Source organism: Synechococcus sp. CCY 0621, assembly GCF_019038465.1.
Lineage (GTDB): Bacteria > Cyanobacteriota > Cyanobacteriia > PCC-6307 > Cyanobiaceae > Cyanobium.
Genome location: NZ_JAFKRH010000006.1, coordinates 1 through 56,204, shown reverse-complemented (window position 1 = coordinate 56,204; position 56,204 = coordinate 1). Strand labels below are relative to the sequence as shown.

The window sequence follows — 56,204 nt, the reverse complement described above, 5'->3', positions numbered from 1 at the left end:
TCCGCGCCACTGGGTGATCGGGGATGTGCATGGCTGCGCGGACGCTTTGCAATGGCTGGTGGCCCAGCTGCCCCCTGGCGACCGGCTGGTGTTCTGCGGCGACGTGATCAACCGCGGCTCCGGCATCGAAGCCGCCATGGAGCTGGTCTGGGACCTGGTGCGCCGCGGTCGAGCCGTGTGGCTCAAGGGCAACCATGAACGGGATCTGGTGGCCCGGCTCGACCACGGCCTGGCCCCCACCAGCCACCTCGACCTGAACGGCAACGACACCTTCCGCCAGCTGGGAGCGGCCCGCTGCCGCCTCTGGCGCGACCGGCTCGACCAGCTGCCCCTCGCCTACTGGGGTCAGGGCTGGGTGGCCACCCATGCCGGCTTCGACCCGCGCACCTGGCAGCCCGACCTCAACGTCCGACTGGCCTTCTGGCAGGCCTACGACAACCGCTTCGGCGAGGTGATCGTCGGCCACACCCCCGGGCCCGGCCTACGCAGACTTGGATCGATCGTCCTGCTCGACACCGGTGCCTGCTACGGCGGTGACCTCACGGCCTACTGCCCCGAAACCCAGGAGACTCGACAGGTCAGCGGTCGACCTGTGACTGGCAGACACTTGCCCGCCCTCGTCCATGGCTCAGCCCTGAGCTGCGTCCTCTGAGCCCGGCCCCTTGCTGACGGTCTTTCGCAGCAACCGGGCGGAGCTGCTGGCGCGCGTGCTGGCCACCCAGCTGCGCTTGCAGCCGCCCGATCCTTTCGAGCAGGTGCAGGTGGTGGTCAACACCTGGCCCACCAGCCGCTGGCTCGGGGAGCAGCTGGCCGAGCACCTGGGCGGTATCGCCGCCAACCTGCGCTTCCCTTTCCCGGGCAGCCATCTGCGCCAGCTGGTGGACCAGTTGCTGGCCCCAGCGGACACAGGGGCCTGTGGGAGCGCGGCTGATCCCTGGCGCGCCGACCAGCTGGTCTGGCCCCTGCTCGACCTGCTGCCGGCGGTGGCCGCTGCGCCGGAGGGGGGACCGCTGCGTCACTGGCTGGCGGAACGGGGCGGCGGTGACCAGCTGGAGCTGGGCCACTGGCAGCTGGGGCGCGCCATCGCCGATGCCTTCGATGACTACGCCCTCTACCGGCCGGAGCTGCTGGGCGCCTGGGAGGCGGGGCAGGTGATCGACGCCAGCGGCCGGTCCCTGCCAGCAACCCAGTGCTGGCAGCCCCTGCTCTACCGCTCCCTGCGCCAGGCGCTGGGCCAGGAACCGTTCGGCCGCCGGGTGCAGGAGCTGGTCGGCCGCCTGCGCCGTGGCGAGCTCTCCGAAGAGGCGCGCGGCACCCCCCTGCGCCTCTTCGGCCTCAGCAGCATGGCGCCGATCCAGGTGCAGCTGCTTCAGGCCCTGAGCCTGCATCGCTCGGTGGACCTCTACCTGCTCACCCCCTGCCGCGATCTCTGGCAACGCTGCGGTGAGCGTCGCCGCCAGCTCAGTGATGCCCTGGCCCTGCGCCAGCCGCTTGAGGCCGCCTGGCTGCTGGAGGCCCCGGGCCTGGAAGCCCGCTTCGGCCGCCTGGGGGGGGAATTCCAGCAGCTGCTGGAGGGCACCGGCGAGGCCCAGCTGGGGGAGGAGCAGGAGAAGGATCTCTTCTTTGCTGCGGCCGGCGGCACCGGGCCGGCCCCCTTGCTGGCCCAGCTGCAGGACCAGCTGGCTGACGCCAGCCGGATTCCTGCCCTGCAGGTGGATCCGCAGGATCGCTCCCTGGAGTTTCATGCCTGCCCTGGCCGGCTGCGGCAGGTGCAGATCGTGCGCGACCGCCTGCTGCAGCTGCTGGCGGCCGACCCCAGCCTCGAACCGCGCGACATCCTGGTGATGACGCCGGACATCAACGGATTCGCCCCCCTGGTGGCTTCGGTGTTCGGCGATCGCCACGCCACGGGGGTGGACCTCCCCTGGCGACTAACCGACCGCAGCCAGGAGGAAGGTGCCGGTCTCGGCAGCACGTTGCTGCTGCTGCTGGAGCTGGCCGGCACCCGCCTGACCGCCTCCGGGCTGGAGACCCTGCTGGGTTGCCCGCCCCTGCTGGACCGTTTCGGCCTTGAGGCCAGGGACGCGGCCCGCCTGGTGGAGGCCTTGCAGGAGGCGGGCTTCCGTTGGGGCCTCGACGGCGAAGAGAAGGACGGGCCCTGCCACAGCCTGGCCTGGGCGATCGACCGTCTGCTGCTCGGCCTGGTGCTGCCCGTGGGCGTGGGCCTGGCGCCGGGGGACACCGCCCCCTGGGACGGGGGCGTGCCCCTGGAACTGAGCGGACGCTGGCTGCATCTGCTTGGCCGTCTGCGCCACTGGCTGGGGGAGCTGCGTCGCGGCGGTGCTGTGACCACCTGGGTGGAACGGCTGCGCCGGCTGATCGACGACCTCTTCGGCGATGGGGGCGAGGCCGCGGGCGAACGGCCGGAGTTGATGGGGGCGATCGACACCTGGCAGACCACCGCCGGCAGCTGTCCGCTGGCCCTGGAAGCCCCGGTGGTGGCGGCCGTGCTGCGGGAGCTGCTCGGGGCCGAAAGCGGCCGCTTCGGCCATCGCAGTGGCGCCCTGACGATCAGCGCCCTGGAACCGATGCGGGCCATCCCGTACCGGGTGATCGTGCTCATGGGGCTGGAGGCGGGCCTGTTTCCACGGCCGGGCGACCGTCCCGCCTTCCACCTGATGGAGGGCCAGCGCCAGCTCGGCGATCCCCACCCCGCCGACCAGGACCGCTATGTCCTGATGGAGGCCCTGCTCTCCGCCCGAGACCACCTGCTGCTCAGCTGGAACTGCCGCGACGACCGGACCGGCGCCTCCCTGCCCCCCTCCGGCCCGGTGGGTCAGTGGCTGCAATGGCTGGCCGGCCAGGTGGGCCCTGAGGCCATGGCGCGTCTGCAGGTGGAGCACGCCGCCAGCCCCCTCGACCGGCGCAACTTCCTGCCTGCCGACGGACGGGAGGCCCCCAGTTGCGACCGGCGCCTGCTGGAGGCGGTGCGCCACCTCAGCGGTGATCCGCCGCCGCCGCCGCCCCTGCTGGGGGGGCCAAGCCCCCTGGTGGCCCCCATCGACCCTGACACCGACGCCTTCAGCGACCTGCTGGACTGGCTGGCGGCCCCCCAGACCCACTGGCTCCGATCCCTGGGCCTGCGGCCCGGCGAATGGGACCGGCGCCTTGACGACCTGGAGGCCCTGTCCCTGGGAGAACGGGAGCGTTCCGCCCTGCTGCGGGGGAGGTTGCAGCGCTGCGACGGCGATCCCGGTGACGCAGAACCGGGCACGGCGGAAGACTGGCTCGACTGGCACCGCGGGGAAGGTCTGCTGCCCCCGAGGGCGGCGGGTGACCTGGAAGCGGGCCTGCTGCAACGACGCTGGTCGAGCCTGGCGGCGGCCCTGGAGCGCCTCGGCCCCCCCAGGCAGGTCAGCCACCAGTGGGGCCCCTGGCAGGCCCCGGTCGCCTGGCGCGGCGAGACGGTGGTGCTGGTGCACACGGCCCGGGCCCGCGTCGGCCACCGGCTAGAGCTGTGGCTGCAGCTGCTGCTCGCGGCCGCCGCGGCCGGAGGCGCCACGACAGCCGAGGCTGCGGCCCGCGGCGTGTTGATCGCTCGCGAGGACGACGTCTTCGCCCCGGCCCTGGAACTCAGGGCACCGGCACCCCAGGCCGCCCGTGATGAGCTTGAACGGCTGGCCGGCCTGCAGCGCGACTGGCGCCGCCAGGGTTGGCCGGTGCCCCCGGAAACGGGCTGGAGCTACGTGCTGGGCGAGCGCCAGCGACCCGGCCAGGGGCGGATCAAGGCCGCTGGCACCTGGGAGGGTTCCAGCTTCCACAGCGGTGAGCGGGAACGGGCCGAGATGGAGGCCTGCTTCGGTGCCCGTCTCCCGGCGGACGCCCTGCTGACACCGGAGCTGCTGGAACTGGCCGACGCCCTGTACTCCCCCCTGCTGGCGGCGGAGGGGGGACCATGACCACCATCGAGGCCCCATCCCCCGAAAGCTTCGATGCCAACGCCGTCCCCCTCGATGACGGCGTGCTGCTGCTGGAGGCCAGCGCCGGCACCGGCAAGACCTTCGCCCTGGCCCACCTGGTGCTGCGGCTCCTGGCCGAGCGGCGGCTGGGGCTGCGACAGCTGCTGGTGGTGACCTACACCAACGCGGCGGCAGCGGAACTGCGCGACCGCATCGGCCGTCGGATCCAGGAGGCGCTCACCGGCCTTCGCCCTCCCCCCGGCTGGCGGGCTCCCGATCCCGTGCTGGAGCAATGGCTGGAGCGCCAGCCGGCGGAGGCCGGCGCCCGCGGCACGGTGCAGGGCCTGCTGCTGCTGGCCCTCGAAGAACTCGACGCCGCCGACATCACCACCATCCATGGCTTCTGCCAGCGCACGCTGCGGCGCCAGGCCATGGAGGCCGCCAGCCCGCCTGAGCTGACGGTGGAGACCGATGCCGGTGAACTGGTGCGCCAGGTCGCCCACGATTACTGGCAGCAGCAGGTGCTGGCCCTTCCCCTGCATCTGGTGGAAGGGTTGGCGACGGGCGCCGGCCTGGACGACCTGGAGCGGCTGTTGCACCTGCTGGACGGGGATCCCGGCCTGGTCCTTGAGCCCCTGCCCGAAGGTCTGAGCCTGGATCGGCCGCTGGTGGAGCAGCAGGAGACGCTGTGGGACCAGCCCTGGAGACAGTTCAAGCAGGCCTGGGCGGACCATGGCCAGACCCTGGACCAGGCCTTCCGGAACGCTGCCGGCGACTGGCGCGCCGCCGGCGCCAGCAGCACCACGCCCTATGCCGCCAAGCCCAGAACCGATCACTGCGGGCTGGTCGAGGCCTGGCTCGCCGGCCAGGACGACAGCGGCAGTTACGCCGCCGTCCGTGCCGAGAAGGAGCTGGGGGGGTACTTCCACCCCGAAACGTTCAGCCGGGTGGCCCGGTCGCTGGAAGGCCCTGAGCCAGACATCCGACTGCCCTGCCCGGACCTGCTGGAGGCGGTGGCCGCCCTGCGGGAGGGTCCGGCCGAAGCGGTGCTGCTGCACGGCTGCCACTGGGGGCGGGCCGAGCTGGCCCGGCGACGGGCGCGCAGCGGCAACATCGGCTTCGCCCAGCTGCTCGAGGGGCTCGACCCTGGCCCAGAGGCCACGGCTCCCACCCCCCTGCTGCGGGCGGTGGGGGAGCGGTACCGGGCGGCCCTGATCGACGAGTTCCAGGACACCGACCCCGTCCAGTGGCGGATCCTGCGGCTCGCCTTTGCGGATGACGCCCACCTGCTGGTGATGGTGGGCGATCCGAAGCAGGCCATCTACCGCTTCCGGGGCGGCGACCTGGACACCTACAGGCGGGCCCGCCGCAGCGCCGCGCGGGTGCTCGCCCTGCAGGAGAACCGGCGCTCCAGCCCGGCGCTGATCGACAGCCTCAACGCGCTGATGGCCCCTGCGGGCCTGCCCCGCTCGCTTCTGCCGGTGCCGGCGGTGGAGGCCCGATCCCAGCGCCGCGGCCCCGACGGCATGGCCCCGGTGCGCCTGCTCTGGCTTGGCAGTGAGCGGACGGCCGAGGCCCCCCTGCCCAGCAAGAGTGCGCTGGAGGGCCGGCTGCCCGACCTGGTGGCCGGGGCCGTCGCGGAGCTGCTGGCGGAGGCCCCCGCCCTGGTGGCGGGCGACGGCCAGCCCCCCCGCCCCCTGCGTGCCGGCGACGTCGCCCTGCTGGTCCACAACCACCACCAGGCGGAGCAGCAGCGCGGAGCCCTGGAGCGCCAGGGCATCGCCAGCCGGCTGGTGAGCAAGGCCGATGTGTTCGCCAGCCCGGCGGCCACCGCCCTGCAGCGGCTGCTGGATGCCCTCGCCGATCCGGCCGATCCCAACCGCCTGCGGCTGCTGGCCGCCTCCCCCCTGCTCGCCTGGTCGGCCGAGCGGATCGCCGCCGCCGAGCCGGGCGAATGGAGCGAGCTGGCCGGACGGCTTCAGGCCCTGGCCAGGGATCTACCCGATCAGGGACCGCTCGGGGTGCTCTCCCAGCTGGTGAACGGCGAAGGCCTGGCCCGACTGAGTGCCGGCGGCCGCTTGCTGGCGGATCTGCAGCAGGTGGCCGAACTGCTGCAGGAACGGCTGCACGTGGAGCACCTCGCCCTGGTGGCCGCCGCCGACTGGCTGCGGCGGCTGCGGCTGGACCAGAGCCGGGCCTCCGGAACCATCCCGGAGTCCCACCAGGCCCACAGCGACAAGGTGGACGAGGCTGTGACGGTGATCACGGTGCACCGCAGCAAGGGACTGGAGTTTCCCGTGGTGGTCTGCCCCTATCTCTGGGAGGCGGCCGGCACCGCTCCATCGGGCCGGCACCGGGTGGGAATCCGCTGGCAGCCGCCCGGCAGCGCCGAGTCCCACCTCGACCTTCACCTGCGTCCCTCCTGGGGCCAGGGATGGCAAGCACTCCGCCAGCAGCGGCAGGCCGAACGGGCCGAGCGGGAGCGGCTGGCCTACGTGGCCGTCACCCGCGCCCAGCATCTGCTGGTGCTGGCCTGGGCGCCGGCCAAGGGTCAGCAGGCCAACCCCCTGTTCCCCTGGCTGTTTGCCGGCGAGCCCCTGCCCGATCCCGATGACGACGACTCCGTCGCAGCCCTGGGCGACGGGGACTGGCAGGCGCGACTGCGGCAGGAGATCGCCCAGCGTTCGCTGCAGCTGGATCTGCGCCACCCCCCCACGCAGCCGCCAACCCGTCGCCGCCTGCCCCAGCCCCCGGAGGCCATCGCCGCCCTGGGCTGCGGGCCTGTCCCCTTGCGTCACCTGGACACGGCCTGGGGCCGCAGCAGCTACACCGCCTGGACCCGCGCTGCCCACAGCGCCCCGGTGTCGGTGGCCGCCCTCGACGAAGGCCGGGACACCAATGATCCCAGCCCCGCCGAGGAGGCCCCGGAGGCTGGGGACGGCCTGTGGCCCGAGCAGGGCCCCTTGGCCGGTTTCGCCCGCGGTGCGGCCGCTGGCGACTGCCTGCACCGGATGCTGGAGCAGCTGGACTATCGCCGTCCCACCGACGCGGCGGCCAACCGGGAGCTGGTGGAGCGGGAGCTGCGCCGGGCCGGCCTGGAGGCGGACCCCCTGGAGCCGCTGCTGCAGGGACTGGAGCTGGTGCGCCTCACCCCCTTCGGCGCCGAGCTGGGGTGCCTGCGGGTGGCCGACCTGGGGCCGGAACGCCGGCTGAACGAGATGAACTTCGATCTCACCCTCGGCTTCGCCAGGGCCGCGGGCCTGGCGGCGGCCTTCGCCGACCACCCCGGCGGCGCTTTCGGCGCCGCCTATGCCGCAAGCGTCGCGGCCCTTCCGGTGGCCAGCCGCGGCTTTCTCACCGGTTCGATCGACCTGATCTTCACCGCCACCGGGACCGACGGACAGGAGCGCTGGTGGGTGGCCGACTGGAAGAGCAACTGGCTGGGCCGGCGGGACAGCGAGGGCCGGCCCCTGGCCTGCGGCCCCCGCCACTACGGCCAGGAGACGATGGCCGCCCTGATGGCCCACAGCCACTACCCCCTCCAGGCCCACCTCTATCTGGTGGCCCTGCACCGCTATCTGGGCTGGCGCCTGCCGGGCTATGCGCCGGAGCGCCATCTGGGGGGCTACGCCTACGTCTTCCTGCGCGGTGCCCCCGGGGAAACAGGGGCACGGGCCCTGCCCGGAGCGGTGCCGGGCCTGTTCGTGGAACGGCCGCCACTGGCGCGGGTGCTCGCCCTCGACGGCGCCCTGGGCGGCCACGCCGCAGCCGGCAGCGGAGCGGGGTCGCCATGAGGGACCCCAGCCACACCCCCCAGCCCTGGGTGGCGGCCCTCGGCCCCAGCCTGGCCGAAGCCCTGCCGCGTCTCTACGGCACCCCCTGTGATCCCCTGATCGGCGAGCTGATCCACGCCCTCACCGCCGCCCTGGCGCGGGGAGAACTGGAGCTGGATCTGAACGGACCGGCACCGGCCGGCGTCAGCGAAGCGTCCTGGCCGGAGGGCCACTGCAGAGCCGTGGCCGACAGTCCGCTCTGCAGGGATCCGGACGGCCCCGTGGCCCTGGAGGCGGGACGGCTGCAGTGGCGCCGCTGGCAACGGCAGCGTCAGGAGGTGATCGAGGCCATGATCGCCCGTGCCGGCAACCTGGAACCACCGGCTTCTGGGGCGGTGGCCGAGGCCCAGGACCTTCCCGCCCTGGCGGGCCTCGATGGTCGCCAGCGGCAGGCGGTGGTCGCGGTGCTGAACCACGGACTGGTGCTGCTGGAAGGGGGGCCCGGCACCGGCAAGACCAGCACGGTGGCCGCCATGATCGCGGCCGTCCGGGCCATGGAGCCGAGCGGCCGCCTGCACCTGGCGGCACCCACTGGCAAGGCGGCGGGGCGCCTGAGGGCCGCCACCGGGGGCACCATCCCCTGCACGACCCTGCACCGGCTGCTGGAGAGCCGAGGCAACCGGTTCGGCCGTCACCGCGGCCGCCCCCTCGAGCTCGACCTGCTGGTGGTGGATGAGGTGTCGATGCTGGACCTGGGCCTGATGGCCGCCCTGTTGGAGGCCCTGCCCGGCAGCTGCCGGCTGGTGCTGGTGGGCGACCCGGGCCAGCTACCGCCGATCGCGCCGGGGGCCGTGCTCCAGGAGCTGCAACGGCCCAAGCACCGGGGCCAGCTCGGGGACGCCGCCATCACCCTGACCACCACCTACCGCAACGCCGGGGCGATTGCCGCGGTGGCCAGCGCCCTGCGGCAGGGCCTGGCCACCGGCGCCGTCACCACCGACCCGATCGCCACCATCCTGCCGCTGCTGCAGGCCCTGGAGCCCACCGACAACCTGCAGTGGCGTCATTGCTCCCCCCGGAACCTGCCGCCGGAGTTGCTGGAGCGGCTGCGCCGCCACCAGGCCTCCCTGGCAGGGCTGGCGGCAAACTGCCGGCCAGGAACCGCTCAAGGCTGCCACGAACTGCTCGCCGCGCGTGACCGACTACTGGTGATGGCCCCCCAGCGCCAGGGACCCTGGGGGCTGGAGGCGATCCATCGGACCCTGCTGGGGGGACGACTGGACGGCGACCTGCAGGATCTGCCAGCGGGCACCCCCGTGCTCTGCCGGCGCAACCTGCCGGAACTGGACCTGGCCAACGGGGATGTGGGGCTGCTCGTGGGCGGGCCGGGCCCATCGGCGCGGCTGCTGTTCGGCGACGCTGAGGGGGAGCTGCTCTGGATCCATCCAAGCCAGCTGGCTGGGGCGGCCGAGCCCGCCCTGGCCCTGACGGTGCACAAGGCCCAGGGCAGCGAAGCCGACGAGGTGATCGTGCTGCTGCCCAGCGGCGGATCCCAGGATGGCCGCCTGCTCTATACCGCCCTGACCCGTGCCAGGCAGGGCGCCCTGCTGCTCACCGCTGCGGCCTCAAGTGTCTACGAAAAGTGAACCGTCCGGGGCTGGCATCGACCACGGATCCATAGTTCATCCATCGGCGCGGCACCCCGTGTCGAACTCTCCGGACCCCCTGCTCCAATAGTCTCCACCGCTGGGATTTCTCCCCTTCAGGGAGCCCCTCCATTCCTCCACACCCCATCGAGGAATGCCCTCCTGCATCGTCACGAAGGATCGGCCCGGCCCTGCCGGACACGGCCCCTCAGGTGCCCCGAGGTCGACAGGGACAACCCCCATGGATTCCCTGGCCCCAGGTGGTTCCGGTCAGTCTTTTCTCCTCGCCGAGTCCCCACCCAGCGCGAGCCATTGACAGCGTCCAGCACTGAACGCGTCCATCGTCCCTGGGGATGGTTCGAGACCCTGGCGACGGGCCCCGGCTATCTCGTCAAACGGCTCCTGATCACGGCGAATCAGCGGATCAGTCTCCAGCGCCACCTGCACCGCAGCGAGCACTGGGTGGTGGTCGCCGGCTCGGGAATGATGGAGTGCAATGGCGATGGCACCGCCGCCGTCCCCGGCGCCACCCTGTTCGTGCCCTGCGGTGGCGTCCATCGGGCAACGGCGGCGGCAGCGTCCGACCTGGAAATCATCGAGGTGCAGCTGGGCACGCAGCTGCAGGAGGACGACATCGAACGATTCAGCGATGATTACGGCCGGGTGGTAAAGTCTCATTTCAACCTTTGAGCAAGGGCAAGGCAGCCCGGGTGCAAGGCACCCATTCCCACGGTCCGCTGCCGGCCTGCGTTGAAGGATTCACCAGGCTCCAGCATTCCGTGACCCAGATCATTGACGGCAGCACCCTCATCGGTGCCGCTGATTCCCAGGCGGCCATCGAGCAGCCTTACGAGGACAACATCCTCTCGTCCGTCGTGGCTCCACAGGAGGACGACCTCACCATTGTCATCCCCGATTCCGTAGCTTCCGCCGACCCGGAAACGGACCTCGCGAGCGCCCTTCCCGAGGCGGAAACCACCGTCCCCGTCAGCGCCTTCGCCGCCTTCGGCCTGCGCCGTGAACTCCTCGACGGCCTGGCGGCTATCGGCTTCGAGGAACCCTCCCCGATCCAGAAAGCCGCCATTCCCGAGCTGATGCTCGGCCGCGACCTGGTGGGCCAGGCCCAGACCGGCACCGGCAAGACGGCAGCCTTCGGCCTGCCCCTGCTGGAGCGCCTCGATGCCGGCCAACGCACCCCCCAGGTGCTGGTGCTGACCCCCACCCGCGAACTGGCGATGCAGGTGGCGGAGGCCTTCAACAGCTATGCAGCCTGCATGAAGGGCGTCAAGGTGCTGCCGATCTACGGCGGCGCCGATTTCCGCGACCAGATCCAGCATCTGCGCCGGGGCGTGCAGATTGTCGTGGGTACCCCCGGCCGGGTGATGGATCACATGCGCCAGGGCACCCTCGACCTGTCCGGTCTGCGCAGCCTGGTGCTGGACGAGGCCGATGAGATGCTCCGCATGGGCTTCATCGACGATGTCAAGTGGGTGCTCGAGCAGCTCCCTGCCGAACGTCAGGTGGTGCTGTTCTCCGCCACCATGCCCTCAGAGATCCGCCGCATCTCCCAGAACTATCTCAAGGACCCTGCCGAGGTCACGATTCGCCAGAAGGCCGCCGACGGCCGCCGCATCCGTCAGCGTCACCTCGTGGTGAACGGGCCCCAGAAGCTGGAGGCCCTCGAGCGGGTGCTCGAGGCCGAGGGCAGCGAAGGGGTGATCATCTTCGCCCGCACCAAGGCCATCACCCTCACGGTGGCCGAGTCCCTCGAGCAGCACGGCTACGACGTGGCGGTGCTCAACGGCGACGTGCCCCAGACCCAGCGGGAGCGCACGATCGAGCGTCTGCGCGATGGCCGCGTCAACGTGCTGGTGGCCACCGACGTGGCGGCCAGGGGTCTCGACGTCGACCGCATCGGCCTGGTCATCAACTACGACATCCCCTTTGACGGCGAGGCCTACGTGCACCGCATCGGCCGCACCGGTCGGGCAGGGCGCAGCGGCGAGGCGATCCTGTTCCTGACCCCGCGGGAGCGTCGCTTCCTGGGCGGTCTGGAGCGCGCCGTCAACCAGCCGATCGAAGCCATGGAGGTGCCCGGCAACGCCAGCATCAACCAGCATCGCCTCGATCGCCTGCGCCAGAAGCTGACCACGGCCCTGCAGCAGCCGGTCTGCAACCCGGAAGAGCGGGCCCTGCTGGCCGAAATCCTGCAACGGGTGGCCCAGGAGCAATCCTGCAGCCCCGACCAGCTGGCCCTCGCCGCCCTGGAGCTGGGGCTGGGCAGCAAACCCCTGCTGCTTCAGGGTGAGGAGCGCTGGGGCCAGTCCCGTCCCGGTGCCCCCACCAGGGAGCGCGACCGCGACCGTGGTGACAGGGAGCGGGGCGGGGATCGCCGGCCCTTCAACGACCGCAGCCAGGAGCGCGGCGAAGACGGCCCTGAGGACAATATGGAGCGGTTCCGCATCGAAGTGGGCTGGCGCGATCGGGTCAAGCCCGGGAACATTGTGGGCGCCATCGCCAACGAATCCGGCCTCGCCGGCCGCTCGATCGGAAAGATCCGCATCTTCGATGCCCACAGCACCGTCGATCTGCCCAAGGGCATGCCCGAGGACGTCTTCGCAGACCTTCGTCGCCTGCGGGTGATGAACAAGGAACTTCAGATCTCCCGACTGGGCTCCTGATTCCCCTCGCCGGCGTTCACCACGCCGACTCACAACGCCGACTCACCATGCCTTCCCAGCAGCGGCCCCGTTTGCGTTCCCTCCGCGTCCAGCCAGGCCCTGGCTGGCTGAGCCTCAGCCTGGTGGCCCTGGCGGCCTTCGGGCCGACCGGGGGGCCGGCGCAGGCGGCCTCCGGCCCCATCGGCGAGGTGGTGCGCTCGATCTGCCTCTCCGCCTTCGAAACGGAACTGGCCCAGTCCGGCAAGAAGGCTCCCGACGGGATGGCCAACTACGCCTGCAGCTGTGTGGCCGATCGCATCACCAGCGGCAGCAGCATCGCCTCGGCCCGCAGCAGCTGCAGGGACGCCACCTCCAAGCGCTACCCAATCTGATCGGCGCCTCAGGCGCACATCCGGGTCACTTCCTCGCAGGCCATCACCTGGAGATCGCTGGTCGAGAGCTGCTCGACGGCGGAGATCAAGGACATCTGGACCTCGTGACTTTCATTGGCCACAAGGACCTGGAGCAGGTCAAAGAGATCCTGGGTTCCGAGCTCGCCATCTTCACGCCAGGTGAGGCTCCATGGGACGGGGGCGGTTTTCATGGGATCAGCTTGATCAGGGTTTGCTGACAATGGAGCGTCCTGGCCAAGGGACGGGAAAACCTTCGGAATTGCTTCGCTTCCGCTTCAAGTTTCTCCATAGAGCCAAGGGGCTCGGTTGTAGGCTTCCAACAATTCCATGCCGTTCTGGCTCCCTTCGGCACGCACCGACGGCACAGGCCCAACAGAACCGGACCCTCCCTTGGACCCGATCTGAGCTCCATGCCGACCGCCTGCTTTCCCTGGGATTCCCGACACCGGAGGAATCCGTTCCAGCTTTTTCATTGAATGACCATCTACGTCGGCAACCTCTCGTTCCAGGCTGAACGCGAGGACCTTCTCGATCTCTTCGGCCAGTACGGCGAAGTTCGCCAGTGCAGCCTTCCCCTCGACCGGGAAACGGGCCGCAAGCGCGGCTTCGCCTTCATCGAACTCGCCGACGACGCTTCCGAGCAGAAGGCCATCGACGATCTGCAGGACGTCGAATGGATGGGCCGCATGATCCGTGTCAACAAGGCCACACCCCGTGAAGGCGGTGGTGGGGGCGGTGGCGGCGGCCGTTCCGGCGGCGGCGGTGGCTACGGCGGCGGCGGTGGTCGCCCCAGCGGTGGCGGCGGGGGCCGCTCCGGTGGCGGTGGCTACGGCGGCGGTGGCGGTGGCGGCTACGGGGGTGGCGGCGGCGGCGGTGGCAATCGCTGGTGACGCCTGCGGCCACCATGGCCGTTGATGGCGCCAGGGCGGCGACAACCCCAGCACCGGGGCTGACACGTCTGCTGGCCAGCCTGCGGCCGCACCGCAGGCTCGTCCGGCTGGCGGCCGCCTGTTCGGTGCTCAACAAACTCTTCGACCTGGCTCCGCCGGTCCTCATCGGCCTGGCGGTCGACGTGGTGGTCCAGCAGCGCACCTCCTGGCTGGCGGGGCTCGGCTTCAGCACCGTTCCCTCTCAGCTGGGCGTGCTGGCCGTCCTCTCGTTCCTGATCTGGAGTGCCGAGTCCGGCTTCGAATACCTGTACGCCCTGCTGTGGCGTCGCCTCGCCCAGACCGTCCAGCACGAGCTGCGCGTCGAGGCCTACGACCACCTCCAGCACCTGGAGATGGGCTTCTTTGAAGCCGGCAGCAGCGGGCGTCTGCTCACCGTCCTCAACGACGACATCAACCAGCTGGAGCGCTTCCTCGATCAGGGGGCCAACGAGATCCTGCAACTGGTTACCACCGTGCTGGCGGTGGGCGGCACCATGCTCGTGCTGTCCCCCACGGTGGCGGGCGTCTCCTTCCTGCCGATTCCGGTGATCCTTTGGGGCTCCCTGCGGTTTCAGCGGCGCCTGGCCCCCCGCTATCGGGAAGTGCGCGAGCGGGCCGGCGATCTGGCCAGCCTCCTGAGCAACAACCTCGGCGGCATGCTCACCATCAAGAGCTATGCGGCGGAGGACTGGGAGAAGCAGCGGCTGGTCGCCCAGAGTCAGGCCTACCGGGCCAGCAACGGCCAGGCCATCCGCCTGTCGGCCGCCTTCATCCCCCTGATCCGGTTCGCGATCCTGTTTGCCTTCATCGCCATCCTGGTGATCGGCGGTTTGCAGGCCTGGAGCGGTGCCATCGCCATCGGCACGTATTCGTTTCTCGTTTTCATCACCCAGCGGCTGCTGTGGCCACTCACCACCCTGGGCCGCACCCTTGATGACTACCAGCGCGCCATGGCCTCCACCCACCGGGTGATGGATCTGCTGGACACCCCGATCGCCATCCCCAGCGGCCACCGGCCGCTGCCTGTCGCCGCCGTCCGCGGTCACATCCGCTTCGAGGCGGTCGACTTCGCCTACGCCGGCCGCGAAAGGCTTCTGGAAGGCTTTGATCTGGAGGTGCCCGCCGGCGCCACCCTGGGGATTGTGGGGGCCACCGGCTCCGGCAAGAGCACCATCGTCAAGCTGCTGCTGCGGCTCTATGCGATCCAGGCGGGCCGGGTCCTGCTCGATGGCGTGGCGATCGAGGAGCTGGAGCTGCAGGACCTGCGCCGGGCCATCGGTCTGGTGAGCCAGGAGGTGTTCCTCTTCCACGGCACCGTCGCCGAGAACATCGCCTACGGCAGCTTCCAAGCCAGCCGCGTGGCGATCGAAAGGGCCGCCGGCCTGGCCGAGGCGGCCGGATTCATCGACGAGTTGCCCCAGGGTTACGACACCGTTGTCGGAGAGCGGGGCCTGCGCCTTTCCGGAGGCCAACGGCAACGCATCGCCCTGGCCCGGGCCATTCTCAAGGATCCGCCGGTCCTGGTGCTGGATGAGGCCACCGCCGCCGTCGACAACGAAACGGAAGCGGCGATCCAGCGCTCCCTCGACCGCATCACCGCCTCACGCACCACCCTGGTGATCGCCCACCGGCTGAGCACGGTCCGCCACGCCGACCGGATCGTGGTGATGGAACAGGGGAGAATCGTTGAAAGCGGCGGACACGACGACCTGCTGGCCAGGAACGGGGCCTATGCCGCCCTCTGGCGCGTGCAGACCGGGCTGAGACCGGAGGAATCCGTCCGCTGAGCCGGGGGGGCTTAGCTTGGATTCAATGAAGATGTCTCAGCCCAGGTCGGCGCGTCGTCGCGCGCCCGTCCTCATCGCCGTGGCCTGCGGTCTTGGGGCCGGCCTGCTGCTGGCGGGGCCCCTGGCCCAGTTGATCTCGGCAAGGTCGAGCGTTGGCGGCAGCGCGGCGCTCACCAACCCCTTCGCCGCCTGGAGTGGCGGCATGGGCCGCCAGGATGTGCTGATTCTCGGCACCGACGTCGGCGGCGGCAACACGGATGTGATCGCCACCCTGCGCATCGATGGCAACCGCACCAGCATCACCCAGATCCCGCGCGACACGTACATCGAGGCCGAGAGTTTCGGGCCTGTCAAGATCAATGCCCTCTACAACCTCGGCGGCATCGAAGCGGTGAAGCGGGAGATTTCCCAGCGTCTGGGCCGTCCCATCCAGCACCATCTGGTCGTCAATCTCTCCTCCATCCGCCAGATGGCCGACGTGCTCGGGGGGATCGAGGTGAATGTGCCCAAACGCATGCTCTATGAAGACCGGAGCCAGGGGCTGTCCATTGATCTGCAGCCGGGGATGCAGACCCTGAGGGGCAAGGATCTGGAAGGATTCCTGCGCTTCCGCCACGACGAGACCGGCGACCTCGGCCGCATGGACCGCCAGCAGCTGGCCCTGAAATCCCTGTTCCGCAAACTCACCCGACCCGAGTACATGGTTCGCCTGCCGGCGCTGATGATGGCCGCCCGCAAGGACATCCGCACGGACCTCGGGCCGATGGAGCTGGGCGGCCTGATCACCGCCATGGGCAGCACCCAGCTGGACACCCGGAGGTTGGACGGCCGGCCCTTCTACAAGGACGGCATCAGTTACTGGGACGCCGTCTGGCCGGCTCCGGAGGGCGAACCTCTTGAAGCCGAGGGCGACGGACAAGCCAACGCTACGAACGGCCGCCACCGTTTCCTTTTCTGAGACCCTCGGCCGATGGGGGAACGGCCTCACCGGTGTCGACCGTGCGGCCGTCGTCACGGACCGAGAGGGTGATCAGGGCCAGGCCGAGGGCCATCAGGACCGGCACCGGACTGGAGGCGGCCACCGTGACGCCGAGGGCGCCGGTGAACCAGATCGAAGCCGCACTGCTCAGACCGCGCACCTCTGGGATGCCGTGCTTCGGACGGACCGGAGGCACCAGGATCTCGCCGGCGCCCAGAAAACCGACGCCCGTCGCCACCCCCTGAATCACCCGGCTGCGGGCCTGCGGATCGGGACCGGCCGCCAGAACCATCAGGCAGGCACTCATTCCCACCAGCACATGCACCCGCAGCCGGTTGGGATGGGCCCGGCTGCCGTGGTGGGCCCGGTTGATGCCCACGGCCAATCCGCAGAGCACCGCCATGCCGAGCCGCAGCAGGGCTTCCAGATCCAGGCTCAAGGAGAGGACCATGGCGGCCCCGGACGGGACGAAGGACCCCTAACCCTCGCGCACCGGCCGACAGCCCTGGCGCATCAGCGGACAGCCCGGGACCATGCACCTCCATAGGCTCCTGCCAGTCCAGCCCCTTGGAGGTCCGTGCGATCCGCCCTGCTTCGCAACAGCCTGAGGCTCGGGGTGGCCGCCTTTGTCACCGCCGCCCTGTCGCTCTGGTTCGAGCGGATCGCCTACGTGTGGTACCCGATGCTGGCCGTGGTGACGGTCATGGAGGACGGTGATGACCTCAGCCTCCAGGCCGCCAAGGTGCGGGTGTTCGGCACCATCACCGGTGGGCTGGTGACGTTTCTGGTGCACACCGTGCTGGCCGGCTGGCAGGGGGTGCTGGTGTCGCTGCTGCTGATGCTGCCCCTGCTGCGCTGGCTGGGCTGGCAGTCGGCCGCCGGGACGGCAACACTGGTCAGCCTGATGTTCCTGATGATTCCGAGCCATGTGGCCCTGAACTGGGACTACGTGTTCAACCGCACCCTTGATACGGCCGTCGGCTGCGTGATTGCCATTCTGGTGGGCCTGCTGTTCTGGCCCCGGCGGGGCGTCGACCGGCTGATGCGCCTGGAGCTGGGCCTGCGCAACGGTTACATCGCCCAGCTGCAGCGACAGCGGGACTGGCTCGAGGGCCAGGGGGAACGGCCCCTGCCCCTGCCCCCGGCCCAACTCAGCCACGACCTGGTAGCCATGGAACAGCTGGTGGCCCTGGAGCGCCGGGGCCCCCATGGCCGGCGCCTTCAGGGACAGCGTTGGTCCCAGCGGCTGCAGCTCTGGGCGGCGGTCCAGCACCACTGGGTGCAGTGGGAACGGCTGCTGGCTGGCCTTCCCGACCGGCTCCACCCAGGTGCGACCGCCGGCCGCAATGGCGGCAGCGATCCGCTGACGGCCGGCATGGCGCGCATGGGGGCCCTGCTCCAGGGAGGCTCCCTGCCGGCCCCGGGCCCAGATCCCCGGCCCTGGCAGGCCCTGGCCCGGCAGCGGTCGCTGCCCCTGCTGCCGCTGCTGGCCCTGGCCCAGGAGCAGCACCCGCTGCTGGCGAGCCTGCGCACCCTCAGCCTGGTGGCCCGATGCTGATCCGCCGCTCCGAACTGCGCCTGGCCCTGACGGCCGGCCTGATGAACGGCTTCGGCGCCCTGGCCCCGGTGGCCTATGGCTTTTATGCCCCTTTGGCGGTGCTGGTGGTCTGCACCGGCACCTATGGCGGCTCCATCGGCCTGGGCCGTCAGCGGCTGCTGGGATCGGTGGCGGGAGCCGTGGTGCTGGTCGTGTCGTACACCGGCCTGAGCCACCTGCCCCTGCCCCTGGGGCTGAGCCTGGCCCTCGTCGCCATGCGGTTGCTGGGGGCGGCCCTGGGGCTGGAGGTGGGCTACAAGGTGGGCAGCAACATCATCGTGATGGGCTGGCTGGTCCATGACGGCGAGCTGGGAATCTGGGTCCCGGTGCGGCTGTTCTGGACCGTGGTCGGCATCCTCGTGGCCCTGCTGTCCCTGCGCCTCTTCTGGCCCGACCTGGCGGTGGAAGGCAACCGGCAGCGGCTGCGCAAGTTCCTGGCCGAGCTGAGCATGGCCCTGATCAACCAGGCCGACCGCCTCGACGCTCCCGCCGCCCCCGTTGCGCCGGGGGCCATGGCGGCCACCCAGCGGTTGGAGTTGCAGACGGCCCAGGGGTTGCGCCGTCAGCTGGTGGCCCTGCGCGAGGCCATGCCGGCGGTGGCCGATGAGCTGGGCAACAACCCCACCAGCCACAGCACGTACCGCCTGTTCCAGCTCCTGAATGGAGCCGGCTCCCAGCTGGTCGGCGTCGTTGACGGGCTCAGGCTTCTGGAGCACACGCCGTCGGAGCGCAGCCCACTGCAGGGACTGCATGGTGCCCAGGCGGAACTGCTGCGGGCGGTGGCCGCCCGCCTGGAGCAATGGAACCACTGCCTGGGGATGCCCCACCGGCACCGGCCGGCCCCCCCGGCCACGCCCCTGACACCACCACCCCGCTGGGGAAGCCTGGAGCGTTGGCTTCACGATCCGGATCTCGATGGCTTCGAACTGATCCGTCTGCAACGCAATGCCAGCCGGCTGATGCTCTGCGGCCAGGCCCTGCGCAGCCTCGAGCAGGCGGAGCACAGCTGGCGGGCCCTGGGGGAGCCCCCCCGCTGAGCCATGGCCCGATGGCGCCACTCGCTGCCGGAGGTCTCCCGGCTCCGGCCGCCCCTGGCGCTGCCGCTGCTGTCGCTGCTGCTGGCCAGCGCCGCACCCGGCGCCGCGCAGCCGTCCGACCCCGCGGCAAGCCCGCCGTCAGCCTCAGTGCCCCTGCTCAAGCTCGAGCCTGGCTGGGGCAGCCTCCACCAGACCCTGGGCCTGCCGGCCTGGGTTGATCTGGAGCTGGAGGTTCTGGCCGAACCGATGGGAAACCCCGCCGGTGGTCTGGTCCGGGAGGCGAGCTGGATCCAGCAGACGAAACTGGCGGTGACGTTGCGGGTCCCCAACGACCCGGCCCATCCAGTGGGTCGGGAATGGGACCGGTGGTCGATGCGGATGGCCATCGCCAGCTTCAACGGCGACCCCCTCTACGCCCAGCGGCTGGGGGCGGTGCTGCCCCTGCAGGAGGTGGCCAATCCGGTGGGACTCTGGCTCACCCGCGCCAGCCTCCAGCGCCGTTCCGACGACGACCGCTGGAGCCTGGAGGCGGGCTTGGTGAGCATGAGCCCCGATCTGTTCAGCACACCGATCGAGGACTACTACGTGCACGACGCCCTCAACGGGGCCCCGGTGCTGTTCTCCATCCCCAACTTCCCCGTCTTTCCTGTTGCCGCACCGGGGGCCCTGCTGGTGCTGCGGCCGACCCCGGCCAGCACCCTGCGGCTGGCCAGCTTCGATCTGGCCGCCACCAACTCGGTGGCCGGGCTGCTGGGGACCGCCAGCGGCCTACCACCTGGACGGGGCTGGACCCACCAGTTGCAGTGGAGCTATGCCGCCCCCTGGCTGAACCGCCCCCTGGCCGCCCCCATCAGCGCCTGCCGCGAAGGAACCGGCCTCCGGCTGCGACGCTCCACCTGCTCCAAACCGGTGCAGGTGGAGCGCCAGCTGCCGGGGGGCCTGCTGCAACTGGCGGCCTATGCCGGCACGGGCCCGAACCGGGGGGTGTACGGCAGTGCCACCGTGCCGGTGGCCCTGCCCTGGGGCCTCGACCACCGGCTCTGGGCCGCGGCGGCGGCGGGACTCGACACCGCCGCCAATCCAACGCCCAGCTACATCGGTGGCGGGCTGGTGAGCCAGGGGGTCCTGCCCGGCCGCCCCTTCGACCTGCTGATCCTGGGCGTGGCCCGCACGGGCTTCAGCCCGATCACCAGCCCCGGTCTCAGCCACGAAGGCGTGGTGGAGCTCGGCTATCAGGTGCAGATCAACCAGTCCTTCAACCTGCAGCCCAGCCTGCAGTGGATCCTCAATCCGGGTGGAGCTGGCCGGGTACCAGGGGTGTTCGCCGCGGGACTGCAGCTGGGTTTCAGCTTTTAGGGGCCGGTGCGGCCGATGTCGAGCAAACTGGGCGCCGGATGGGGGAGACGGCGGGCCATGGGGGGCAGCGGAACGGGGCGGCCCCTGGCCAGGTGGATCCTCCTGGGGCTGGCGTTGAGCCTGGGGTCGGGGTCGGGGACGGCTCAGCCCCTGCCCGCAGCCGGCGCCGGGGATGGGGGCCGCCTCGAACGCCGCTGGAACGAGCTGGATCGCCAGATCCGGGCCCTCGAACAGCTGCTCCCCGCTGAGGCGGCCCCCCCCAAGGGCGACGCCCTGGCCAGCCCATTGCTGCCACCGCAGGACATGGCGCCCCTGCCACCGCTGGCGCTGCCGGAGGCCGCCAGCCTGCGGGAAGGCCAGCCCCAGGCCCTCAGCCTGGAGCAGACCCTGGCGATCGGCTTCGCCAACAGCCCCAGCCTGCAGGCCCGCCGCGAGGAGGTGGCGGCGGCCCTGGCCGAGCTCCAGAGCCAGATGGGCACCTACTGGCCGCGCCTCTCGGCCTACGCCGCCGGTGGCACAGACCAGGCCAGCAGCAGCTTCTTCTCCCCCACCGGAACGGGGACCCTCTTTGCCCCCAGCAACCCGTTCTTCATCCCCCCCGGCGGCAGGGGCTCCCTGAACACCAACGTCAACGGGGTGGCCACGGGTCTGCAGCTCCGTTACGAGCTGCTGGATTTCGCCCGCACGCCCAGGGTGCGGGCCGCCCTGGCCAGCCTGCGCAGCGGCCGTCTGGCCTACGCCGATGCCCTGCGGCGGCTGCAGCTGATGCTGAGCGAGACCTACTACCTGCTGCAGCGGGCCGACCAGCTGGTGCGCATCCGCGAGGCCGTGGTGCGCAACGACCTGCTGATCCTGCAGGACAGCCTCGATCTCAAGCAGGCGGGCCTGGTCCCCCGGCTGGATGTGCTGCGGCGCCAGGCGATCGAATCGGACGGGCAGGAACAGCTGATCGCCGCCCTGGCGGACCAGGCCATCGCCCGCCGCCGCCTGGCGGCCCTGCTCAACCTGCCACCCCAGGTGACCCCCGCCGCCGGCGACCCGATCCGCCTCCAACCGCGCTGGCCCCTGGATCTGGAAACCAGCCTGGTGGCCTCCTACCGAGACAACCCGGAACTGGAAGCCCTCCTGGCCACCCGCGACGCCCTGCTGCAGCAGAAAGATGCCGTCGCCGCCGGGCTGCTTCCGAAGCTGTCGCTGTTCGCCAGTGCTGGGACCAGTGCCAGCAATGCCAACAACTGGAATGTGCGCGTCGCCGATGGCGGCTGCTGCGGAGCCACTGTCGCCACCTCCCTGAACACCTACGGCAGCGACTGGTCGGTGGGCCTGGCGGTGAGCTGGCTGCTCTTCGATGCGGGCACCACCCGGGGGCAGGCGCGGGCCCTGGCCCGCCGGGGGGCGGCCGTGGCCCAGCAGTACGCCGCCCAGCGCAACGACATCCGGCTGCGGATTGAGCAGGCCTTCTTCGGCCATGAAGCCAGCCTGGCGCGGCTGGTGGCGGCCAGACGCGGAGTGAAAGCGAGCCTGGAGGCCTTCCGTGATGCCCGCCTCCGCTACCAGGCGGGCCTGAGCAGCGAGCTGGATCTCTCCAACACCCAGGAGCGGCTGATCAGCAGCCTGGTGCAGCGGCTCGAGGCCACCGTGAACGTGAACGTCACCTACGCCCAGCTGCTGCGGGAACTGCTGCCGATGCCCACCGATCCGGAGGCGCCGGTTCCGTCCCGTCTGCAGTGGGCGCCATGACGCCAAGCCCCGAAGCGATCGACGCCTCCGAGGCCCGGCGTTCCGGGAACCTGGGGCGGGGCCAGGTCATCGCCCTGCTGCTGGCCGCGCTGCCACTGCTGCTGTTGCTGCAGCCCTACCAATGGCTCTCGGCCCTGGGATTCCGCCTGCAGCGGGCCTGGCCCCTGGGCGACGGCGGCGGCGGCGTCCCCGGAGGAAGCCTGCTGTTGGTGTTCGCCGGCACGGTGCTGCTGAGCCTGCTGGCGAACGGCCCCCTGAAGGGCGGCAGGGGAGGCGGCCTCACCGGGGTGCAGGCCCTGCAGCTGGAACGGGTGCAGATGGGTCCGGCCCGCTCCGCGGCCCTTGTCTCACTTGATCTGAGGCGCCAGCTGACCCGCCTGCCGCTCCTGCTGCTCACCCATGGCGCCAGCCTCACGGTGGGCCTGGAATCCCCCTCCGCCTCCCTGGGCGCCAGCCTGCTGCTGGCGCTGCGGAACTGGCTGGCCCCCCTCAGGCGCCTGCCCCTGCCGGTGCTGCTGGCGACCGGTGCAGGAGCCGGGCTTGGTATCGCCTTCAACTCCGTCCTGCTGGGGGTCACCTACGCCGTCGAGGAGCTGTGTCAGCGTCGCTCGGCGGCCCTGATCAACGGCACCCTGCTGACCACGGCCCTGGGGGTGGTGATCGGGGCCGCCACCGGCCTCTGGGAGAGCACGGCCGAGGCGGCTCCCGCCCACCACGCCGGTGTCTCCCTGCTGGTGGGCGGGGGCGGGCACCTGATCGCACCAGCCCTGCTTCTGACCCTGGGGGCCGGGTGGCTGGGGGGGGTGTTCGCAGCGAGCACCGCCTGGATGGCCAGCCGCTGGAGCCACTGGCTCTCAAGGCCGGCCCGCCCAGGCGGATCCGCCATTCCAAGACCCCTGCTCTGGGCCCTGGGGGCGGCCCTGGTGATCAGCCTGGCGGCCGTTGCCAGCGATGGCTGGAGTCTCAACGACGGCCAGCTGCTGATCCTGCGCATGGCCTATGGCGAGGATCGACCGGGCCTCGAGGTGTTGCCCTGGCGCCTGCTGGCCTCGGTGCTCAGCATCGCCATCGGCGCCCCCGGTGGTGTGATGCATGACGCCATGTCCCTGGGGGCGCTGCTGGCGGGACCCCTGATCGGCGATCTGCCGCCCCTGGAACGGCAGTTGCTCGTGTGGACAGGAGCGACGGCCCTGTTCAGCGGCGCCTGCCGCACCCCGTTGTTCTGCGCCCTTTTCGTGGCCCAGATCGCCGGCAATGGCGCCCTGATCCCCCTGCTGCTGCTCGTGGCCGCCCTGGCGGCACCGATCGGGCGCTGGGTGTCGGCGGACACCTGGAACGAGGTGCAGCTGGAACGCTGGCTTGAGGCGCACGGAAACAGCGGGGCAGAAAGAATGAAAGCAGACTGAGTCTTCGGGCTTCAACATTTGTTCGATTGGCTGAATAACTGAAGTCCCAGCCATTGGACAAAAGACAGCAAAAACTCGGGCGAAATGGGCTATTGTATCAATTGTCTCTTGCGGGCTTAGAGGCCATCAGTCCATCGCTGGCCTCAAAAGCTCACCATGCAACGCCCGTTATCCAAGCTGGCCTTAGCAAGCTGGTTTCGTCCCTTCCAGATTGTTTCCCCCCTCCAGATCACTCCCATCATCTAGCCATGAATTCAAGAGGGATGCATTGAAATCACCCAAAGCTCCAGAGGACGAAAAGCTCCGCCTCGCCAAGCTCCGCTCCCTGCGGCTCCTCGATACAGGATATGACGTCTGTTTTGACAGGCTGACCCGATTGACGGCGCGGATCTTCGAGGTGCCGATCTGCGTGATCGGGTTTGTGGATGAAGATCGCCAATGGTTCAAATCCTGCATGGGCCTGGAAATCTCTGAAGTTGCCCGAAGCGTTTCCTTCTGCGGACACACGATTACCTGTCCCGATATATTGATCGTCGAAGATACGCTTGAGGATGAGCGTTTCATCGATAATCCCATGGTGGCGAATGAACCCCACATTCGGTTTTACGCCGGATGCCCGCTGACCCTTGATCAGCGCAAACTCGGCACTCTCTGCATTGCCGATCATTCGCCCCGATCCCTGGATCAGAGGCAGATTGAGATCCTGAAGGATCTGGCCAGCCTGGTGGAGCAGCAGTTAGCAGCCACCCTGCTGGCCACCAAAGATGGGCTCACCGGCCTCGAAAACAGACGCGGATTCGTTGCCCTTGCCCAGCAGAGTCTGCAGTTGTGCACCCGCCAGGGCTTTCCTGTCTCACTGCTTTACCTTGATCTCGATCATTTCAAGACCATCAATGACCTCCACGGCCCTGAAGAAGGCAATCGAGTCCTGATCGCCTTTGCCGATCTGATCAAGGACGTCTGTCGGGATTCCGATGTCGTTGCCAGGCTGGGTGGTGACGAGTTCGTGGTGCTGCTGATCAATTCCACCCGCGAGCAGTCAGAGACGGTTATCCACCGCATCAAGGATGCTTTGGTCCACGACAACAGACTTTCGGGCAAAAATAACGACATTGATTTCAGCTATGGAATCACCTCCTATCAACCCGAGAGACATGAAACAATCGCCGAATTGCTTGCTGATGGCGATGCGCTGATGCGCGAGATCAAGCGGCTCCGTTGTGAGGAAAGTGACTCCGGCGATGTCCCGGCTGCCGCAGGATCCTCTTGGTCGGGCTTCGCCCACAGGGACACCACCACCGGCTGAACGGCTCACCGGATCGTACGAGCCGCTCCAGCGCGCAAGGAGGCCAGTGACGACTGGCGATCACTCCGGCCGGGAGGAGATCCAGCGCTCGATCCGGTACCCCAGGATCACCACCAGCACCACCAGCCAGAACCACAGTTCCGGCGGATTGGCGTTGCACAACACCACCAGCAGCACCACCTCACTGACCAGCCAGGGGAGCTCCTGGCGCAGCAGGGGGTTACGGATCTGCCAGCGGCGCCGCTCGCTCATGGCACCGGCCCGCTCTGGCGCAGGGAGGGGCGATCCCAGAGGCGGTCCATGCGCAACGTGCGGTAGCCGCCGGTGAGGGAGCGCAGCCCGGGCAGCACATAGGTGATCGGCGTGCGCCACTCCACGTAGGCATGGGCGGCGATGGTGAGGCCTTCACGCACCGGGAAAACACCACTGCCCCCTGAAAGGGTCCAGCGGTAGCCGTCCCGGCTGGCGGGGTCCCGCTCCAGCTCGATCTCCGTGCGCATCACCGGACCCCGTTTGAGCAGGTCCCGGGCCAGCTGGGGATTGCCGATGGTGGTGGAGATGTCTTCTTCCGTGGCTGGCAGGGCGAGCACCTGGGTCACCTTGCCCACGATGCCGCCGAACCGGCCCCGCTGGTCCCAGAGGGGCACCACCTCCACCGGCAGGCCCGCCGGCAGACGCCGGGCATCGGCAGGGGCAAAATAGGCCACAGCCCGCAGCAGCGGTGCCCGCTCGCCGGTGGGGGCGGTGGCCCGGCCCAGGGTGCCGAGGCGCTGGCCGGTGGCGACCGTCTGGCCCTGGATCACCTGCAGATCCAGCACCGTGCCGTCCCGGTCGGCCAGCACCTGGCCGTCGTAGGCCAGGCGGGCCTCGGTGACCCGGATCTGGCGGCGCATGTCATCGATCTGATAGCGGCGCCGCAAGGCCTGGGTCTGGATGTCGAGCTTGACCTGCTCGTAGCTGGTCAGCAGCTCCTTCTCCTGGATCCTGACCGCATCGAGACTGACGCTGGTGCTGGTCAGACCCTGCTCGGCCGCCACCACCTCGGAGGCCAGGGGAGCCACCACCTCCCGCTGGCTCAGCCAGCGCAGGTTGCGCACCTTCTCCGCGTAGGTGGCCGCCAACTCCTCGTAGCGACGTCGATCCTGGGCCAGCTTGGCCAGAGAGGTGTCGACACTGAGCTTCTCGCTGGCCAGCCGCAGGACATCCCGGCGGTCGAGCTCGCGGTCATCGCGCTCCAGCTGGGCCAGGTTGCCGCGTTGCTGTTGCAGCTGGCGGTCGAGCACCGGCAGGTAGAGCTCCATCAGCACCTGCCCCTTGCGCACCTCCTGCCCCACGGTCACCCGCAGGCGTCGCACCTGGCCGCCAGCGCGGGCATCCAGCAGACCGGCCGTGTTGGGGTAGAGCAGCACTCCCTGCCCCATCACCTCCGTGGGCACGGGCCAGAAAAGCACCCACAGGCCCAGGGCTCCGCCCATCGCCACCAGGCACGCCCCCACCTGGCCGCGATCACCGAGGCCCCGCCAGCGGCGGCGCAGGCCACCAACCGGCCGGCTTGGCGGCACTGCACCTGTGGGGGGAGCGGAGGTGGCCATTGCCGCCAGCATGCTGGATGGGTGCCCACCTGTCAGCCCGCCTGAACGCCCAATCGGGCCAGGACCCTGCCATCGGCCACACCCGCGATCACATCGGCCAGCAGCGGAGCCAGCACCGGCACCTGGGCGAAGGCCCCACCAAAACCACTGAACACCCACAGGCCAGCCGCCCCCGGCAGCGGGCCCACCAGGGGCAGCCCGTCGGTGCAAAAGGCCACCGGCACCTGCCGATAGGGACCAGGCAGGGCCGCCAGCAACGGGTCGAGGCCCGCGAGACCCTGGCGCAGACGGCCCTCCATGGCCGCCGCCTCTGGTGGCTCGCCACTGTCCAGGCCCGGCCGCACCAGGCTGATCTGGCCCAGCAACAACCCCTCGCCCCAAGGGGCGCAACCGGCATCGACGATCCAGCGTTCCTCCCCCAACCCCGGCGCCGCCCGCTCCAGGACGGGACGCTGCCAGTGGCGTGGCTGGACGATCCGGCGCTGCACGGCATGCCGCCACCAAGGACGACCCGAGGACGGCAGCAGCCTCGGCCGCGCCGGCATGGCCAGCACCCCGGCCCAGCTGACGCGGAGACGGTCCGGCAATAACGGGGCGAGGGAGCGGCAACCGGCCCCGGCCGCCAGCACCACCTGCTCCGCCAGCAGGGGGCCACCGGACTCCAGCTCCAGCTGCCAGCCAGCGGCCACCGCCCGCGGCGGGGCCACGACCCGCGCCCGCTGCCGCTCCACCCCAGCGGCCGCCAGCACCTGGGGCAGGGCCGCCATCAGCATGGCGGTGTCCACCTGGGCGAAGGGGGGGCGCAGCAGGGAGCTGCCCCAGCCGCCGCCATGGAGGCGCAGACCGCAGCGGCGCCAGCCGAGGGGGCCATGGCGGGACTGCAGCCGTCGCCAGCGGGCGGGGGCCTGGCGCAGCAACGGGCCCAGGGGCCCCGGAGCCCCGGCCCACCAGGCCACCCCGCCGTAGCTGAGGGCCGTGGCCGTGGCCTCCCCCCCATCCACCAGGGTCACCGCCAGACCCCGCTCCGCCAGCTCAAGGGCCAGCAGGCTGCCTGCCAGGCCGCCCCCCACGATGGTCAGCCGGCCGGGGGCGGACACCCCTAGATCTGCAGCGTGAAGGAGCCGATCACGACGGCGAACAGGTCCTTCACCTTGTTCCAGCGGGCTTCGTTGGTGCTGGCGGCAAAGGTGTAGAGCCGGCCGCGATCCACCACCACGGTGGCGAGCTCGTGGCGATCCCGGTCGGCCAGATGGACCGTGTACTCCAGGTCGTAGTAGGTGCGGCCGCCCTGCTCCCGCTCATGGGCCTCCACCAGTTCGGCGTCGCGGCCGCTGCCTTCCGGTGAGATGACGCTGCGGCGCAGGGTCTCGCCCACCTCGACAGCGCTGCCCAGCTGGCTGAGATCCCGGTCGGGGGTGACCTCGGAGACCACAAGGCTGAGGGTCTCGTCGCTGTTGATCAGGTCGTGGAAAACCACCTGGGGACCATTGCTGACCTGCACCCGGGTCCAACCGGTGGGATAGAGGAAGGCATAGCGGCCATCCGGGCTCTGGAAGGAATTCAGACCCGCGGCGGCGGCGCTGCAGCCCACCAGCATCAGGCTCAGCAGCAGGGCCGCGACCAGAGATCCGCCCCAACGCGAGCGCCCAGTGGCGGCGGGGGGAACGGGCGGGTGGGTGGCAGGGAAACCCATGGCACGGGGCGGGGCAGGGGAGCTGGCGAGAGCCGCTGCCATCCTCACCCGGCGCCCTGCCCGGCGCGAGCGGGCCGCCTAGATTCAGCCCACCTGCAGCCGGTTCGCTGAGCGGTTTCACCCGACCCCTGGCCCGGCTGATCGACCAGTTCGAACGCCTGCCGGGCATCGGGCCCCGCACGGCGCAGCGGCTGGCCCTGCACCTACTGCGCCAGCCGGAAGAACAGATCCGCAGCTTCGCTGATGCCCTGCTGGCAGCCCGCAGCCAGGTGGGGCAATGCCGTCGCTGTTTCCATCTTTCCGCTGAGGAGTTCTGCGAGATCTGCCGCAACGAGGAGCGGCGCAACGGCCAGATCTGTGTGGTGGCCGACTCCCGCGACCTGCTGGCGATGGAACGAAGCCGCGAATTCCATGGCCTCTACCACGTGCTGGGCGGACTGATCTCGCCGATGGATGGCATCGGTCCGGAGCTGTTGCAGATCCAGCCGCTGGTGGAGCGGGTCGACCGGGAGGGTGTCATCGAGGTGATCCTGGCCCTCACCCCCAGCGTCGAGGGGGACACCACCAGCCTCTACCTGGCCCGGCTGCTCAAACCCTTCACCAGCGTCACCCGCATCGCCTACGGGTTGCCGGTGGGGGGGGAGCTGGAGTATGCCGACGAGGTGACCCTGGCCCGAGCGTTTGAAGGACGCCGGCGGATGGAATGAACCCCGACGCCTGACCGCGACACCATGACCGCCACCAGCCGCTACAGCGCCATCCCCCCGACGCAGCGGCTGCCGGAGTGGATCCGTCGCCCCCTCGGTGAGGCGTCAGCCACCGAACGGGTCCAGGGTGTGGTCCGGGAGCAGCGGCTGCACACCATCTGCGAGGAGGGGCGCTGTCCCAACCGGGGCGAGTGCTACGCCGCCGGCACGGCCACCTTCCTGCTGGGGGGCCCGATCTGCACCCGCAGCTGCGCCTTCTGCCAGGTGGACAAGGGCAGGGCGCCGCTGTCCCTCGACGCAGACGAGGCGGAGCGGGTAGCGGAGGCGGTGCAGGTGCTCAACCTGCGTTATGTGGTGCTCACCGCCGTGGCCCGCGACGACCTGGCCGACCATGGCGCCAGCCTGTTCACCGCCGCCATCAGGGCGATCCGCCGCCGCGATCCGCAGGTGCTGATCGAGGTGCTCACCCCCGATTTCTGGGGCGGCCATGCCGACCCCGAGCAGGGCCGCCGGGCCCAGCGGCAACGGCTGGCGGCGGTGCTGGCGGCTGCGCCGGTGTGCTTCAACCACAACCTGGAGACGGTGGAACGCCTGCAGGGGGAAGTGCGCCGCGGTGCCACCTATGGCCGTTCCCTGGAGCTGCTGGCAGCGGCCCGGGAACTGGCGCCGGAAATTCCCACCAAATCCGGTCTGATGCTCGGGCTCGGCGAAACGGCCCAGGAGGTGGTGGCCACCCTGGAGCACCTGCGGGCCGCCGGCTGCCAGCGCCTCACCCTGGGCCAGTACCTGCGCCCCTCCCTGGCCCACATCCCCGTGGCCCGCTATTGGACACCGGAGGAGTTCGAGCAGCTGGGCGACACCGCCCGCTCCATGGGGTTTGCCCAGGTGCGCAGTGGCCCATTGGTGCGCAGCAGCTACCACGCCGCCGGATGAGGCCCAACGCCATGGCCAACGTTCTCAGAGGCGCAGCAGGAACGCGTCTCTCCGGTGGAAATCGGGTTCGGCCCCCGGATGGGCCAGGGCCCAGTAACTCAGGCGTCCGTTGCGATCTTCGATCACGCTGGTGATCGCCACCTGCAGCGGGGCCTCCGTTGGAATCGCCGGCGGCAGCCGTAGATCCAGGTGCACTGACAGCCCACCGGCGTCGCGGACGAGGCGATGCGGTGGCAGGTCGTAGCCGGGCTCCGGCCGCAGGCCATCGCGGTACGCCTCCAACCGGTACAGGTTCCAGTGGCCGGCAGGGGAAAGATTCAGCTCCCAGTAGGGCCGCTCCCCCTCGACGCCCCAGAAGCACTCGAAGCAGGTCGTGGACCACAGACCGTCCTGGCGCGAGGGTGACGCGACCGGCGGCGACAGTCGCACCGCCTCGATCGCTCCCCCGAGCCGAACGCTGAGCCGGAGACGCGACTTAACCCGGCTGATCTCGCCCCCCATTTGGAGGGCCGGCGACGTGGTGCCGCCATCGAAGGAACACAGGGCGAAACGATGGCAAACGGGCTCAGCCATCAACAACCAGAGGCGAAGTCGGCCCTGAGATCAGCGATCAGTTCCAGGATCCGACCCTCCTGGGCCTCGATGCTTTCGGTGAGCCGGAACTGCACCAGGGCGCGCTGCAGATTGTGGTCTGGACGGTCCGTCTTGAAATAGACGTTGCCGGCCAGATGATCGGTGAAGAAACGCAGGCCGAGCTCAAAGCTGATCAGGCGAATCGCCGCATAGAGGTGGTCATAATCCGCAGTGGTGAGGAAGGCTGAGGCGGCGGCAAGATAGCCGCTGAGCACCTCGCGGCAAAGGTCGATATCAAAATGGACAGCCTCCAGATCAGCCGCTTCCTCGCCAACGGGATTGCAACAGGACCGCAGGCAGTCGCCGATGTCGTAGTGAATCAGTCCGGGCTTGACCGTATCGAGATCCACCAGGGCACAGGCCCGGCCGGAGCTGGCCTCCAGCATCACATTGTTGACCTTGGGATCCCCGTGGATGGGCCGAAGTCGCAGCTGGCCGCTGACCCTGGCCGTCTCCAGCACCGGAACGAAGCTTCGGCGCTTCTCGACGAAGGCCTGGCAGTGCCGAACATCGCTCCCCATGGCGTACGGCGCGCTGGCCAGCACCGCGTCATAGAGCTCCAGATACCGGGGAGTGACATGAAAACCCTCCAGGGTGTCGGCCAGCCGGGCAGGGGGGAGATCACTGATCAGATGGTGGAAAATCCCCAGACCGAAGCCCACCTCCCTGGCCTGTTCGGCACTGGCCACCACATCGAAGCTCCGGGAGGATTCGATGAAGGTGATCAGGCGCCAGAAACCACCGTCCTGCTCCACCCAGGGACGTTGATCAGCACGGCTCAGCAACACCCGGGGGTGCTGCCAGCGGCGTTCACCCAACAGGGCACAACCCTGATTCAATCGCGCCTCGACATGCTCTGAGATGGCGATCATGTTGGCCATCACCAGCTCGGGCCTTGGAAACACCCTCCGGTTCAACCGCTGCAGCACGAACCGGCGCAACGGGGGCCCTTCGCAGACCACCAGGTAGCTGTCGTTGACGTTGCCGTTGCCCAGGGGTTCAAGGCTGCAGAGGCGGCCGGGAAGGTCAAACGCCGCAGCGATGGAGGCCAGGTCGCCTTCAGGATTCCCCAGGGTCATGGATGGGTGCACCGGCGCAGACGCTGCGGATGATCGCATGCCCCCATGGCAAGGATCACGGCCCCAGCTGTTGCCGACACCCGTGCAGAAGGGCGAGCACCGCCTCGTCACTGAGCTGCTCGAAATGCTCGAACCACATCCCCACCGCCTGAAGATCGTCGACGACGGCCAGGGCCTCGATTCGCTCAACCAGCCGGCCAAGCTCGTCAGCCACCGCGCGATCGACCACCGGCACCGCCAGAGAAAGCGTAGCCGGTTCAACCTGGCGCAGGGAGACCAGTGCCGCCTTCACCGTCATGCCGGTGGCGATGCCGTCGTCGACCACGATCAGGTGTCGTCCACGGAGCCGGTCGCCGGGCGGGTCCCCGAAGCGATGCTGCCGGCGTCGCAGTTCCTCCTGCTGAGCCCGCAGCCAGCCGTGCGTCGTTGCCGTGGTGGCCCGTCGGATGGCACCGTGGCCGTTCCGCCAGACCACCACCCCACCGGCGGCAACGGCCCCGATCGCCACCTCCGGCGAGGCAGGATCAGCCACCTTGCGCACTGACCAGGTCGCCAGGGGCAGCCCCAGACGCGAGGCCATCGCGGCGGCCACCGGCACGCCGCCTCTGGGCAGGGCCACCAGGGTGGTGTCGCGGCAATGGCCCTGGCGATCGGCGAAAACCTCGGCCAGGGCCCGCCCCGCCTGGTGGCGACTGGTCCAGAGGGGAGGTCGATTTTTCAAGGCACGCCCTGCACGGATCCCCTCTGCGTCTTCACCTTGGCCCAGACGGCCTCCATGCCGCCCGCCAGCGGCCTCGAGCTGAGCGCATAGATCCGCAGGACCTGCCCCCTCGGGATGATGCCCAGGGACGAGCCCGAGCGGATCGTGCCCTGGGACCTCAGGTACACGGACGTCGTGGTGGTGACATCGACATTGGGGGCCGGCTTTTTCGGTACGTTGATGGTGCGATCGTCCCGGAGAGCTCCGGAGGCATCCGCCTTGCCGACATAGATCCAACCCTGAAGATCGGTGGCGGCGATCTTGGCCGTCGTGATCTCCTCCAGAGCCAACGCGACGGGCGAAGGCTGAACCGGAATCGTCTCCACAGCGTCCTGCTGCAGAGCGCCTTGTGATTGGTCGATCAACTTGTCTTCCTTGCGGACCTGACGCTGAACACTCACATCCTCTGTGCGCGCCAGCATGTCCAGGGCATTTTTGCAGGTCGACAACTCAGGCAGCTCCTTGCATTCCTGCCTGAGCAGAAACGCGGCGGCATCCCTGAGATTACTTTTGCCGCTCTGCAACGCGATGTTGGCAATGTTCATTTTGTCCTTGTCATTAGCGGCGATGATATACAGGCCAATCAGGGCAACTTTACCTTTCGTTTCATTGTCACCAGTAAGGTTATCCATCTGATCAAGAATCTGTTTCGAGAAGGCCTGCGTACGTTTGCCTTCCTCCAATGACTGGGTGATTCTCACAGCACTCCAGGCCTGGAATGCACCGGATAGAGACACCACCGAAGCCGTGAAGATGCTGAGGTTCCTGATCAGTGAAGAGGTGTCATCTGAAGGGGATGTTCCCATTGATCATCCGACCAGACAGCCATCCATACCTTATCCCTGTCAAACAGGGCTGCGCCTGTGATCCTCTCACTTTGATCGGATAAACGTCACAATCACCACCCGGTTCTCAGGGGCGGCACCTGTTTGGGGTGCCGCCATCAGCCCACCCTCAAAACGGTTGGCAGGCCGTTACGTCCGCGGCTTTCGTGCTAGAAATCAAACGCCTGCCGTTGAGGCGGGCCCCATCTCAGGGATTCTGAGGTCTACCATGAATCATGACGTCGCCGTCCTCATCGGACGCTTCCAGCCCTTTCATGCAGGGCATTTTTCGTTGATCGCTTCGGCCCTCGACAGGGCCGAGCGCCTGTTGCTGCTGCTGGGCAGTCATCGCTGCGCCCCCGACACCCGCAACCCCTGGAGCAGTGAGGAACGGGAGCGCATGATCCGCGCCTCCTTGCCCGCCGACTGGCAGCGCCGGCTGGAGGTGATCCCGATCCGCGATCATCTCTACTCCGACAATCTCTGGCTGGCGGAAGTGCAGCAGAAGGTGCTCGCCGCCACCGATGAGGAGGATCGGGTGCTGCTCGTCGGTCATCGAAAAGACCGCAGCAGCTACTACCTCGATCTTTTCCCCCAATGGGACTTTCAGGACGTGCCCCTCAACAGCGACGTCCATTCCACGACCATTCGCCAGGCCTACTTCTCCGGCGCCGATGACTCCCAGTGGGCCTCCCATGTGCCGGAGGCGGTGCGTGCGTTCCTGACGGACTACCGCGAGACGGGCCGCTATCGCTGGCTGCGCCAGGAAGCCGATTACATCGCCGGCTACCGCCAGCTCTGGTCGGTGGCGCCCTACCCACCCACCTTCGTCACCACCGATGCTGTGGTGGTTCAGTCGGGCCACGTCCTGGTGGTGCGCCGCCGGGTGCGGCCCGGCCAGGGGCTGATCGCCCTCCCCGGGGGCTATCTCAACCAGAAGGAGATGGTGGTGGAGGGGATGCTGCGGGAGCTGCGCGAGGAGACGGGTCTGAAGGTGCCCAAACCAGTGCTGGAGGGGTCGATCGCCGACCGCCACGTCTTTGATGCTCCAGGTCGCTCCCAGCGCGGCCGGGTGATCACCCATGCCTTCCTGATTCAGCTCAAGGGGGGCGTCCTCCCCAGTGTGCGCGGCGGCGACGACGCCGAAAAAGCCTTCTGGATGCCCCTGGCCGACATCTACGCCCACGAAGACACGTTCTTCGAGGACCACATCCAGATCATTCAGCACTTCATCTCGCGGATCTGACCCACCGCCGCCGGTGACGGCTGGCCCATCAACGCTTCAGGCCTGGGGAGACCGGGCCGAAGCCCCCTTATCCACATCGTGCGGAGCGCACACCATGGACGTCAATCTTCTGCTCGACACTGACAGCTACAAGGGCAGCCACTGGCTCCAGTACCCCCCCGATCTGACCGCCATGGGGGCCTACCTGGAGAGCCGGGGTGGCGAGAACCCCGACACCCTGTTCTTCGGACTGCAGATGCTGCTGCAGGACACCCTGGAGCGGCCCGTCACCCAGGGCGACATCGAGGAGGCCGCCGACCTCTGGAGCGCCCACGGCCTGCCGTTCAACCGTGAGGGCTGGCAGCGCCTGCTCAGCGTCCACGGCGGCCGGCTGCCCCTGCGCATCCGGGCCGTCCCCGAGGGCAGCCGGGTGCCCACCGGCAACGTGCTGATGACGGTGGAGTCCACCGATCCGGCCCTGGCCTGGCTGGTCACCTGGGTGGAGACCCTGCTGCTGCGCCTCTGGTACCCCACCACCGTGGCCACCCGCAGCTGGCACTTCCGCGAGCTCCTGCGGGTGGCCCTGGAGCGCTCTGCCGACGACCCGGCGGCCGAGCTTCCCTTCCGGCTGCACGATTTCGGCTCCCGCGGCGTCTCCAGCCACGAGAGCGCCGCCATCGGCGGCCTGGCTCACCTGGTGGCCTTCCGCGGCACCGACACCGTCGCGGCTCTGGTGGCGGGCCGGCGGCACTATGACTGCCCGATGGCCGGCTTCTCGATACCCGCCGCTGAGCACTCCACGATCCTGGCCTGGGGGCAGGAGCACGAGCTGGAGGCCTACCGGACCATGCTCGACCGCTTCGCCAGGCCGGGTGCCGTACTGGCGGTGGTCTCCGATGCCTACGACCTCTGGAACGCCGTCGACCGGCTCTGGGGCGAGCAACTGCGGGAGCAGGTGATCGCCTCTGGCGCCACCGTGGTGATCCGGCCCGATTCGGGCGATCCGGTGGCGATCGTGCCCGAGCTGCTGCGCCGTCTGGAGGCCCGTTTCGGCAGCCGGCTCAACGGCAAGGGCTACCGGGTGCTGGAGCACGTGCGGGTGATCCAGGGGGATGGCATCACCGCCACCAGCCTGCCGCTGGTGATCGAGGCGATCCTGGCGGCCGGCTTCAGCGCCGAGAACGTCGCCTTCGGCATGGGTGGCGGCCTGCTGCAGCAGGTGAACCGGGACAGCCAGCGCTTCGCCTACAAGGTGTCGTGGGTGGAGCGGGCCGGCCGGATCCGGCCGGTGCACAAGTGCCCGGTCACCGATCCCGCCAAGGCCAGCAAGGCCGGCATGCTCGACCTGATCCGGGACGAATGGGGGTACCGCACGGTGGAGCGGCAGGGCCTGGAGCCCCATCCGGCCAGCTGCCTCCAGACCGTGTTCGAGAACGGGACGCTGGGGCGTCGCACCAGCCTCGAGGAGGTGCGGGCCAGGGCGATGCAAAGCTGAGCGGCAGCCCCCCGTGGGGTCCCCACGCGCCCATGCCTGGTCTCCGGCTGGCATCTCTGCTCAGCGTGCTCGGCCTGGGGCTTGGCCTGGCCGGCCCCTCCTGGACGGCGCCAGCCTTCCGGGCCACCGTGCTCTCGGTCGGCGACGGCGACACCCTGCGGGTCCGCAGCGGCGATCAACGGATCACGGTCCGGCTGGCCTGCATCGACGCCCCCGAGATGGCCCAGATGCCCCACGGCCAACAGGCGCGCCAGGTCCTCCAGTTGCGCCTGCCCGTGGGGCGGTCGGTGACGATCCAACCCCAGGGCCGCGACCGCTTTGGGCGCACGCTGGCCGAAGTGATCAGCGAAACCAACATCAACCTGGCCCTGGTGGAGGACGGCCTGGCCTTCGCCTACCGCCGCTATCTCGCCGCCTGCGACGGGGCGGCCTATCTGGAGGCCGAGCAGCGGGCCCGCCGCCAGGGGTTCGGTGTCTGGCGGGTGCCAGGCGGGATCACCCGGCCCTGGGACTTCCGGCGAGGTCGTTCCGTCCGGATCCCCGATGGCACCACCTAGGGTCTGGGGGCCACTGGGTGGCTGGCCATGTTCCGTCCCGAGGCCACGGCCTGGCAGGCCCTTCCGGGGCCGGAATGCCTGCGGCGGCTCGGGGTCGGCGAAGCCGGCCTGAGCGAGGCCGACGCCGCCGACCGACTGGCCAGCGTCGGACCCAATCGACTTGCCCTGTCGCCGGGCCCAGGCCGCTGGCGGATCCTGCTGGATCAGTTCAGCAACGTGATGCTGGTGCTGCTGCTGGCGGTGGCGGCCGTGTCCGCCGCCCTGGCGGTGCTGGATCACGCCTTCCCTAAAGACGCGATCGCCATCCTGACGATCGTGGCCCTCACCGCCCTTCTGGGCTACCTGCAGGAAAGTCAGGCGCTGCTGGCCCTGCGCAGCCTGCTGAACCTGGCCCAGCCCCTGGCCCGCGTGCGCCGGGACGGCCACTGGCAGCGCCTCCCCAGTGACCAGCTGGTGCCGGGGGACCTGATCCGCCTGGAAAGCGGCGATCGGGTGCCCGCCGATGCCCGGCTGCTGGAGGGCAGCGAACTGGGGCTGCAGGAGGCAGCCCTCACCGGCGAGGCCGATCTGGTGAGCAAGCGCCCCGAACCGCCGCTGGCGGCCGAAACACCCTTGCTGGAGCGGAGCAACTGTCTGTTCTTGGGCAGCGAGGTGGGGCGGGGACGGGGCCTGGCCGTGGTGACTGCCACAGGGATGGCCACCATGCTGGGGGGCATCACCACCCTGATCCAGACAGCCCGCCCTGAGCCGACACCCCTGCAGAAGCGACTGGCGGACCTCTCTGGCCAGCTGGTGGCCTGGGCCCTGGTGCTGGTGGCAGCGGTGGTACTGGGGGGCTGGCTTCTGGGCGGATCTCCCCTGGCCCTGCTGGAGCTGGCCCTCTCCACCGCTGTGGCGATCGTGCCGGAGGGGCTGCCGGCCGTGATCACGGTGAGCCTGGCGATCGGCACCCGGCGGATGGTGCAACGGGCCGCCCTGATCCGCCATCTGCCGGCGGTGGAGGCCCTGGGCGCCATCACCGTCATCTGCACGGACAAGACCGGCACCCTCACCCAGAACCGCCAGGTGGTGGTGGAGCTCCGCTGCGGCACCCAGGCCCTGAACCTCACCGCGAGCGGCTTCAGAATCCGGGAGCTGGCGCCTCCAGAGAAGACCGGGGCCGGCATTGCCCAGGGTCCTTTGGACCTGCTTCTGCAGGCCGGCGTGCTCTGCAACGATGCCGAACCAGGGCAGCGGGGATGGACAGGAGATCCCACCGAGGTTGCCCTGATGGAGGCCGGCGCCACGGGGGGCCTGGAGGGATCCGTCCTACGTGCGAAGCACGGGCGAACGGCGGAGATCCCCTTCCGCGCCGAGCGCCAGAGGATGGCGGTCTGGGTGAGCGACCCCGACGGCAGCCTGGCGGCGCCCCTGGGTCCAGCGTCCTTCGTCTCCGCCAAGGCAGAGGGGTCCCAGCTGCTGATCGTCAAGGGAGCTCCGGAGGTGATCCTGGACGACTGCGATCGCTGGCTGGATCGGGCCGGGGCGCGGAGCCTCACGCCGGCCCAGCAGGACTGGTGGCTGGCGGAAGCGCGCGGGCTGGCTGCGGCCGGTCTGCGGGTGCTGGCCTTCGCCTGCAGCCCGCATCACCCAGGGCCAGAAGTCGGACTGGGGGGTCTGGTGCTGGTCGGCCTGATGGCGCAGCGCGATCCGCCCCGGCCGGAGGTGCCCGGTGCCGTGGCCCGCTGCCACGGGGCCGGCATCCGGCCGGTGATGGTCACCGGCGACCACCCCCTCACGGCGCGCGCCATCAGCACGGCCATCGGCCTGGTGGAACCGAGCAGCCCGATGGCTCAGGGTCCGGAGCTGGAGCGCCTCGACGACGCGGCGCTCGAAGCGCTGGTGCGGCGGACCAGCCTCTTTGCCAGGGTGCTGCCGGAGCAGAAGCTCCGCATCGTGCGTGCGCTTCAGGCCACGGGCGCGGTGGTGGCCATGACCGGTGACGGTGTCAACGATGCCCCGGCCCTGCGCCAGGCCCACATCGGTGTGGCCATGGGCATCAGTGGCTCGGACGTGAGCCGGGAGGCCGCCGACGTGGTGTTGCTCGATGACAACTTCGCTTCGATCGTCAATGCCGTGGAGGAGGGCCGGCAGGTGTACGCCAACATCCGCCGTTTCGTGCGCTTCATCCTGGGCTGCAACCTGGGCGAACTGATCACCATCGGCTCGGCGCCGCTGCTGGGTCTGGCCCTGACGCCCCTGCAGATCCTCTGGATCAACCTGGTGACCGACGGCCTGCCGGCCCTGGCCCTGGCCCTGGGTCCACCCGGGGAGGATCTGATGCAGCAGCCGCCGATTGACCCCGGCGAGTCGCTCTTCGCCCGCGGGTTGGGCGGCGCCATCCTGCGCATCGGGCTGGTGTTCGGGGCCCTGGTGGTGGCGCTGATGCTGGTGGCTTCCCGCCTCAGCCGTCCCTGGCAGACCATGGCCTTCACCACCCTCTGCCTGGCCCAGCTGGGCCATGCCCTTTCGGCCGGCAGCGACCGGCCCCTTTGGCGCACCCCTCTCCTTTCGAACCCCTGGCTTCTGGGCGCGGTGCTGGCCACTGCCGCCCTGCAGCTGACGCTCCTCTACGTGGCGCCGATGGCCCGGTTCCTCGGAGTCACCGCCCTCTCTGCCATCGATCTGGCGGCCTGCGCAGGGGTGAGCCTGGCCTTCGTGGGCTACCTGGAGCTGGAAAAATGGCTCGCCCAGGTTCTGCGCCATGCTGGCCATTCACCCCACCCCCACACCAGCGCATGAGCCTCGATCAGGCGCGCTCCTTCCTGGCCCGCATGCAGGACGACGAGGCCCTGCGCGGCCAGGTGCTGGCCGCCGCCACCGCCGACGACGTGGCCCAGATCGCCGCCGGCAAGGGCTTCGACTTCTCGGGGGATGAACTGCTGCGGCTGTCGGGGAAGAAGGTCGGTCGGGTCACGGTGACCAAGCAGGACATCCCTGGGGAATACAACTGATCCGAGCTGGCTAGGCCACCGCCAGACGGCGCCACTGGCTGCGTAGCTGGTGCGGCACCGGCAGGGGCCGGTAGTCGCGCGGATCACTGGGGCCGTGGCGCAGCACCGCATTGACCAGCAGGGCGGGGATTCGGCCCCTGTTGATGGCGCCATGGGGCACCCCGGGGGGAATGCGGACCCAGAGGCCTTCGTCCTCCCGCAGCGTGATGCGGCGTAGCTGGCGGTTCTGCAGCACCACCAGATCGATCGATCCGCGCAGCACGAGCAGCTGATCGGTCTGGAAGCGGTGGCAGAAGAGTTCAAAGGAATCGCCGCTGCCGATCTCGGCGATCAGGGTTTCATCGCTGGCGCGGGGGGCGGAGAACACCGCCTCGCCGTGCAGCGAACGCTCCATGGGAAGCAGTTCGACGTTGCGGGAGAGGGCCATGACAATCGCAGCAATATGATTAACTTTCGCGACTGTTTTTCCGGGTGATCGTCGTATCGGCTACCGACAGGTGGGGCTGTCAGGATTTACTGGCGCCGCTCGCATCAAGCCCTTCGGCGAAACGCCGGTTCACCTCGTTCCAGTTCACCAGCGACCACCAGGCGGCGATGTAGTCCGGCCGGCGGTTCTGGTAGTCGAGGTAGTAGGCGTGCTCCCACACATCCAGTCCCAGCAGGGGCACGCCCCGCTCGATGCCCGGCAGATCCATCAGCGGGTTGTCCTGGTTGGCGGTGCTGGTGATCGCCAGGCTGCCGTCGGGTCGCCGGATCAGCCAGGCCCAGCCCGAACCGAAGCGGTCGGCCGCCGCCTGGGCGAAACGCTGCTGCAGCGCTTCGGGGGAATCGAAAGCCGCCGTGATCGCCGCCTGCAGCTGCGGCGATGGGGTTCCCCCTTGGCCGGGAGGTGCCATCACCCGCCAGAAGAGGGAGTGGTTGTAGTGGCCGCCGCCGTTGTTGCGAACGGCGGCCGGGTACCGGGAGATTCGGCCCTGCAGGTCCTCCAGCGACAACTGCTCGAGCTCGGGATGGTCGGCGATCCGGGCATTGAGGTTCGCCACGTAGGCGCCGTGGTGGCGGTCGTGGTGGATCGTCATCGTGGTGGCATCGATCGACGGGGCCAACGCCTCGGCCGGGTAGGGCAACGGCGGCAGCACGAAGGCCGCGAGCGCCGGGGCGGCTCCGGCGATGAACACCGCCAGTCCCACCAGTCCAGCGAGGCAACAAGCCCTCATGAATCGGAACAACGACAGCAGGGCCATGGGCACGGCGGGAACATCTGATTCGTTTCTAAACGGCACTGCCGGGGAAAGCCGAACGCCAGTCCAGCCAGGGCAGGCCCGGCAGGATCGCCGGAGTCGAGGCGCGGTAGGCCTCGTACTGGGGATGAAGGTTGCAGAGGCCGGTCTCCTCCCGCCGTGCCTTGAACCCCAGCACCACGACCAGGCCCAGCAACAGGGCCAGATGCAGCAGGCTGCCCAGGGCCACGGTGACGCCCAGCGAGCAGAGGATCACCGACTGGTACAGCGGATGGCGGCAGCGGGCGTAGGCGCCGGTGGTCACCAGAACGGCCTCGGGCATCGGTTCGGGCAGGGGGCTGAGGCTGGCGCCCAGATTCAGGGCGCCCTGGGCGGCCAGCACCAGACCGATGGCGAACAACGCCAGACCAACGAGCCGCAGCGCCAGCGGCCAGTTCAGACCCAGCGAGGCTGGGGAGGGGCTGGCCGGCAGCAGATGGGCCAGGATCAGAGCCATCTGGGCGATCAGCCACCACTCACCACGGCGGTTGTCGCGCAGGCCGGCCCAGGAGAACCCCCAGGCGCTGAGCCGTGTGGCCAGGGCGTTCGGCATGGTGACCTCACAGATCGGCGTCCAACTCCATGCTGGGCCGGGATCGGCCTTATGGGCGCAGCAAGTCCTCCACCAAAGGATCAAGCGCCGCCGGGTGGCGCAGCAACTGCTGGTGGCTCCAGACCGGCAGCATCCGCCGCGGCCCGATCGGCAGCACCCCATGCCAGCCCGGCAGCACCATCAGATCGCAAGCGGTGCCATAGCTGCAGCAGTCGATATCCCGCAGGGGGGAGAGATCGGCGTTGAGCTGGCGCAGCAGGGCGCTGCCCAGCTTGAGGTCGGCGATGCCGGCCAGGGGCCAGCGGGGCCAGGGCTGGGCCGTCAGGGTGCCCTGCTGGGGGCTGCCAAGGCTGAGGAAGCGGCGGGTGCGGGCATGGCCACCCATCTGCTGGATCCAGGTGCGGGCGATGACGCCACCCATGGAAAAACCCAGGATGTCGATGGGCTCACGCGCCCCGAACGCCGCCTCGATGTGGCCGGCGAGCCGCTGGGCCGACGTCTGGATCGGCGCGATGCCGAAGCGCAGCGGCAACGCAGGCAGGAGGAGAGGCTCTCGTCTGCCGTTCAAGCCTCGCAGCAGGTGGTCAAACACCCTCGGGGTGTCAAACAGCCCGTGAACAAGAACCAGAGGGGGCCTGTTGGGCTGTTCCCGGTAGGAAGGAATGGTGGCGGCCAGCGGCACACTCTCCATCCTGCGATGGAGAGTGGCAGGGAACTGGCTGGCTCGAAGTGTTTGGCGGACTTGGGCGCATCGCCGGTGCTCAGACGCGGCTTGCACGGGTTGTCAGAAGGGCCGCCTTCAGGGGCTCACGACTGACAACGTCAGATGAATGGATGGAACCGGTCGCTGATGGCTGAGCCTTATTTGATCGCTGGAGAGACGGCGGCGTCCACGGAGTGGATGGTGGTATGGGGCGAATGGATGCCCGCAGATGGATCTGCCTTGGACTCGGGAAAGGGGATGACGAGCATGGAGACCAGAAAGGCCGCTCCGCTGATCGCGGCAACCGTTAGCTGGGCTACCGGGCTTACAGGATCCATGACGGTTGCTTCACTGCCTCTTAAGAATACACCAAGTCATCGCTCATGGCTGTGGTGGGCGCGGCATTGCTGCTGCAGCAGTGCCGCGATCGGACAGGACGGTCAGGATTCAAACGCTGACAGGGCTTTGGGGGGTTGACGAGCCCCGACACCAGCCCCCGGCCCGTCCTTGAGAGCCTCCCTGGCCAGCGCTCTGGCCGCAGATAAGCTGAGAGCGAGAGGAAAACTTGGATGAGCCGCCCCAGATGAACCGCTACGACGCGCTGGCGGAACGGTGGCGGATCCAGAGCAGCAGGACCGACGAGCTCCAGGACTCCCTCCGCACCCACTCCTATCTGTTGCTCACCGAGCTGGCAACGGAGTTGGGGGTGGACGCGAAAACCTGGAAGGAGCAGAAGAACCCCTTCCACCGCCGCTATGTGGAGTACCGGCTCTCGCCCTTTCCCGGTTCCGAAGGTGAGACACGGATCGACCGGTACACCCCCAGGGGCGAACTGGAATTCGCCATCGTCGTCACCTTCGACCACGGCGAGGACCAGTTCCCGAAAACCCGCTTCCTGCTGCCCCTGGCCACCCGCATGTACCGGCAGCATCCCCAGTTCTGCCTGTGGGACCCCCTTCAGGCCGCCCCCCTGGAGGGCTTTCTGTGGGTGGCCACCCGAGCGGCCGTGATCCAGGACATCTTCAGCCTCCTGGATCGGGAGCTGGCGATCGATCCCTTTGAGGGGCCGCCGACACCACCCAGGCTCGGCTGTCTCTGATCGGCGCCGCAGAAAAGCCCCCGGCCGTTCAGGCCAGCACAGGAAAACATCCCCGCAGGCCACTGACGAGCATCTGGACGGCGATGGCACTCAGCAGCAGGCCCATCAGCCGGCTGATCACCTTCTCCTGCAGTTCCCCGAGGGCCTGACGCAGGGGCATCGAAGCGATCAACAACAGATAGATAATGATCGCCAGCAGGCCGATCACGGCGCTCAGGGCCGCCTTACCCTGCCAGGCCGACGGGGCATCGGCCACCACCAGGGAGATGGCACCGGGGCCCGCCAGCAGGGGCAGGCCGATCGGCACCACGCCGGCGCTGTCTTCGGTCCCGTCCAGCGAACCATGGCTCACTTCGCGCCCATCGATCAGGCGCAGGCCGATGGGCAGCAGGATCAGCCCGCCGGCCACCCGGAACGCCTCCAGGGTGATGCCGAACAGGTCGAGCAGGGCCTGACCCCACCAGCAGGCGGCGATCAGGGCACAGAGAAAGGTGAGCACCGCCAGGCGGCTGATCCGTCGGATGCGGACGGGATTGCCCCGACCCGCCTGCACCACCACCGGCAGCAGACCGATGGGCGAGCTGATCGCCAGCAGGCCGACGGCCGTATTGATCAGGGACATGGCGGCCCCGGGGGCACCGGGAATTCGATGACCATCATCGGAGCCGTGGCCCATCGGCACACCGGACACATCTGGTCATCACCCCATGGCTCCGGCCCCATTGCAGCGCTGACGAGCGCCGATTGACTGACGGGGCCCTCAACGCTCGATCCATGACCGTCACTCGAGCCCGACTGCGACGGCGCACCACCCAGGCAGCTCCGTTGCTCCTGGCCCTGCTGCTTCCCGCCCCGGCGACGGCCACCACCTACCAAGCTCTCTGCGGCAACAACCCCTGCAGCATCAACCTCGATGCCAACGGCATCGGGGACCGGACCAGCTTCATCCCCATCGGCCGGATCGCCCGCTGGTATGCCGGCGGACAGGAGACCTATGACAGCACCAACGGCACCGTGGGAGCCGTGGGTGGCGGCACCGCCGGGGCCATCGCCGGTGGCCTGCTGCTGGGCCCGATCGGTCTGGTGGGGGGCATGGTGGGCGGCGCCCTTGCCGGATCCAAGGCCGGCAAGACCGCCGATCTGCATTTTTCGGTGGTGGGCTACGACAGCGGCGGCGACAAAACGACGCTCAACTTCCGCTTCGTCAATCCAAGGCCCGCCAACCAGCTGAAGCAGGAACTGGCGGTGCTGACAGGCCTGGCCATGGGTGAAACCCGTTCGCTCGCCGAACTGCAACGGCAGCGGGATGGCCTGCCTCAGCGCCTCGGCAGTGGACCATCTCCCCAGGCGATTCCCTCCCAGTCCTTCGGGTCACCCTCCCGTTACCGCTGAGCCTCGACGGCCAGCCGATCCAGCGCCTGCTGCATGGTGTGGGTCACCTGCCGGTAGCACTGCTGCACATAGGCCCGGTCGCGGCTGGCGGCATGGCCGTTGCGCTCGAAACGGATCGGCGGGCACACCCGCGTGCGGATCCGCACCGGCAGGGGCAGGTTGAGCAGGGGCCCCAGGGCCAGGCCCCAGGGGAGGTCCAGGTAGAGGGGCATCACCTCCGGATCGATGCCGAACAACCAGGGCATCCCCCGCTCGTGCAGGGCCCGGAACTGGGGATAGAAGTCTTCGAGCACCACCAGGGTGTCGTGGGCGCCCCAGGAGATCACAGGAACGATCGGCAGCCCATGCCAGATCGCCAGGCGCAGGAAGCCGGTGCGGCCGGCGAAATGGATGCGGCCCCGGTCCCGGTGGGGGCGGAAGGTGTCCTGACCGCCACCGGGATACACCAGCAGGCTGTGGCCCTCTTCCAGGGCCGCCAGGGCCAGGCGCGGATGGTAAGGAATGGCCCCGGTGCGGGAGGCCAGATCCGCCAGCGGCGGATAGCCCAGCCACACCTTGGGGTGGGCCAGCCCCAGCACCCGGCGCTCCAGGCCAAATCGGCGGAACCAGTCGTACATGACCATGTGCATGTCGGGCGCCGCCAGGCCGCCGTTGTGGGTGCCCACGAACAGCACGGGGTCCGTGGCGGGGATGTGCTCCCAGCCATCTGAAACGACACGGAAGTAATGGTGGTAGAGCCAGCCCCAGAAGGGCATCAGCCGCTGGATCAACTGCGGATCCCGGCGTTGCCAGCGGTGCAGCGCGGCCTGGCGGGATACGGGCATGGACGGAAGGACAGTGGGCTGGAGTCTGGCGACCCGGCGGGCCCCGACCAGCGGGATGCCCTTTCTAGGGTTGATCGGTGCCTGCAGCCCGTCGCTGCACCCGGTTCCTGCCGTCTGCCCCATGGCCGAACTCACCCTGCTGTTCGATGGCGGCTGCCCCCTGTGCCTGCGGGAAGTCAAGATCCTGCGCCGTCGCGATGCTGAGCGGGGCCGCCTGGCCTTCGTGGACGTGGACGACCCCGCCTACGACCCGGCACGATACGGCGGCATCACCTACGCCGACGCCATGGGCCGCATGCACGCCCTGCGCGCCGACGGTGAAGTGATCAGAGATGTGGAGGTGTTCCGCCAGGCCTATGGGCTGGTGGGGCTGGGCTGGCTCTATGCCCCCACCCGCTGGCCCCTGCTGCGGCCACTGGTGGACGCGGTTTACGGACTCTGGGCCCGCTGGCGGCTGGCCATCACGGGCCGGCCGTCGATGGAGGTGCTCTGCCTGGGCCGTTGCAATCTCTCCAAAACAGCCACCATTCAGACGCTGGAGGTCTGAAGGGCCGCGCCGGGCGATTCCGGAAGAACAGCGTTCTTTCCCAATGGCAAAGAAGGCAAAGCGTCTTGGCGGCTTAGCCGGCTCGGAGGCAAGCTGGGACAGGCCTGCACGGGCGGTCAGCACCATCAAATCACCGGGGCTTATCAGGCGGATTGGCAATGCTGCCCGATGCCCCCACCCACCAGCTGAAACTGGTCATTAACGTTCCCGGACTTCAACACGAGCCTCTTCTGAGGTTTTCCCCCAACAGAAGGACTCTGACGCCATGCCTGCCCTCGTGCCATGACGATCGCCATGCCCGCCCGTCCGCTGCGCCTGACCCTTCGCTCCGATGATCATCTGCCGCCGGATATCAGCTGGCGCATCGATGATGGCTACATCCGCGCCAACACCTGGAATGTGGAAGGTGAATCCATCACCCTCGGAATCTGGGGTCCAGGCGATCTGATCACACCCACGGGTTGTGGCGTCACCCCTTACGAGCTCATCTCCCTCGCCCGGGTGTCGGTGGAAGAGCACCATCCCAGCGAGAGCGACGTCCTCGATTTCCTCCGCGATCAGATCACCCAGACCACCCAGCTGCTGCAGATCCACCGCATCAGGCCCGCGGAGGCACGCCTGCTGCACCTGCTGCGTTGGATCGGCGGACGCTTCGGGCGGATCAGCAGCAGTGGCACCACCCTCTCCCTCGAGGACATGAACCTGACCCACCGTCACCTGGCCGACATCGCCGGCATGACCAGGGTCACGGTCACCAAGGCACTGACGCGCTTCCGCAGTCAGGGATTGGTGGTGCGAGTCAGTGAGGCCGATCTGCTGGTGCCACGCGACCCCGGACCCCTTTCCTCGGCTTCGCTTCCTTTCCCGAGAACCCTTCGCCATGAACCACCCGCGCACCAGAACGCCGGTATCCGAACGCCTTGACACCGTCCCCTGGCATCAGTAGCTCAGACGCTTCCAGATCGTCCAGTCCCTGGAAGCTGTTCAAGATCTGATTGTCATTTCCCTCACCTTGGGCCTGTTTGCGGTCATGGTGCTCCAGTTGAAGCGCACCTTCACGGCCCTGCTCTCGTCCTCGGAGTTCCATGAAGTCACCGCAGACATCCTCTTCTTCCTGATCCTGGTGTAGTTGTTCCGCCTGCTGATCATCTGTTTACAGAAACAACGCGTATCGATCCTGGGAAGACATCGTCTGCGGCGTGCTTGAGAGTGAGTGGCATCAGATCCTTGCCGTCCGCCTTTTTCTTGTCACGATGGTCCTGCTGATGGTGGTGAGAGTGTGGCTGTCACCCACCTTTGCCGGCGTTGATCCTGAAGCTCAGATGTCAGCCAGAATGCGTCAGGCCACTGAACATGCTGGGCCCTGATACGCCCGGCTGGTGCATCTTCCTTACAGGCATTCTCGTCATTAATCAGACAGCCTGATCAAGGCAATTGAAAAGACTGATTCATCTTGTTTCCCAGCCACATCATCCAGCCACTAACTTTGCCGGACCCCAAATGGGGGATCTTCAACAGCCCTCTGACTGTCCACGGATTACCTCCTCGTCCTGCACAGATAACGGAGCCTATTCAAACCCTTCAGACTGATGTCACTGCCAGGATTAACCAACTGAGACTTTGATCTCCTTCGCCACAGTCTTCTGATTATTCCCCCTTTCGCCAGATCCCATCACCATGACCAAGCGACGTCGTTTCCTCGCCCTCGTCGGTGGAGCCCTCACCTCCACCATCGTTCTTGCCGGTTGCCTGGGCAACCCGCCCACCAGCACTGACGCAGGCGGCTCGGCCCCCACCAGCCAGGCACCTGCTGCGGGCAATACCGATCTGGAGGTCAAGACCGTCAGCCTCGGATTCATCCCCATCCTGGAAGCCGCTCCCCTTGTGATCGGCGTCGAGAAGGGCTTCTTCGCCAGGCACGGGCTGGAGGTCAATCTCAGCAAGCAGGCCAGCTGGCCCGCCGCCCGGGACAACGTCGTGCTGGGAACCGCCGGCGGTGGCATTGAGGGTGGCCAGTGGCAGCTGCCCATGCCCCAGATGATCAGCGAGGGGGCGATCACCGACGGCAAGAAGGTGCCGATGTACATCCTGGCCATGCTGATGAGCCAGGGCCAAGGGCTCGCCGCCTCCAACAGCGTCAAGGACGCCAATCTCGGCACCGACCTCAAGCCAGCCGCCTCCTTCATCAAAGACTTTCCGCAGACGGAGAAGCGCAAGTTCCGCGCCGCCTACACCTTCCCGAAAGCCAACCAGGACATGTGGATCCGCTACTGGCTGGCCGCCGGAGGCATCGATCCCGACAAGGACGTGGAACTCCTGACGGTTCCTTCGACCGAAACCGTCCAGGGCATGCGGAACGGCACGATGGAACTGTTCAGCACCGGCGATCCGTGGCCCACCCGGGTGGTGAACGACAAGATCGGCTACCTGGCCACCACCACGGCCTACCTCTGGCCGGTGCACCCGGAAGAATTCCTGGCCGTGCGCGCCGACTGGGTTGACAAGAATCCCAAGGCCACCATCGCCTTGATCAAGGGTGTGATCGAAGCCCAGCAGTGGCTCGACAAGCCGGAGAACAAGATCGAGGCCGCCAAGATCCTCTCCTCGCGCAAGTGGTACAACATCCCCCAACCCGTTCTTGAGCTGGCCCTCAAGGGTGGCTACAAGCCGGGAACCACACCCACGCCGGAAACGGATCCCAAGAATGCTCCGCTGTACTGGAACAGCGATCGTGGGGTGATTTCCTACCCCTACAAGAGCCTCACCCTGTGGTTCCTGCTGGAGTCGATGCGCTGGAAGTTCTACCCCGACACCGTCGGCAGCATCGAGCAAGCCAAGGCCATCAATGACAAGGTCACTCGCGAAGATCTCTGGCGCCAGGCGGCCCAGGAACTGGGCCTGCCAGCCGCCGACATCCCCACCACATCCAGCCGCGGCAAGGAGACCTTCTTCGACGGTGTCGTCTATGACCCGGAAAAACCCCAGGCCTACCTCGACAGCGTGAAGATCAAGCGCTGATCTGCAGAACCAGGACCCAGATGGTGTGTGAGGTTCATGGGGCCATCGCACACCATCCCTGGTCCGATCTTTCCGAGCCAATCTTTCCCATCTTTCCTTCCCTTCCAGGAGAACAATTCCATGGTTACCAGTCCCAACGACGGACTTTCGTCGCCACGCAAGACCAGCGCCATCAACCCCCTGACATGGCTGCTGCGCAACCAGGGCAACTGGCTGCCGCCCCTGCTCGGCATCGGTGGCTTTCTGCTGATCTGGCAACTCACCTCCGCCTTCGGGGTCACCCGCCTGCCATCGCCCAGCAGCCTGTTCACCGAAGAGCGCACCCGCATCCTGATTTTCTATCCGTTCTTCGATCGTGGAGGTCTGGATAAAGGCCTGTTCTGGCAAACCTTCGCCAGCCTCGGGCGTGTGGCCCAGGGCTACACCATCGCCGCTCTCGTGGGGATTGCCGTGGGGATCACGGTGGGCCTGAAACCGACCCTCAATCGTGCCTTCGACCCGCTGTTCCAGTTCCTGCGCATGGTCGCACCTTTGGCCTGGGTTCCGATCGCCCTGGTGGTGTTCCAGAAGAACCAGCCTGCTGCCATCTTCGTGATCTTCATCACGGCTGTTTGGCCCATTCTGATCAACACGGCCGAAGGGGTTCGCCAGATCCCCCAGGACTACCGCAACGTCGCCCTGGTGCTGCAGATGTCAAAGGGCCGCTTCTTTTCCAAGGTGTTGATCCCCTCCGCCCTTCCCTACATCTTCACCGGCTTGCGTATTTCCATCGGTCTGGCCTGGTTGGCCATCATTGCCGCTGAAATCGTCATGCCCGGGACGGTGGGCATCGGCTTCTTCATCTGGGATGCCTATCAGCAGAACTATGTCGGTGAGATTGTTCTGGGTGTGATCTGGATTGGAGCCATCGGCTTGATTCTCGATCGTCTCATGGTCTGGCTTCAGACACGCATCGCCGCCGGTCAGTGATTCGACAGAAACCATGACTCTTCTTCACCCGATCAAGGTCTTCAGATCTCTCGAAGCATGGATGAATGACAAACGCAATGTGATTCGATTTCTGCTGGCCCGCCTTCTGCTGATGACCGCCATGCTCGTGGCTTTCAGCTTCCTCTATCTCACCCAACAGTGATCCCACATGACAGCACTCGTTGACGTCCAGAACGTCGAAAAGAACTTCCCTCTCTCTGGAGGCGGCAACTACCTGGCTCTCAAGGGGATTGATCTGGAGATCCGAAAGGGAGAGTTCATCTCCCTGATCGGCCACTCCGGCTGCGGCAAGTCCACCCTGCTCAACATGATCGCGGGTCTGGACCTCCCCACCGGTGGAACCGTTCTGCTTGAGGGAGAAGCAGTGAAACGTCCCGGCCCCGACAAGATGGTCGTGTTCCAGAACTATTCGCTGCTGCCCTGGCTCACGGTGCGCCAGAACATCGCCCTGGCCGTCGATGAAGTGATGCCCGACCTGGATCGCTCAGAACGGGATTCCGTCATCGAGGAACACCTGGAGATGGTGGGACTCACCCCGGCCGCGTCCAAGCTCCCCGCCCAGCTCTCGGGGGGCATGCGTCAGCGGGTATCGATTGCCCGCGCCCTGGCGATCAAGCCGAAGCTCCTGCTGCTGGATGAACCGTTCGGTGCTCTCGATGCGCTGACGCGGGGCAATCTGCAGGAGAAGCTGATGCAGATCTGCAACGAACACGAGCTCACCGCGGTGATGGTCACCCACGACGTGGATGAGGCGGTGCTGCTCTCCGACCGGATCGTGATGCTCACCAACGGACCGGGTTCGAAGATCGGCGGCATCCTTGAAGTGGATATCCCTCGGCCCCGGGCGCGGCTCACCGTGGTGCACCACCCGAGCTACTACAGCCTGCGCTCGGAGATCATTTACTTCCTCAACCGCCAGAAGCGGGTCAAGCAATGGCAAGCGCGCCCCCACAAGGTGCTGCCCCGCCACGGCCTGGAGAAAGTCAACCTGGATCTGGGCTTCATCCCCCTGGCCGCCTGCGCGCCCATGGCGGTGGCCGAGGCCAAAGGATTCTTCGCCAAGCACGGCCTCGACGACGTGCAGCTGGTGCGGGAAACGAGCTGGCGTGGCGTGGTCGACGGCCTGGTGGATAACACCCTCGATGCGGCGATGATGCCCTCGGGCATGCCCACCTGGATGACGGCCGGTGGCCATGGCGGCCCGCCGCTGCCGATCGTGTCGGCCCTCACCATCAGCCGCAACGGCAACGAGGTGACGCTGGCCAAACGGCTGGCGGAGCAGGGGGTCAGCACGGTGGAGGACTACCGCGCCTGGCTGGGCAGCCATGAACGGGAGCCGCACCGGATCGGCATCGTCCATCCCGCTTCGATGCACAACCTGCTGCTGCGCTACTGGCTGGCGGCCAACGGCATCGACCCCGACAAGGACGTGCACCTGCAGACCCTGCCGCCGGCCCAGATGCTCGCCGACCTCAAGGACGGCTCGATCGACGGCTACTGCATCGGCGAACCCTGGAACTTCCGGGCGGCCAGCAGCGGCCATGGTGTCCCAATCGTGGGGGATCTGGAGATCTGGTCGGGCCATCCCGGCAAGGTGCTCGGGGCGCGCGAGGACTGGGCTCTGGCCTATCCCAACACCCACATCGCCCTCACCAAGGCGCTGCTGGAGGCCTGTCGCTACTGCGCCGACCCTGCCCACTGGCAGGAGATGGGTGAGCTGCTCAGCGACCGGCGCTACCTGGGTATCAAGGCCGACCTGATCCGCTTCAGCGGCCAACCCGGCGACTCCAATGCCTTCGCCCCCCACGGCGAACCGCACCATCTGTTCTTCGGAGCTGGGCTCAACCGTCCCAGCCGCAGCGAGCACCTCTGGATCCTCACCCAGCTGGCCCGCTGGGCCGAGATTCCCTTCCCGCGCAACTACGTGGAGATCCTCGAGCGGGTCTGCAGCGTGGGGGTGTTCAGCACCGCCGCCCGGGAACTGGGCCTGGAGGACGTGAGCTATCAGCGCAGCGGCATCGAACTGTTCGACGGTCGCCCCTTCAACCCCGAGGACCCGATCGGGTACCTCAACGAGGTGTCCCTGCACCGTGATTTCAGCATCGCCGAAATCCCCATCGGCCAGCCCCGCACCATCAGCGCCTGATCTCAACGACGTCCGCCCCTCCCCCCATGATCACCACCGCCACCCAGCCCCTGCTGCGCTTCGAAGGCCTGGGCAAGGTCTACCCCACCCCCACCGGCCCCTATCCGGTACTGGACAACGTCAACCTGCAGGTCGAGCAGGGGGAATTCATCTGTGTCATCGGCCATTCCGGCTGCGGCAAGTCCACGCTGCTGAACATGGTCTCGGGCTTCTCCAAGCCCAGTTCGGGCCAGGTGCTTCTGAACGGCGTGCCGATCGAGAAGCCCGGGCCCGATCGGATGGTCGTGTTCCAGGGCTACGCCCTGCTGCCCTGGATGACGGCCTACGAGAACGTCTACCTGGCCATCGATTCGGTGAAGCCAAAGCTTCCGGACAGGGAGAAACGCGACGTCGCCATGGAGCACCTGGCGATGGTGGGCCTGTACAAGGCCAGTGACAAGAAAATCACCCAGCTCTCCGGTGGCATGAAGCAGCGGGTGGCCATTGCCCGCGCCCTGGCGATCCGCCCGGAGGTGCTGATCCTCGACGAGCCCTTCGGGGCCCTCGATGCGATCACCAAGGAGGAGCTGCAGGAGGAGCTGCTGCAGATCTGGAACACCCAGAAATGCACGGTGCTGATGATCACCCACGACATCGACGAGGCCCTGTTCCTGGCCGATCGGCTGGTGATGATGACCAACGGTCCGGCCGCCTCGATCGGCGAAGTGATGCCCATCGACTTCCCCCGGCCCCGCAACCGGGAGGACATCATGGAAGACCCGAAGTACTACGAGCTGCGCAACACCGCGCTCGACTTCCTCTACAACCGCTTCGCCCACGACGACATGGAATGACGCCCGGAGGCGGGGCGGGGCCGTTCATTTCTGCCAGGATGCGGCCCCGACAGCGGGGTTGCTCCCTTGACGCGGACATCTCCGTCCCGGATCCAGGTGGCCCTCGCCCTGGCCACCAACCTTGCTATTCCCTCTCCGGCGCTGGCCCTCGAGCAGATCGAGCTGAAGCTGCCCCTGCTGGACACCACCTTCTCCATCCGTCTGGCCGAACTGCGCGATCCCCGCAGCCTGCTGGCCGGCAACAGCGACCTGGCCGAACTTGACCAGGCCACCCAGGGTGCCATCGGGCAACGGATGGTGGAACTTTTCAACGCCCCCCTGCCCCTGCAGACCCTGGATGTGGCCCGCCAGGTGGTCCCCTCACCCCTGGCCCAGCAGGCGCTGCTGTTGCTCTCCTCCCTCGGTGGCGTCGACGGGCTGCCCGCCGATGTGTCGAGTGAGACCGTGCTGCAGGTCCTCGACCGGGCCTCTGTCCAAGGCGGCCTGACGATGCTGGGGTTGCTCCAGGCCATCCCTGGCCGCACGGCCACGGTGGATGTCGGCAAGGGCGTGTTTCTGCTCCAGCGGATGAACAGCCAGCTGCGGACCGCCACTCAGCTGCTGGAAGGCCAGACGCCGGCGACAGCGGATCCCGCGCTGGCGGGATCAGGTGCGCTTGCCGTACGGCGGGACACCCTGAACCTGCCGGTGACCTACCGGCCCCAGCCCCTGGAGGTGGTGGTCATCCGTCCCTCCCAGCAGGCCTCCGGTCGGCTGGTGGCGATCTCCCACGGGCTCTGGGATGGGCCGGAGAGCTTCGAGGGCTGGGGGCGGCATCTGGCCAGCCACGGCTACACCGTTCTGTTGCCCCGCCATCCCGGCAGCGACCGGACCCAGCAGCAGGCCATGCTCTCGGGAAAGGTGCCTCCGCCCGGCCCGGCGGAGCTGCGCCTGCGGCCCCTCGACATCTCCGCCCTGATCGATGCGGCGGCGGCGGGGCAGCTGGGGCTGCCGCCTGGGGTGGACACCCGTTCGGTGGTGGTGCTGGGCCAGTCCTGGGGGGCCACCACCGCTCTCCAGCTGGCGGGCGCCCGTCCCCGTTCCCAGCTCCTCCAGAAGCGCTGCAACGATCTTCAGGACCCCCAGCGCAACCTCAGCTGGGTGTTGCAGTGCAGCTTTCTGGGCGCCACCGATCAGGCGGCCCTGGCCGACCCGCGGGTGAGGGCAGTGGTGGCGGTGAGTCCGCCGATGGCGCTCCTGTTCGATGCCGAGGCCGCCCCTGTCTTTCAGGGTCGGGTGCTGCTGGTGAGCGGCAGCCGCGACTGGGTGGTGCCACCCGGCCCTGAAGCCATCGCACCGATGGCCCGCATCGCCCGTCTGGGGAAGCACGGCCATCGGCTGGTGCTGGCGGGGGGAGGGGACCACTTCAATCTGGGCTCCACCTACGACCAGGGCGGAGGGCCCCTGCGGGGTCTGCTGCTGGGCTGGGTGAACGGAGCCTTCGCCGCGGGTCCCGGGGTCGCTCCAGGCGTGGGGGCCCCAGAGCTGTTACCCCCGAATGGCTGGGGGGATGACGTTCTGTCCCTCAGCGACGTCAGCGGCCGGCTGCCGAGTTGGAACCCCTGACCCGTCAGGGGCCGCCATCTGACCCACACTTGGCCTCCATGGCTCCCGCCCCTGATTGATGTCGCCTCGGCCCCCCCATCCGCCACCGTTCCGTGCCTGGGGCGGAGCCGGGCTGGCCGCCCTGCTGACCCTGGCGGCCCCGTCGGCCCAGGCGGCCGAGCAGGTGGTGTTCGTCAGCGGAGCCTTCCGCCGCTCGATCCCCGTCGCCGACCTGGAGCGGCTGGCCCGCACGGGCGAGGCCGTGGGCCTGCTGGGGGATGCCCTGCGCCTGGGCGGCAAGGACCCCGCCGAAGTCGGCAAGCTGCTGAACCACCGGGTGACGCTGCCGCTGGCGCTGACCACACGGCTGCTGAGCACCGGCTTCGGGGAAACGGCCCTGGAGAAACTGGCCGTGATCATTTACCCCCTCAAGGCTCCCGGGGTGGGGATGGTAGCCCTGCGTTCAGCGACGATCCTGGGAATCGAGACCGGCTCGGGCAGCCTGTCGGCCGTGGGGTTCCTGCGGGCCTATCCCAACGAGGACGTGGCGATCAACCTGCCGGCGCTGCAGTCGGCCCTGCAGGGGCTCAGCGGCATGGGCAACGTCGTCAAGGAATTTCTCGAATCGGACCTGGGCGCCAACCTTGAGCGGGTGAAGCCTCCCGGGGCGCCGGCCCAGCCCTGAGGGGGGTCGAAGGCCTGTGCGAGCGTCAGCGGAGACCAGAGGTGCCGCTCTTGCGCTGCAGGGTTGCCGCTAAGCGGCCATGGCCATCTGGGCTTCGGGTTGCGGCAGCGCCAGCCGCTTCAAGATGGCCACCAGGGCCCCCAGTTGGGGGCCTTCGAGGTGGAACAGACCCTGGTCCACACTGGCCCCACGGGCCGCCAGCACGTCGTGGATGGCCTCACAGATCGCCCGCGCCTGGGAGTCCGACTCGACGCCACAGACCTGGATTCTCTCCTCCAGGCCGCCGGGAGCGGCAGAGCTGTCCGTGATCTGGAGCCGAAACCAGCGCAAGCCATCCGGCATCGGATGGGCCGTCAGATGCACGTAATGGTGGCAGTCAGAGAGACGTCGGTCCACCGCCCGTCCCAGCTGCAGCGCCAGGTCGCCGTCGTGGTCGTCGCCCAGGCCGATCTGGGCATGGAAGGCGGCTTCCAGACGCTGCTGCTCGGCATCCGTGGCTTCCCTTAGCCCGCGGCACACCTCGGCATGGAGATGCTCCTGCCAGGCGTGGGCCACGAACACCGGCAACAGGGTGGCTTGATCAGCGTCGAAGGCTCGCTGGATGTTGCCCGGCAGGGTCTCCGGGGTGCCATCGCTGGCGTGGCGGAGCAACCATTCCTGCAGGGCCGTGAGCGGTGCCGCCATGTCAATCGTTTATTCAACTTGCTTTAAGCCTAGCTTCATTTTGTCGCTTCGCCACCATCGAGCAGCCACAGGGCCAGGCCGCCGCCCCGTCCCCGGGCCGCCAGCCACCCCTGGGACGTCCCAGTTGCTGGATCCGGCTCGCCTGGGGCGGGGGGTTCGGCGGCGATCAGGGCGAAGAATGGCCGGCGCAGCGGATCGGGCGGGGGCAGGGCACGTTCGATCAGCACCCGACCGCCCAGCAGTAACCGCAGGCGATCGAAGCTGAAGACCAGAAGGGGACGACGGCCCTGCAGCCGGCCAACCCCGTCAAAACGAAGTTCCAGGGCACCGAGGCGAACACTGTTCACCATCCGCATCGTTTCGCCGCCTGCATCCGCCCTGTCGTCCGGCGCCAGCTGCAGGCGGGCCCCCAGCCCCCGCAGCAGGGCGGCACCGAACGCGGCGGGCCGCAGGCTGCCCTTGCTCCAGATCCGCTCGAGTCGCCAGGAGCCGATCAGCGCCCCCTGGCCCAGACCGCTGCCCTGCCGGCGGCTGCGTCGCTCTTGCTCCAGCAACCACTGGGCCTCGGGGATCACGGCAGAACGCCTCGGAAAGCACGAGACCAACGGTAGGGAAGGCCTGCCGCCCAGCAGCATGTCCGCTTCGCAATCGCCAGCTGCTATTGAGAATCGCTTGCAAAAGGGGTCCTTAGGCGTCTAGGTTGCGAGCAGTTCGCAATAAGGGCGCTCCTCCTCGATGCGCTACCGCTTCCTTCCCGATGACCCCGTCACTGCCGTGCGCATGCCGG

Annotated in this window: 52 protein-coding genes (1 of these 52 running past the window's edge); 34 read left to right on the top strand and 18 right to left on the bottom strand. The window is 68.5% G+C overall.

Annotated features, from left to right (window positions below):
- From KUG43_RS01335 to KUG43_RS01305, 7 genes are all read left to right on the top strand, one after another.
- Positions 1-652, top strand: the 3' portion of a protein-coding gene (locus tag KUG43_RS01335) for a metallophosphoesterase (RefSeq protein ID WP_216905336.1). The gene continues 23 nt to the left of window position 1, outside the view; only the last 652 of its 675 coding nucleotides appear in the window; its start codon lies off the left edge, out of view; its stop codon occupies positions 650-652.
- Positions 653-662: 10 nt separating this feature from the next.
- Positions 663-3,959: an exodeoxyribonuclease V subunit gamma gene (locus KUG43_RS01330; RefSeq protein ID WP_216905335.1), complete on the top strand. Its 3,297-nt coding sequence runs from the start codon at positions 663-665 to the stop codon at positions 3,957-3,959.
- Positions 3,956-7,753, top strand: coding sequence for a UvrD-helicase domain-containing protein (locus KUG43_RS01325; RefSeq protein ID WP_216905334.1), 3,798 nt, complete (start codon positions 3,956-3,958; stop codon positions 7,751-7,753). Before KUG43_RS01330 ends, KUG43_RS01325 begins: the two co-directional genes overlap by 4 nt.
- A complete protein-coding gene (locus tag KUG43_RS01320) occupies positions 7,750-9,378 on the top strand; it encodes an ATP-dependent DNA helicase (RefSeq protein WP_216905333.1) in 1,629 nt (542 codons plus the stop codon). The genes KUG43_RS01325 and KUG43_RS01320 overlap by 4 nt, the downstream gene beginning before the upstream one ends.
- 312 nt (positions 9,379-9,690) lie before the next feature.
- A complete protein-coding gene (locus KUG43_RS01315) occupies positions 9,691-10,068 on the top strand; it encodes a phosphomannose isomerase type II C-terminal cupin domain (RefSeq protein WP_216905332.1) in 378 nt (125 codons plus the stop codon).
- 89 nt (positions 10,069-10,157) lie between these two features.
- A complete protein-coding gene (locus KUG43_RS01310) occupies positions 10,158-12,059 on the top strand; it encodes a DEAD/DEAH box helicase (RefSeq protein WP_216905331.1) in 1,902 nt (633 codons plus the stop codon).
- Positions 12,060-12,106: 47 nt separating this feature from the next.
- Positions 12,107-12,430 carry a hypothetical protein gene (locus KUG43_RS01305; RefSeq protein ID WP_216905330.1) on the top strand — a complete coding sequence of 108 codons (324 nt, stop codon included), beginning with the start codon at positions 12,107-12,109 and terminating at the stop codon, positions 12,428-12,430.
- Positions 12,431-12,438: 8 nt separating this feature from the next.
- On the opposite strand, the gene KUG43_RS01300 is transcribed toward KUG43_RS01305, so the two are convergent.
- Positions 12,439-12,642 carry a DUF8633 family putative protein gene (locus KUG43_RS01300; RefSeq protein WP_216905329.1) on the bottom strand — a complete coding sequence of 68 codons (204 nt, stop codon included), beginning with the start codon at positions 12,640-12,642 and terminating at the stop codon, positions 12,439-12,441.
- Between the two features lie 285 nt (positions 12,643-12,927).
- Here KUG43_RS01300 and rbp point away from each other — a divergent pair, with 285 nt between their 5' ends.
- The 3 genes from rbp to KUG43_RS01285 all read left to right on the top strand — a co-directional run bounded on the left by rbp (position 12,928) and on the right by KUG43_RS01285 (position 16,125).
- Positions 12,928-13,341 carry an RNA-binding regulator gene (gene rbp / locus KUG43_RS01295; RefSeq protein ID WP_216905328.1) on the top strand — a complete coding sequence of 138 codons (414 nt, stop codon included), beginning with the start codon at positions 12,928-12,930 and terminating at the stop codon, positions 13,339-13,341.
- 14 nt (positions 13,342-13,355) lie between these two features.
- Positions 13,356-15,167: an ABC transporter ATP-binding protein gene (locus KUG43_RS01290; RefSeq protein ID WP_216905327.1), complete on the top strand. Its 1,812-nt coding sequence runs from the start codon at positions 13,356-13,358 to the stop codon at positions 15,165-15,167.
- Positions 15,168-15,246: 79 nt separating this feature from the next.
- The gene (locus KUG43_RS01285) at positions 15,247-16,125 is read left to right on the top strand and encodes an LCP family protein (protein WP_353617893.1); all 879 of its coding nucleotides are present in this window, start codon (positions 15,247-15,249) and stop codon (positions 16,123-16,125) included.
- On the opposite strand, the gene KUG43_RS01280 is transcribed toward KUG43_RS01285, so the two are convergent.
- Positions 16,094-16,597 carry an MgtC/SapB family protein gene (locus KUG43_RS01280; protein WP_286194283.1) on the bottom strand — a complete coding sequence of 168 codons (504 nt, stop codon included), beginning with the start codon at positions 16,595-16,597 and terminating at the stop codon, positions 16,094-16,096. The genes KUG43_RS01285 and KUG43_RS01280 overlap by 32 nt on opposite strands.
- 126 nt (positions 16,598-16,723) lie before the next feature.
- On the opposite strand from KUG43_RS01280, the gene KUG43_RS01275 reads away from it, so the two are divergent.
- The 6 genes from KUG43_RS01275 to KUG43_RS01250 all read left to right on the top strand — a co-directional run bounded on the left by KUG43_RS01275 (position 16,724) and on the right by KUG43_RS01250 (position 24,588).
- Positions 16,724-17,704, top strand: a complete 981-nt coding sequence (locus KUG43_RS01275; RefSeq protein ID WP_216905325.1) for an FUSC family protein — start codon at positions 16,724-16,726, stop codon at positions 17,702-17,704.
- The gene (locus tag KUG43_RS01270) at positions 17,698-18,780 is read left to right on the top strand and encodes an FUSC family protein (protein WP_216905324.1); all 1,083 of its coding nucleotides are present in this window, start codon (positions 17,698-17,700) and stop codon (positions 18,778-18,780) included. Before KUG43_RS01275 ends, KUG43_RS01270 begins: the two co-directional genes overlap by 7 nt.
- A 3-nt stretch (positions 18,781-18,783) precedes the next feature.
- Positions 18,784-20,136 carry a carbohydrate porin gene (locus tag KUG43_RS01265; protein WP_216905323.1) on the top strand — a complete coding sequence of 451 codons (1,353 nt, stop codon included), beginning with the start codon at positions 18,784-18,786 and terminating at the stop codon, positions 20,134-20,136.
- Positions 20,137-20,193: 57 nt separating this feature from the next.
- Entirely contained in the window at positions 20,194-21,876 is a 1,683-nt protein-coding gene (locus KUG43_RS01260) for a TolC family protein (RefSeq protein WP_286194282.1), read from the top strand.
- Positions 21,873-23,282 carry a chloride channel protein gene (locus KUG43_RS01255; protein WP_216905321.1) on the top strand — a complete coding sequence of 470 codons (1,410 nt, stop codon included), beginning with the start codon at positions 21,873-21,875 and terminating at the stop codon, positions 23,280-23,282. The genes KUG43_RS01260 and KUG43_RS01255 overlap by 4 nt, the downstream gene beginning before the upstream one ends.
- 211 nt (positions 23,283-23,493) lie before the next feature.
- Positions 23,494-24,588 carry a sensor domain-containing diguanylate cyclase gene (locus KUG43_RS01250; protein ID WP_286194281.1) on the top strand — a complete coding sequence of 365 codons (1,095 nt, stop codon included), beginning with the start codon at positions 23,494-23,496 and terminating at the stop codon, positions 24,586-24,588.
- A gap of 60 nt (positions 24,589-24,648) precedes the next feature.
- Here the strand turns inward: KUG43_RS01250 and KUG43_RS01245 are convergent, their stop codons facing one another.
- Genes KUG43_RS01245 through psbP form a run of 4 tightly spaced genes read right to left on the bottom strand, consistent with a single transcriptional unit; the run spans position 24,649 to position 27,873 of the window.
- Positions 24,649-24,840, bottom strand: coding sequence for a hypothetical protein (locus KUG43_RS01245; RefSeq protein WP_216905320.1), 192 nt, complete (start codon positions 24,838-24,840; stop codon positions 24,649-24,651).
- Positions 24,837-26,180: an NHLP bacteriocin system secretion protein gene (locus KUG43_RS01240; RefSeq protein ID WP_216905319.1), complete on the bottom strand. Its 1,344-nt coding sequence runs from the start codon at positions 26,178-26,180 to the stop codon at positions 24,837-24,839. The genes KUG43_RS01245 and KUG43_RS01240 overlap by 4 nt, the downstream gene beginning before the upstream one ends.
- A 32-nt stretch (positions 26,181-26,212) precedes the next feature.
- Positions 26,213-27,277 (bottom strand): NAD(P)/FAD-dependent oxidoreductase, encoded by a 1,065-nt coding sequence (locus KUG43_RS01235; RefSeq protein ID WP_216905318.1) that lies wholly within the window; start codon positions 27,275-27,277, stop codon positions 26,213-26,215.
- A 2-nt stretch (positions 27,278-27,279) separates the two neighbouring features.
- The gene (gene psbP, locus KUG43_RS01230; RefSeq protein ID WP_286194280.1) at positions 27,280-27,873 is read right to left on the bottom strand and encodes a photosystem II reaction center PsbP; all 594 of its coding nucleotides are present in this window, start codon (positions 27,871-27,873) and stop codon (positions 27,280-27,282) included.
- Positions 27,874-28,010: 137 nt separating this feature from the next.
- Between psbP and recR the strand changes: the two genes are divergently transcribed.
- Both recR and lipA read left to right on the top strand, forming a co-directional pair.
- Positions 28,011-28,580, top strand: a complete 570-nt coding sequence (gene recR, locus KUG43_RS01225) for a recombination mediator RecR (RefSeq protein ID WP_502988568.1) — start codon at positions 28,011-28,013, stop codon at positions 28,578-28,580.
- A 24-nt stretch (positions 28,581-28,604) separates the two neighbouring features.
- Positions 28,605-29,513 carry a lipoyl synthase gene (gene lipA, locus KUG43_RS01220; RefSeq protein WP_216905317.1) on the top strand — a complete coding sequence of 303 codons (909 nt, stop codon included), beginning with the start codon at positions 28,605-28,607 and terminating at the stop codon, positions 29,511-29,513.
- Between the two features lie 24 nt (positions 29,514-29,537).
- On the opposite strand, the gene KUG43_RS01215 is transcribed toward lipA, so the two are convergent.
- From KUG43_RS01215 to KUG43_RS01200, 4 genes are read right to left on the bottom strand one after another with little or no spacing between them, the layout of a single operon-like run.
- The gene (locus KUG43_RS01215; RefSeq protein ID WP_216905316.1) at positions 29,538-30,086 is read right to left on the bottom strand and encodes a DOMON-like domain-containing protein; all 549 of its coding nucleotides are present in this window, start codon (positions 30,084-30,086) and stop codon (positions 29,538-29,540) included.
- Positions 30,086-31,225: a phosphotransferase enzyme family protein gene (locus tag KUG43_RS01210; protein WP_216905315.1), complete on the bottom strand. Its 1,140-nt coding sequence runs from the start codon at positions 31,223-31,225 to the stop codon at positions 30,086-30,088. Before KUG43_RS01210 ends, KUG43_RS01215 begins: the two co-directional genes overlap by 1 nt.
- A gap of 55 nt (positions 31,226-31,280) precedes the next feature.
- Entirely contained in the window at positions 31,281-31,946 is a 666-nt protein-coding gene (locus KUG43_RS01205) for a phosphoribosyltransferase (RefSeq protein WP_216905314.1), read from the bottom strand.
- Positions 31,943-32,725 (bottom strand): hypothetical protein, encoded by a 783-nt coding sequence (locus tag KUG43_RS01200; RefSeq protein WP_216905313.1) that lies wholly within the window; start codon positions 32,723-32,725, stop codon positions 31,943-31,945. The genes KUG43_RS01205 and KUG43_RS01200 overlap by 4 nt, the downstream gene beginning before the upstream one ends.
- A gap of 313 nt (positions 32,726-33,038) precedes the next feature.
- Between KUG43_RS01200 and KUG43_RS01195 the strand changes: the two genes are divergently transcribed.
- From KUG43_RS01195 to KUG43_RS01175, 5 genes are all read left to right on the top strand, one after another.
- Entirely contained in the window at positions 33,039-34,055 is a 1,017-nt protein-coding gene (locus tag KUG43_RS01195; RefSeq protein ID WP_216905312.1) for a bifunctional nicotinamide-nucleotide adenylyltransferase/Nudix hydroxylase, read from the top strand.
- A 94-nt stretch (positions 34,056-34,149) separates the two neighbouring features.
- Complete coding sequence (locus KUG43_RS01190; protein ID WP_216905311.1) at positions 34,150-35,529, top strand: nicotinate phosphoribosyltransferase; 1,380 nt, start codon at positions 34,150-34,152, stop codon at positions 35,527-35,529.
- A gap of 32 nt (positions 35,530-35,561) precedes the next feature.
- Entirely contained in the window at positions 35,562-36,086 is a 525-nt protein-coding gene (locus KUG43_RS01185; RefSeq protein WP_216905310.1) for a thermonuclease family protein, read from the top strand.
- A 27-nt stretch (positions 36,087-36,113) separates the two neighbouring features.
- On the top strand, positions 36,114-38,867 hold the full coding sequence (locus KUG43_RS01180; RefSeq protein ID WP_216905309.1) for a cation-translocating P-type ATPase: 2,754 nt from the start codon (positions 36,114-36,116) through the stop codon (positions 38,865-38,867).
- Positions 38,864-39,079, top strand: a complete 216-nt coding sequence (locus tag KUG43_RS01175) for a Nif11-like leader peptide family natural product precursor (RefSeq protein ID WP_216905308.1) — start codon at positions 38,864-38,866, stop codon at positions 39,077-39,079. Before KUG43_RS01180 ends, KUG43_RS01175 begins: the two co-directional genes overlap by 4 nt.
- Before the next feature lie 10 nt (positions 39,080-39,089).
- Here KUG43_RS01175 and KUG43_RS01170 read toward each other — a convergent pair whose 3' ends face one another.
- The 4 genes from KUG43_RS01170 to KUG43_RS01155 all read right to left on the bottom strand — a co-directional run bounded on the left by KUG43_RS01170 (position 39,090) and on the right by KUG43_RS01155 (position 41,603).
- A complete protein-coding gene (locus KUG43_RS01170) occupies positions 39,090-39,506 on the bottom strand; it encodes a cupin domain-containing protein (protein ID WP_216905307.1) in 417 nt (138 codons plus the stop codon).
- Between the two features lie 79 nt (positions 39,507-39,585).
- A complete protein-coding gene (locus KUG43_RS01165) occupies positions 39,586-40,323 on the bottom strand; it encodes a superoxide dismutase (RefSeq protein WP_286194279.1) in 738 nt (245 codons plus the stop codon).
- 28 nt (positions 40,324-40,351) lie between these two features.
- The gene (locus tag KUG43_RS01160; protein ID WP_216905306.1) at positions 40,352-40,912 is read right to left on the bottom strand and encodes a methyltransferase family protein; all 561 of its coding nucleotides are present in this window, start codon (positions 40,910-40,912) and stop codon (positions 40,352-40,354) included.
- A 49-nt stretch (positions 40,913-40,961) separates the two neighbouring features.
- The gene (locus tag KUG43_RS01155) at positions 40,962-41,603 is read right to left on the bottom strand and encodes an esterase/lipase family protein (RefSeq protein ID WP_216905305.1); all 642 of its coding nucleotides are present in this window, start codon (positions 41,601-41,603) and stop codon (positions 40,962-40,964) included.
- A 595-nt stretch (positions 41,604-42,198) separates the two neighbouring features.
- Here KUG43_RS01155 and KUG43_RS01150 point away from each other — a divergent pair.
- Positions 42,199-42,714: a hypothetical protein gene (locus KUG43_RS01150; RefSeq protein WP_216905304.1), complete on the top strand. Its 516-nt coding sequence runs from the start codon at positions 42,199-42,201 to the stop codon at positions 42,712-42,714.
- 28 nt (positions 42,715-42,742) lie between these two features.
- Here the strand turns inward: KUG43_RS01150 and KUG43_RS01145 are convergent, their stop codons facing one another.
- A complete protein-coding gene (locus KUG43_RS01145; RefSeq protein WP_216905303.1) occupies positions 42,743-43,336 on the bottom strand; it encodes a MarC family protein in 594 nt (197 codons plus the stop codon).
- Positions 43,337-43,488: 152 nt separating this feature from the next.
- Here KUG43_RS01145 and KUG43_RS01140 point away from each other — a divergent pair, with 152 nt between their 5' ends.
- Positions 43,489-44,106, top strand: a complete 618-nt coding sequence (locus KUG43_RS01140) for a hypothetical protein (protein ID WP_216905302.1) — start codon at positions 43,489-43,491, stop codon at positions 44,104-44,106.
- On the opposite strand, the gene KUG43_RS01135 is transcribed toward KUG43_RS01140, so the two are convergent.
- Complete coding sequence (locus KUG43_RS01135) at positions 44,097-44,930, bottom strand: lysophospholipid acyltransferase family protein (protein ID WP_216905301.1); 834 nt, start codon at positions 44,928-44,930, stop codon at positions 44,097-44,099. The genes KUG43_RS01140 and KUG43_RS01135 overlap by 10 nt on opposite strands.
- Before the next feature lie 121 nt (positions 44,931-45,051).
- Here KUG43_RS01135 and KUG43_RS01130 point away from each other — a divergent pair, with 121 nt between their 5' ends.
- The 9 genes from KUG43_RS01130 to KUG43_RS01085 all read left to right on the top strand — a co-directional run bounded on the left by KUG43_RS01130 (position 45,052) and on the right by KUG43_RS01085 (position 54,733).
- Positions 45,052-45,477 (top strand): thiol-disulfide oxidoreductase DCC family protein, encoded by a 426-nt coding sequence (locus KUG43_RS01130; protein ID WP_216905300.1) that lies wholly within the window; start codon positions 45,052-45,054, stop codon positions 45,475-45,477.
- A 282-nt stretch (positions 45,478-45,759) separates the two neighbouring features.
- Positions 45,760-46,401 (top strand): Crp/Fnr family transcriptional regulator, encoded by a 642-nt coding sequence (locus KUG43_RS01125; protein WP_216905299.1) that lies wholly within the window; start codon positions 45,760-45,762, stop codon positions 46,399-46,401.
- A gap of 753 nt (positions 46,402-47,154) precedes the next feature.
- Positions 47,155-48,495 (top strand): CmpA/NrtA family ABC transporter substrate-binding protein, encoded by a 1,341-nt coding sequence (locus KUG43_RS01115; protein ID WP_216905298.1) that lies wholly within the window; start codon positions 47,155-47,157, stop codon positions 48,493-48,495.
- 120 nt (positions 48,496-48,615) lie between these two features.
- Positions 48,616-49,464 carry a nitrate ABC transporter permease gene (ntrB, locus tag KUG43_RS01110; RefSeq protein WP_216905297.1) on the top strand — a complete coding sequence of 283 codons (849 nt, stop codon included), beginning with the start codon at positions 48,616-48,618 and terminating at the stop codon, positions 49,462-49,464.
- A 13-nt stretch (positions 49,465-49,477) separates the two neighbouring features.
- Entirely contained in the window at positions 49,478-49,627 is a 150-nt protein-coding gene (locus KUG43_RS01105) for a hypothetical protein (RefSeq protein WP_216905296.1), read from the top strand.
- Between the two features lie 6 nt (positions 49,628-49,633).
- Positions 49,634-51,631: an ABC transporter ATP-binding/substrate-binding protein gene (locus KUG43_RS01100; RefSeq protein WP_216905295.1), complete on the top strand. Its 1,998-nt coding sequence runs from the start codon at positions 49,634-49,636 to the stop codon at positions 51,629-51,631.
- A 26-nt stretch (positions 51,632-51,657) separates the two neighbouring features.
- Positions 51,658-52,464, top strand: a complete 807-nt coding sequence (locus tag KUG43_RS01095; protein WP_216905294.1) for a nitrate ABC transporter ATP-binding protein — start codon at positions 51,658-51,660, stop codon at positions 52,462-52,464.
- Between the two features lie 66 nt (positions 52,465-52,530).
- Entirely contained in the window at positions 52,531-54,069 is a 1,539-nt protein-coding gene (locus tag KUG43_RS01090) for an alpha/beta hydrolase family protein (protein WP_216905293.1), read from the top strand.
- Between the two features lie 58 nt (positions 54,070-54,127).
- Positions 54,128-54,733 carry an alpha/beta hydrolase gene (locus tag KUG43_RS01085; protein WP_216905292.1) on the top strand — a complete coding sequence of 202 codons (606 nt, stop codon included), beginning with the start codon at positions 54,128-54,130 and terminating at the stop codon, positions 54,731-54,733.
- A gap of 69 nt (positions 54,734-54,802) precedes the next feature.
- Here KUG43_RS01085 and KUG43_RS01080 read toward each other — a convergent pair whose 3' ends face one another.
- Complete coding sequence (locus KUG43_RS01080) at positions 54,803-55,417, bottom strand: hypothetical protein (protein ID WP_216905291.1); 615 nt, start codon at positions 55,415-55,417, stop codon at positions 54,803-54,805.
- Positions 55,418-55,452: 35 nt separating this feature from the next.
- Entirely contained in the window at positions 55,453-55,992 is a 540-nt protein-coding gene (locus KUG43_RS01075) for a hypothetical protein (protein ID WP_216905290.1), read from the bottom strand.
- Positions 55,993-56,204 lie beyond the last annotated feature (212 nt).

Coding starts and splice junctions, on each gene's coding strand:
- KUG43_RS01325 (WP_216905334.1), top strand. CDS start 3,956: ATGACCACCATCGAGGCCCCATCCCCCGAAAGCTTCGATGCCAACGCC.
- KUG43_RS01320 (WP_216905333.1), top strand. CDS start 7,750: ATGAGGGACCCCAGCCACACCCCCCAGCCCTGGGTGGCGGCCCTCGGC.
- KUG43_RS01305 (WP_216905330.1), top strand. CDS start 12,107: ATGCCTTCCCAGCAGCGGCCCCGTTTGCGTTCCCTCCGCGTCCAGCCA.
- KUG43_RS01300 (WP_216905329.1), bottom strand. CDS start 12,642: ATGAAAACCGCCCCCGTCCCATGGAGCCTCACCTGGCGTGAAGATGGC.
- rbp (WP_216905328.1), top strand. CDS start 12,928: ATGACCATCTACGTCGGCAACCTCTCGTTCCAGGCTGAACGCGAGGAC.
- KUG43_RS01290 (WP_216905327.1), top strand. CDS start 13,356: ATGGCCGTTGATGGCGCCAGGGCGGCGACAACCCCAGCACCGGGGCTG.
- KUG43_RS01280 (WP_286194283.1), bottom strand. CDS start 16,597: ATGGTCCTCTCCTTGAGCCTGGATCTGGAAGCCCTGCTGCGGCTCGGC.
- KUG43_RS01270 (WP_216905324.1), top strand. CDS start 17,698: ATGCTGATCCGCCGCTCCGAACTGCGCCTGGCCCTGACGGCCGGCCTG.
- KUG43_RS01265 (WP_216905323.1), top strand. CDS start 18,784: ATGGCCCGATGGCGCCACTCGCTGCCGGAGGTCTCCCGGCTCCGGCCG.
- KUG43_RS01260 (WP_286194282.1), top strand. CDS start 20,194: ATGGGGGGCAGCGGAACGGGGCGGCCCCTGGCCAGGTGGATCCTCCTG.
- KUG43_RS01255 (WP_216905321.1), top strand. CDS start 21,873: ATGACGCCAAGCCCCGAAGCGATCGACGCCTCCGAGGCCCGGCGTTCC.
- KUG43_RS01245 (WP_216905320.1), bottom strand. CDS start 24,840: ATGAGCGAGCGGCGCCGCTGGCAGATCCGTAACCCCCTGCTGCGCCAG.
- KUG43_RS01240 (WP_216905319.1), bottom strand. CDS start 26,180: ATGGCCACCTCCGCTCCCCCCACAGGTGCAGTGCCGCCAAGCCGGCCG.
- psbP (WP_286194280.1), bottom strand. CDS start 27,873: ATGGGTTTCCCTGCCACCCACCCGCCCGTTCCCCCCGCCGCCACTGGG.
- lipA (WP_216905317.1), top strand. CDS start 28,605: ATGACCGCCACCAGCCGCTACAGCGCCATCCCCCCGACGCAGCGGCTG.
- KUG43_RS01215 (WP_216905316.1), bottom strand. CDS start 30,086: ATGGCTGAGCCCGTTTGCCATCGTTTCGCCCTGTGTTCCTTCGATGGC.
- KUG43_RS01210 (WP_216905315.1), bottom strand. CDS start 31,225: ATGACCCTGGGGAATCCTGAAGGCGACCTGGCCTCCATCGCTGCGGCG.
- KUG43_RS01195 (WP_216905312.1), top strand. CDS start 33,039: ATGAATCATGACGTCGCCGTCCTCATCGGACGCTTCCAGCCCTTTCAT.
- KUG43_RS01190 (WP_216905311.1), top strand. CDS start 34,150: ATGGACGTCAATCTTCTGCTCGACACTGACAGCTACAAGGGCAGCCAC.
- KUG43_RS01185 (WP_216905310.1), top strand. CDS start 35,562: ATGCCTGGTCTCCGGCTGGCATCTCTGCTCAGCGTGCTCGGCCTGGGG.
- KUG43_RS01180 (WP_216905309.1), top strand. CDS start 36,114: ATGTTCCGTCCCGAGGCCACGGCCTGGCAGGCCCTTCCGGGGCCGGAA.
- KUG43_RS01175 (WP_216905308.1), top strand. CDS start 38,864: ATGAGCCTCGATCAGGCGCGCTCCTTCCTGGCCCGCATGCAGGACGAC.
- KUG43_RS01170 (WP_216905307.1), bottom strand. CDS start 39,506: ATGGCCCTCTCCCGCAACGTCGAACTGCTTCCCATGGAGCGTTCGCTG.
- KUG43_RS01165 (WP_286194279.1), bottom strand. CDS start 40,323: ATGGCCCTGCTGTCGTTGTTCCGATTCATGAGGGCTTGTTGCCTCGCT.
- KUG43_RS01160 (WP_216905306.1), bottom strand. CDS start 40,912: ATGCCGAACGCCCTGGCCACACGGCTCAGCGCCTGGGGGTTCTCCTGG.
- KUG43_RS01155 (WP_216905305.1), bottom strand. CDS start 41,603: ATGGAGAGTGTGCCGCTGGCCGCCACCATTCCTTCCTACCGGGAACAG.
- KUG43_RS01150 (WP_216905304.1), top strand. CDS start 42,199: ATGAACCGCTACGACGCGCTGGCGGAACGGTGGCGGATCCAGAGCAGC.
- KUG43_RS01145 (WP_216905303.1), bottom strand. CDS start 43,336: ATGTCCCTGATCAATACGGCCGTCGGCCTGCTGGCGATCAGCTCGCCC.
- KUG43_RS01140 (WP_216905302.1), top strand. CDS start 43,489: ATGACCGTCACTCGAGCCCGACTGCGACGGCGCACCACCCAGGCAGCT.
- KUG43_RS01135 (WP_216905301.1), bottom strand. CDS start 44,930: ATGCCCGTATCCCGCCAGGCCGCGCTGCACCGCTGGCAACGCCGGGAT.
- KUG43_RS01130 (WP_216905300.1), top strand. CDS start 45,052: ATGGCCGAACTCACCCTGCTGTTCGATGGCGGCTGCCCCCTGTGCCTG.
- KUG43_RS01125 (WP_216905299.1), top strand. CDS start 45,760: ATGACGATCGCCATGCCCGCCCGTCCGCTGCGCCTGACCCTTCGCTCC.
- KUG43_RS01115 (WP_216905298.1), top strand. CDS start 47,155: ATGACCAAGCGACGTCGTTTCCTCGCCCTCGTCGGTGGAGCCCTCACC.
- ntrB (WP_216905297.1), top strand. CDS start 48,616: ATGGTTACCAGTCCCAACGACGGACTTTCGTCGCCACGCAAGACCAGC.
- KUG43_RS01105 (WP_216905296.1), top strand. CDS start 49,478: ATGACTCTTCTTCACCCGATCAAGGTCTTCAGATCTCTCGAAGCATGG.
- KUG43_RS01100 (WP_216905295.1), top strand. CDS start 49,634: ATGACAGCACTCGTTGACGTCCAGAACGTCGAAAAGAACTTCCCTCTC.
- KUG43_RS01095 (WP_216905294.1), top strand. CDS start 51,658: ATGATCACCACCGCCACCCAGCCCCTGCTGCGCTTCGAAGGCCTGGGC.
- KUG43_RS01085 (WP_216905292.1), top strand. CDS start 54,128: ATGTCGCCTCGGCCCCCCCATCCGCCACCGTTCCGTGCCTGGGGCGGA.
- KUG43_RS01080 (WP_216905291.1), bottom strand. CDS start 55,417: ATGGCGGCACCGCTCACGGCCCTGCAGGAATGGTTGCTCCGCCACGCC.